Source organism: Myxococcus sp. CA005 (genome assembly GCF_006518205.1).
GTDB lineage: Bacteria > Myxococcota > Myxococcia > Myxococcales > Myxococcaceae > Myxococcus > Myxococcus xanthus.
In genome coordinates, this window is the sequence record NZ_SRLV01000002.1 from 169,784 (window position 1) to 220,411 (window position 50,628).

The 50,628-nt window shown below is 70.0% G+C and carries 47 protein-coding genes and 1 pseudogene (1 of these 48 running past the window's edge); 21 read left to right on the forward strand and 27 right to left on the reverse strand.

Features of this window, described 5'->3' with window-relative positions; all coding sequences use genetic code 11:
- Together FMQ63_RS01685 and FMQ63_RS01690 are read right to left on the reverse strand one after the other, a co-directional pair.
- Positions 1 to 350: the 5' portion of an LON peptidase substrate-binding domain-containing protein gene (locus FMQ63_RS01685; protein WP_026114049.1), read on the reverse strand. 307 nt of this gene lie to the left of the window's left edge; the window shows 350 of its 657 coding nt (coding positions 1–350); it begins with the start codon at positions 348 to 350; the stop codon falls past the left edge of the window.
- Positions 351 to 396: 46 nt separating this feature from the next.
- Complete coding sequence (locus FMQ63_RS01690; protein ID WP_020477970.1) at positions 397 to 1,008, reverse strand: hypothetical protein; 612 nt, start codon at positions 1,006 to 1,008, stop codon at positions 397 to 399.
- A 52-nt stretch (positions 1,009 to 1,060) separates the two neighbouring features.
- Here FMQ63_RS01690 and FMQ63_RS01695 point away from each other — a divergent pair, with 52 nt between their 5' ends.
- Positions 1,061 to 2,050, forward strand: a complete 990-nt coding sequence (locus FMQ63_RS01695) for an alpha/beta hydrolase family protein (protein WP_011556779.1) — start codon at positions 1,061 to 1,063, stop codon at positions 2,048 to 2,050.
- A 27-nt stretch (positions 2,051 to 2,077) separates the two neighbouring features.
- On the opposite strand, the gene FMQ63_RS01700 is transcribed toward FMQ63_RS01695, so the two are convergent.
- Positions 2,078 to 3,880, reverse strand: coding sequence for an ATP-binding protein (locus FMQ63_RS01700; RefSeq protein ID WP_368667198.1), 1,803 nt, complete (start codon positions 3,878 to 3,880; stop codon positions 2,078 to 2,080).
- On the reverse strand, positions 3,762 to 4,508 hold the full coding sequence (locus FMQ63_RS38625) for an MASE1 domain-containing protein (RefSeq protein WP_368667199.1): 747 nt from the start codon (positions 4,506 to 4,508) through the stop codon (positions 3,762 to 3,764). The genes FMQ63_RS01700 and FMQ63_RS38625 overlap by 119 nt, the downstream gene beginning before the upstream one ends.
- Positions 4,509 to 4,648: 140 nt before the next feature.
- Between FMQ63_RS38625 and FMQ63_RS01705 the strand changes: the two genes are divergently transcribed.
- Positions 4,649 to 4,870, forward strand: coding sequence for a hypothetical protein (locus FMQ63_RS01705; RefSeq protein ID WP_026114050.1), 222 nt, complete (start codon positions 4,649 to 4,651; stop codon positions 4,868 to 4,870).
- Between the two features lie 57 nt (positions 4,871 to 4,927).
- On the opposite strand, the gene FMQ63_RS01710 is transcribed toward FMQ63_RS01705, so the two are convergent.
- The 6 genes from FMQ63_RS01710 to FMQ63_RS01735 all read right to left on the reverse strand — a co-directional run bounded on the left by FMQ63_RS01710 (position 4,928) and on the right by FMQ63_RS01735 (position 10,115).
- The gene (locus FMQ63_RS01710) at positions 4,928 to 6,049 is read right to left on the reverse strand and encodes a HupE/UreJ family protein (RefSeq protein ID WP_011556782.1); all 1,122 of its coding nucleotides are present in this window, start codon (positions 6,047 to 6,049) and stop codon (positions 4,928 to 4,930) included.
- Positions 6,046 to 7,266 (reverse strand): hypothetical protein, encoded by a 1,221-nt coding sequence (locus FMQ63_RS01715; RefSeq protein WP_011556783.1) that lies wholly within the window; start codon positions 7,264 to 7,266, stop codon positions 6,046 to 6,048. Before FMQ63_RS01715 ends, FMQ63_RS01710 begins: the two co-directional genes overlap by 4 nt.
- A 144-nt stretch (positions 7,267 to 7,410) precedes the next feature.
- Entirely contained in the window at positions 7,411 to 8,070 is a 660-nt protein-coding gene (locus FMQ63_RS01720; RefSeq protein ID WP_011556784.1) for an HAD family hydrolase, read from the reverse strand.
- Positions 8,071 to 8,156: 86 nt separating this feature from the next.
- Entirely contained in the window at positions 8,157 to 8,741 is a 585-nt protein-coding gene (locus FMQ63_RS01725) for a biopolymer transporter ExbD (protein WP_011556785.1), read from the reverse strand.
- A gap of 25 nt (positions 8,742 to 8,766) precedes the next feature.
- Positions 8,767 to 9,255, reverse strand: coding sequence for a biopolymer transporter ExbD (locus FMQ63_RS01730; protein ID WP_011556786.1), 489 nt, complete (start codon positions 9,253 to 9,255; stop codon positions 8,767 to 8,769).
- A gap of 122 nt (positions 9,256 to 9,377) precedes the next feature.
- Positions 9,378 to 10,115, reverse strand: coding sequence for a MotA/TolQ/ExbB proton channel family protein (locus FMQ63_RS01735; protein WP_011556787.1), 738 nt, complete (start codon positions 10,113 to 10,115; stop codon positions 9,378 to 9,380).
- 325 nt (positions 10,116 to 10,440) lie between these two features.
- On the opposite strand from FMQ63_RS01735, the gene FMQ63_RS01740 reads away from it, so the two are divergent.
- Complete coding sequence (locus FMQ63_RS01740; RefSeq protein WP_011556788.1) at positions 10,441 to 11,331, forward strand: general secretion pathway protein GspE; 891 nt, start codon at positions 10,441 to 10,443, stop codon at positions 11,329 to 11,331.
- Positions 11,332 to 11,672: 341 nt separating this feature from the next.
- Positions 11,673 to 12,632 (forward strand): annotated as a pseudogene (locus FMQ63_RS01745) (bifunctional methionine sulfoxide reductase B/A protein); the annotation flags it as partial.
- An 8-nt stretch (positions 12,633 to 12,640) separates the two neighbouring features.
- Here FMQ63_RS01745 and FMQ63_RS01750 read toward each other — a convergent pair.
- The 3 genes from FMQ63_RS01750 to FMQ63_RS01760 are packed head-to-tail and all read right to left on the reverse strand — an operon-like array spanning position 12,641 to position 18,248.
- Positions 12,641 to 14,557, reverse strand: coding sequence for a GAF domain-containing sensor histidine kinase (locus FMQ63_RS01750; RefSeq protein ID WP_044277299.1), 1,917 nt, complete (start codon positions 14,555 to 14,557; stop codon positions 12,641 to 12,643).
- Positions 14,547 to 16,529, reverse strand: coding sequence for a PAS domain S-box protein (locus FMQ63_RS01755; RefSeq protein WP_225909600.1), 1,983 nt, complete (start codon positions 16,527 to 16,529; stop codon positions 14,547 to 14,549). The genes FMQ63_RS01750 and FMQ63_RS01755 overlap by 11 nt, the downstream gene beginning before the upstream one ends.
- Before the next feature lie 54 nt (positions 16,530 to 16,583).
- Positions 16,584 to 18,248: a nitrous oxide reductase family maturation protein NosD gene (locus FMQ63_RS01760; RefSeq protein WP_026114051.1), complete on the reverse strand. Its 1,665-nt coding sequence runs from the start codon at positions 18,246 to 18,248 to the stop codon at positions 16,584 to 16,586.
- Positions 18,249 to 18,649: 401 nt separating this feature from the next.
- On the opposite strand from FMQ63_RS01760, the gene queD reads away from it, so the two are divergent.
- The 6 genes from queD to FMQ63_RS01790 all read left to right on the forward strand — a co-directional run bounded on the left by queD (position 18,650) and on the right by FMQ63_RS01790 (position 22,801).
- A complete protein-coding gene (gene queD / locus FMQ63_RS01765) occupies positions 18,650 to 19,012 on the forward strand; it encodes a 6-carboxytetrahydropterin synthase QueD (RefSeq protein ID WP_011556793.1) in 363 nt (120 codons plus the stop codon).
- 42 nt (positions 19,013 to 19,054) lie between these two features.
- The gene (ydfG, locus tag FMQ63_RS01770; RefSeq protein WP_011556794.1) at positions 19,055 to 19,804 is read left to right on the forward strand and encodes a bifunctional NADP-dependent 3-hydroxy acid dehydrogenase/3-hydroxypropionate dehydrogenase YdfG; all 750 of its coding nucleotides are present in this window, start codon (positions 19,055 to 19,057) and stop codon (positions 19,802 to 19,804) included.
- A gap of 109 nt (positions 19,805 to 19,913) precedes the next feature.
- Complete coding sequence (locus FMQ63_RS01775) at positions 19,914 to 20,276, forward strand: Uma2 family endonuclease (protein WP_074960085.1); 363 nt, start codon at positions 19,914 to 19,916, stop codon at positions 20,274 to 20,276.
- 50 nt (positions 20,277 to 20,326) lie between these two features.
- Positions 20,327 to 20,770, forward strand: coding sequence for a hypothetical protein (locus FMQ63_RS01780; protein ID WP_011556796.1), 444 nt, complete (start codon positions 20,327 to 20,329; stop codon positions 20,768 to 20,770).
- A 1-nt stretch (position 20,771) separates the two neighbouring features.
- Positions 20,772 to 21,896, forward strand: a complete 1,125-nt coding sequence (locus FMQ63_RS01785) for an alpha/beta fold hydrolase (RefSeq protein ID WP_011556797.1) — start codon at positions 20,772 to 20,774, stop codon at positions 21,894 to 21,896.
- A complete protein-coding gene (locus FMQ63_RS01790; protein WP_011556798.1) occupies positions 21,893 to 22,801 on the forward strand; it encodes an alpha/beta fold hydrolase in 909 nt (302 codons plus the stop codon). Before FMQ63_RS01785 ends, FMQ63_RS01790 begins: the two co-directional genes overlap by 4 nt.
- A 19-nt stretch (positions 22,802 to 22,820) precedes the next feature.
- Here FMQ63_RS01790 and FMQ63_RS01795 read toward each other — a convergent pair whose 3' ends face one another.
- From FMQ63_RS01795 to FMQ63_RS01815, 5 genes are all read right to left on the reverse strand, one after another.
- Positions 22,821 to 23,570 (reverse strand): queuosine precursor transporter, encoded by a 750-nt coding sequence (locus FMQ63_RS01795; protein ID WP_026114052.1) that lies wholly within the window; start codon positions 23,568 to 23,570, stop codon positions 22,821 to 22,823.
- A 40-nt stretch (positions 23,571 to 23,610) separates the two neighbouring features.
- Positions 23,611 to 24,390: an SDR family NAD(P)-dependent oxidoreductase gene (locus tag FMQ63_RS01800; protein WP_011556800.1), complete on the reverse strand. Its 780-nt coding sequence runs from the start codon at positions 24,388 to 24,390 to the stop codon at positions 23,611 to 23,613.
- A gap of 30 nt (positions 24,391 to 24,420) precedes the next feature.
- Positions 24,421 to 25,260, reverse strand: a complete 840-nt coding sequence (locus FMQ63_RS01805; RefSeq protein WP_011556801.1) for a dihydroneopterin aldolase — start codon at positions 25,258 to 25,260, stop codon at positions 24,421 to 24,423.
- Positions 25,257 to 25,982: an SDR family oxidoreductase gene (locus FMQ63_RS01810; protein ID WP_026114053.1), complete on the reverse strand. Its 726-nt coding sequence runs from the start codon at positions 25,980 to 25,982 to the stop codon at positions 25,257 to 25,259. Before FMQ63_RS01810 ends, FMQ63_RS01805 begins: the two co-directional genes overlap by 4 nt.
- 121 nt (positions 25,983 to 26,103) lie before the next feature.
- On the reverse strand, positions 26,104 to 26,535 hold the full coding sequence (locus FMQ63_RS01815) for a hypothetical protein (protein WP_225909601.1): 432 nt from the start codon (positions 26,533 to 26,535) through the stop codon (positions 26,104 to 26,106).
- A gap of 126 nt (positions 26,536 to 26,661) precedes the next feature.
- Between FMQ63_RS01815 and FMQ63_RS01820 the strand changes: the two genes are divergently transcribed.
- Entirely contained in the window at positions 26,662 to 27,378 is a 717-nt protein-coding gene (locus tag FMQ63_RS01820; protein ID WP_011556804.1) for a class I SAM-dependent methyltransferase, read from the forward strand.
- Positions 27,379 to 27,385: 7 nt separating this feature from the next.
- Here the strand turns inward: FMQ63_RS01820 and FMQ63_RS01825 are convergent, their stop codons facing one another.
- Entirely contained in the window at positions 27,386 to 27,889 is a 504-nt protein-coding gene (locus FMQ63_RS01825) for a GreA/GreB family elongation factor (protein ID WP_011556805.1), read from the reverse strand.
- A gap of 105 nt (positions 27,890 to 27,994) precedes the next feature.
- Between FMQ63_RS01825 and FMQ63_RS01830 the strand changes: the two genes are divergently transcribed.
- Positions 27,995 to 28,669, forward strand: coding sequence for a dienelactone hydrolase family protein (locus FMQ63_RS01830; protein ID WP_011556806.1), 675 nt, complete (start codon positions 27,995 to 27,997; stop codon positions 28,667 to 28,669).
- A gap of 25 nt (positions 28,670 to 28,694) precedes the next feature.
- On the opposite strand, the gene FMQ63_RS01835 is transcribed toward FMQ63_RS01830, so the two are convergent.
- Positions 28,695 to 29,168, reverse strand: coding sequence for a hypothetical protein (locus FMQ63_RS01835; protein ID WP_225909602.1), 474 nt, complete (start codon positions 29,166 to 29,168; stop codon positions 28,695 to 28,697).
- Between the two features lie 266 nt (positions 29,169 to 29,434).
- Between FMQ63_RS01835 and FMQ63_RS01840 the strand changes: the two genes are divergently transcribed.
- The gene (locus FMQ63_RS01840) at positions 29,435 to 29,959 is read left to right on the forward strand and encodes a hypothetical protein (RefSeq protein WP_020477972.1); all 525 of its coding nucleotides are present in this window, start codon (positions 29,435 to 29,437) and stop codon (positions 29,957 to 29,959) included.
- Here the strand turns inward: FMQ63_RS01840 and FMQ63_RS01845 are convergent.
- Together FMQ63_RS01845 and FMQ63_RS37765 are read right to left on the reverse strand one after the other, a co-directional pair.
- Complete coding sequence (locus tag FMQ63_RS01845) at positions 29,901 to 32,687, reverse strand: DUF4105 domain-containing protein (protein WP_011556808.1); 2,787 nt, start codon at positions 32,685 to 32,687, stop codon at positions 29,901 to 29,903. The two genes, FMQ63_RS01840 and FMQ63_RS01845, sit on opposite strands and share 59 nt — an antisense overlap.
- Positions 32,687 to 33,685 (reverse strand): hypothetical protein, encoded by a 999-nt coding sequence (locus FMQ63_RS37765; RefSeq protein ID WP_225909603.1) that lies wholly within the window; start codon positions 33,683 to 33,685, stop codon positions 32,687 to 32,689. Before FMQ63_RS37765 ends, FMQ63_RS01845 begins: the two co-directional genes overlap by 1 nt.
- A 226-nt stretch (positions 33,686 to 33,911) precedes the next feature.
- Between FMQ63_RS37765 and FMQ63_RS01855 the strand changes: the two genes are divergently transcribed.
- From FMQ63_RS01855 to FMQ63_RS01865, 3 genes are all read left to right on the forward strand, one after another.
- Positions 33,912 to 34,259, forward strand: coding sequence for a hypothetical protein (locus tag FMQ63_RS01855; RefSeq protein ID WP_011556811.1), 348 nt, complete (start codon positions 33,912 to 33,914; stop codon positions 34,257 to 34,259).
- A 329-nt stretch (positions 34,260 to 34,588) separates the two neighbouring features.
- A complete protein-coding gene (locus tag FMQ63_RS01860) occupies positions 34,589 to 35,716 on the forward strand; it encodes a helix-turn-helix transcriptional regulator (RefSeq protein ID WP_011556812.1) in 1,128 nt (375 codons plus the stop codon).
- Positions 35,713 to 36,882: a metallophosphoesterase gene (locus FMQ63_RS01865; RefSeq protein ID WP_011556813.1), complete on the forward strand. Its 1,170-nt coding sequence runs from the start codon at positions 35,713 to 35,715 to the stop codon at positions 36,880 to 36,882. Before FMQ63_RS01860 ends, FMQ63_RS01865 begins: the two co-directional genes overlap by 4 nt.
- On the opposite strand, the gene FMQ63_RS01870 is transcribed toward FMQ63_RS01865, so the two are convergent.
- On the reverse strand, positions 36,854 to 38,209 hold the full coding sequence (locus FMQ63_RS01870) for a thioredoxin family protein (RefSeq protein WP_011556814.1): 1,356 nt from the start codon (positions 38,207 to 38,209) through the stop codon (positions 36,854 to 36,856). The genes FMQ63_RS01865 and FMQ63_RS01870 overlap by 29 nt on opposite strands.
- 107 nt (positions 38,210 to 38,316) lie before the next feature.
- Here FMQ63_RS01870 and FMQ63_RS01875 point away from each other — a divergent pair, with 107 nt between their 5' ends.
- From FMQ63_RS01875 to traB, 4 genes are all read left to right on the forward strand, one after another.
- Complete coding sequence (locus tag FMQ63_RS01875; protein WP_171452187.1) at positions 38,317 to 40,059, forward strand: GTPase; 1,743 nt, start codon at positions 38,317 to 38,319, stop codon at positions 40,057 to 40,059.
- Between the two features lie 168 nt (positions 40,060 to 40,227).
- A complete protein-coding gene (locus FMQ63_RS01880; protein WP_225909604.1) occupies positions 40,228 to 41,298 on the forward strand; it encodes a hypothetical protein in 1,071 nt (356 codons plus the stop codon).
- A 125-nt stretch (positions 41,299 to 41,423) separates the two neighbouring features.
- Positions 41,424 to 43,583, forward strand: a complete 2,160-nt coding sequence (traA, locus tag FMQ63_RS01885) for an outer membrane exchange protein TraA (protein ID WP_011556817.1) — start codon at positions 41,424 to 41,426, stop codon at positions 43,581 to 43,583.
- Positions 43,580 to 45,211, forward strand: a complete 1,632-nt coding sequence (gene traB / locus FMQ63_RS01890; protein ID WP_011556818.1) for an outer membrane exchange protein TraB — start codon at positions 43,580 to 43,582, stop codon at positions 45,209 to 45,211. The genes traA and traB overlap by 4 nt, the downstream gene beginning before the upstream one ends.
- A gap of 16 nt (positions 45,212 to 45,227) precedes the next feature.
- On the opposite strand, the gene FMQ63_RS01895 is transcribed toward traB, so the two are convergent.
- Complete coding sequence (locus FMQ63_RS01895; protein WP_011556819.1) at positions 45,228 to 46,061, reverse strand: Ig-like domain-containing protein; 834 nt, start codon at positions 46,059 to 46,061, stop codon at positions 45,228 to 45,230.
- Between the two features lie 112 nt (positions 46,062 to 46,173).
- On the reverse strand, positions 46,174 to 48,087 hold the full coding sequence (locus FMQ63_RS01900) for a lipase maturation factor family protein (RefSeq protein WP_225909605.1): 1,914 nt from the start codon (positions 48,085 to 48,087) through the stop codon (positions 46,174 to 46,176).
- A 135-nt stretch (positions 48,088 to 48,222) separates the two neighbouring features.
- Between FMQ63_RS01900 and FMQ63_RS01905 the strand changes: the two genes are divergently transcribed.
- A complete protein-coding gene (locus FMQ63_RS01905; RefSeq protein ID WP_171452186.1) occupies positions 48,223 to 48,876 on the forward strand; it encodes an MBL fold metallo-hydrolase in 654 nt (217 codons plus the stop codon).
- A 13-nt stretch (positions 48,877 to 48,889) separates the two neighbouring features.
- Here FMQ63_RS01905 and FMQ63_RS01910 read toward each other — a convergent pair whose 3' ends face one another.
- Together FMQ63_RS01910 and FMQ63_RS01915 are read right to left on the reverse strand one after the other, a co-directional pair.
- Complete coding sequence (locus tag FMQ63_RS01910) at positions 48,890 to 49,696, reverse strand: hypothetical protein (RefSeq protein WP_011556822.1); 807 nt, start codon at positions 49,694 to 49,696, stop codon at positions 48,890 to 48,892.
- The gene (locus FMQ63_RS01915; RefSeq protein ID WP_011556823.1) at positions 49,683 to 50,579 is read right to left on the reverse strand and encodes a dimethylarginine dimethylaminohydrolase family protein; all 897 of its coding nucleotides are present in this window, start codon (positions 50,577 to 50,579) and stop codon (positions 49,683 to 49,685) included. Before FMQ63_RS01915 ends, FMQ63_RS01910 begins: the two co-directional genes overlap by 14 nt.
- Between the last annotated feature and the right edge of the window lie 49 nt (positions 50,580 to 50,628).

A 50,628-nucleotide genomic window follows, 5' to 3' on the forward strand; every position in this document is an offset into this window, starting at 1 on the left:
ACCTCCCGGTAGGCCTTTTCCGTCGTCAGCTCGGACGTCATGCGGATGCGGCTCACGCCCTGGAGGAGGATGTTGTAGCGCCCCTCCTCCACCTGTTCGTCCCAGACGATGACGCCCGCGCACATCATGGGCAGCATGGGCGGCCGGCCCCCATAGTTGCCTTCCCAACCGGGCTCGAGCTGGGACAGCGCCAGGACGCGGTCGCCCGCGAGTGCGTCCCGGACGAGGGCCCGGTAGCGCGGCTCGAAGATGTGCAGCGGAATGACGGTGTGCGGGAACAGCACCGCCGACGGGAGGGGGAAGACCTTCAGCGCGCTGGCGGCACGCTCGATGCGTTCTTGAGCGGTCATGGGGGGCACCTTGCAGTGATAAGCCCGGCTCCCCCCAGCCGCATTCCTAACGCGCCCGGGAATGATACGCCCGGTCCCACCGCAAATGGGGCACGTGCGCTTCCAACCACTGGAGAGCCACGTGCGAGGCCTCGTTCTCCACGGCCCCCTGCCGGATGGATGCGGCGGACAAAGCGAGGACATGCACCGCCCCCGCGATGTCCTCCGCGTGACAGCCCTGCGCGCGCAGCCGCCAGGCCAGACTCCAAAGCGGCGGCGTGGTGCCGTGGCGCCAGAAGTGCAGCTCCAAGTCGCACCGCAGCGCTTCGGCCTCACTCCGGGCACGCGCGGCGGAAGAAGCGAGGGACACCTCCAGGCCGTCCTCTTCGAACTGGAGCACGTGCTGGACCGCGTGCGTGCACGCGACCACCTGACGCCACAAGTCCCACCCGGCCCGGGGCACGCCCACCTCGAAAGGCAGGTGGAGACAATGCCCCGGGGCCACGCCAGCGCGCGGGAAGAGCCGCGCGGGGCTCGTGTGACTGCACACCGCGTCCGTGGGGAAGCACCGCTGCATGTGCCGCCAGAACACCTGGATTTCCTCGGGCTGGACGTCCCCCTGGCGGAACCAGGCTCCCACCCGGGGCAGCGACTGGAAGAACCCCTTGAATGAATCCATTGATTTAATCATTTGATTAAACAGGTCGCGGCGTCAAGGGCGGGGGCATAGGATGGCGCGGGTGCTGCGAACCCATCCGGTGGACGTCCTCTTCGCGGGCCTGTCCCGCCGCGCCCGGCTCTTCTCCCAGGGCTGGGGTGATGAGCAGTTCCTCGAAGAGGTCGCGGCGGCCGCGCCGTTCCAGCAACGGCCTCCGCCCATCGCGCCCGAGTGGAGCGCGCCCCGGCTCCAACGCGGTCTCCAGGTCCGGGATGGCACCTTTCCGTCTCCGCTGGCCCGGCTCGACGCGGCAGCGCGCACGGCCCATGTCCGGTGGCTGAGCGCGGGGCAAGGGCCCTCACGCGGCGCCTGCGTCGTGCTCGCTGCGTCCCGTGAGGAGGGCTTCTCCCTGCGAGAGCGCATGTACGCGCCGCTCGCGCGGGAAGGCATCGACCTGTTCCTGCTGGAGAACCCCTATTACGGCCTGCGCCGTCCCGTGGGGCAGAAGGGCGGCGCGCTGCGCACCGTCAGCGACCACGTCTTGATGAACCTGGGCATGGTCGACGAGGCCCGCGCGCTGCTCGCGTGGCTGCGGAGTGAGGGCCATGCGCGCCTGGGCGTGGCGGGCTACAGCATGGGCGGCTACATGGCGGCGCTGACGGCGGCCGTCGTCCCGGAGCCGCTCGCCGTGGCGGCGCTCGCGGCTGGAGCGTCTCCCGTCCCCGTCTTCACGCAGGGGCTGCTGTCCTGGTCCATTGCCTTTGCATTGCTGGATGGCCCCCGGCGCGACGCGGAGCAGGCCCGGAGTCGGCTGGGACGGATTTTCGACCTGGCGAACCTCGCGCGCTTCCCGCCTCCGAGGCAGCCCGAAGCGGCCGTCCTGGTGGCCTGCCGACGTGACGGGTTCGTGCCCGGTGATGAAACGCTCGCGCTGCACGCGCACTGGCCCCGAAGCGAGCTGCGCTGGGTGGACGCCGGGCACGTCACCGCGCTCTTCACGGAGCGGGCCGCGCTGTGCGCCGCCATCCGGGACGCGCTATCGCGGGTGGAGGCCACCACGTGAGCACGCGGCCCGGAGCGCGCGCAGGCCTCAGTGCCGCACGCCGCCAACGGCCGCCACGGGCGACGCCTCATCCACGCGCGGCTCCGGCCCCATCGCGTCCACTGCCGTCAGGGCCGCGGCCACCGTGGTCATGAGCAGGTCCGGCCGAACGGGCTTCTCCAAGACGCGGGTGGGCACGGTGTCGATGAACGCGCGGGACTCCGGCGTATAGGCACCGCCGGAGATGAACACCACCCGCGCGGCCTGGTCCGGCGCGTGGGCGCATAGATGCTGGTAGACGGCGGCGCCGTCCGTCTCCGGCATCTGCAAGTCACACAGGATGACGTCGAAGCGGTGGCCCGCGTCCACCAGCGCCAGCGCCTCGCTGCCCCGCGTGGTGGTGACGACGTCGTGGAACGGCTCCAGCAGCAGCCGCATGGACTGCGCGAGGCGCGGCTCATCATCCACCACCAGCACCCGGCCCCGCCGGGCCGCGGAGGGCTGAGGCAGACTGGCGCGGGGCAACGGCCGCGGCGGCGTGGATGCCTGCACGCGCGCGGGCGGCAACAGCACACTGAAGACGGAGCCCCGGCCCGGCTCGCTGCGGACCTCCAGCTCGCCCCCGTGCGCGCGGACAATCTGCTGGCAGATGGCGAGCCCCAGCCCCGTGCCCTCGCCGCTGGACTTGGTGGTGTAGAAGGCCTCGAAGATGCGCGGCAGCACGTGCGCGGGAATCCCCGCGCCGCTGTCCACCACGTCCACGCGGGCCCGGCCGGAGGCATCCGTGCTGGTGCGCACGCGCACCTCGTTCATGGATGGGTTGCCCTCCGGGATGGCCTGCATCGCATTCACCAACAGGTTGAGCAGCACCTGTCCCAGGCGCGCCTCGCTCCCCGACACGCGCGGCACCGGACCGAACTCCTCCACCAACCGCGCGCGGTGGCGCAGCGCGTGGCTGATGATGCGCACCGCGGGCGGCACCAGCGCGTTGAGGTCCACCAGCCCCGGGTCCTGGTTCCCCTGGCGGCTGAACACCTGGAGGTCCCGGACGATGAGGCGGATGCGCTCGGCGCCTTCCAACGCACCCCGCATGTTGGCCATCGCGTCGCGCATGCCCGACATGCCGCCCTGGCTCAATCCGCGCTCGGCGGCCTCCAGGTTCAGCACCAGGTAGGCCAGCGGGTTGTTGATTTCGTGCCCCACACCGGCCGCGAGCGTCCCCACCGCCGCCACACGTTCGGCCGCCACCAGGCGGGCCTGGAGCTCCTTGGTCGCGGAAATGTCGCGGTGGGTGGCCACGAAATGGGTGATGTCCTCGCCCGTGGCCCGCACCGGGGACAGCAGCACCTCGCTCCACACGAGGTCGCCCTGCTTGTGCGCCAGCTTCACCTCCGCGAACACCGGCTCGCCCGCGAACAGTGACTGCCGCGTGCGCTGACGGAACTCCGGCTCCTGCGCGCCATAGAGCGAGCACGGGTCCTGGCCCACCAGTTCCTCCAGCCGGTATCCCAGGAGCGAGCACAGCGCCTGGTTCGCGAACACGGTGCGCAGCGCGCCTCCCGCGCGGACCTCCGCGATGAGGACGCCTTCGTGCACGCTCCGCACGGAGGTGCCCAGCAGTTGGAGCTGGCCGATGGCGCGCTGACGCTCGGTGCTCGCCGCCGCCAGCAGCAGCCCGGTGACGGCGTTGGCGGCGATGAAGAGCTGCAACACCAACAAGTCCTGCGTCAGGTCATCCGTGGCGAAGGGCCCCTGCCCCCGCGCGGTGCCCACGATGGAAGCGGCGGCGATGCACAGCGTGGCCGCCGCCGCGCCCCGAGGACCGAAGCGAAGCGCGGCCCAGGCGGACATGGGGAAGAGGAGGAAGGCGGCCGCGTGCGCCGCGCTGTGCGGCAGGTCCGGCACGAAGAAGATGGCGCCGCCCAGCACGGTGGTGAGCCCCGCGAGCACCACCGCCTCGCCGCCTCGCCGCGGCCAGGGACGTTGAGGGAAGCCGCCCACCCAGCACGAGGCTCGCCACGCCCGCCCATGCGCTCACGCCCAGGCACAGCGCGCCCGCTCCCGCGCACAGCGCGACGACATCGCGGATCCGCTCCAGCCCCTTGTCGAAACCCAACCACCGCAGAAGGCCCACGCCGAGCACGGCCGCCAGCGTGCTGCCCACGCCCACGCCGAGCGAGGCCACAACGGGCACATCCCCCAGGACCGAAATGACCGACGCGCCCACGAAGACGCCGGGCCAGCGTGACACCCCCAGCACGAGCAGCGCCGCCAGGGACACCCCCGCCGGAGGCCAGGCCGGGCTGATGTTGCCCACGATGGCCACCTGCAGCCCCAGGGCCCCCGCGAGGAGGTACACGACGACCAGCCCCAGCATCTCCAGCAGATGCCGGCCTCGGACTCCACGTACACTGGCTTGGAGCAGCCCGAAGATGACCCATCCCCCCGACACCCGCCCGCCGACCCGGCGGGTATCCATGAAGGGCATGCTAGCCGGGGCACCGCCGGTATTGCACCTGCCCCCCGGTTGACTGGAAGGCAACCGTCCAGGAACCGATAGGCGAAGTGCAATGGCTTCGGAACTCGCCCGTAGGGGAAGACACGGAGGTCACCCGAACCATGTCGCGTCCCGCAATCGCAGCCCTGCTGTCTTTTCTCATCCCTGGCGTGGGACAGATCTACAACGGGGACCTGCTTCGGGGCCTGTTCTGGCTCATCATCACCCCAGGCTTCTGGATTGGCACGGGTGGGTGCCTGGGCTGGGTGTGCCACATCGTCGCCGCTGTCACCGCCCACAACCGGGCGGAGGACAAGGACAAGTACAGAGTCACAGTCGTCTGACGCGGCCATGCGGCCCCACCGCTGACACGCGGGCGGAGCACACGGCGCTCCCGCGTGTCAGGTAACCGACACGCCCAGGCCCAGGGCGCGCTCCGCCAACCAGAGACACGCCAGCAGCGCGATGGCCACCGAGCCGCCCACGACGACCGCGCGGCGGTAGAGCGGCGCCTTGCGCAAGACGAAAGCCAGGGGCAGCAACGCGGCCACGAAGGCCACCTGTCCCAGCTCCACGCCCAGGTTGAAGCCCAGCAGCGCCAGCGCGAGGCTTCCCGCGGACAGCCCCATCCCCGCCAGCACCGACGCGAAGCCGAAGCCGTGCAGCAGCCCCAGCACGAAGGCCACCGTCCAGCGAGTCCCCCACCCCAACGGGCGAACGTTGTCGAGCGCCGCCACCAGGATGCCCAGCGCGAAGGCGATCGACACGAAGCGCGGCGGCAGGGATGCCCAGCCCAGCGTGGCGGCGACCAACGTCAGCGCGTGCGCCACCGTGAAGGCGGACACCACCTTCACCACGTCCCACAACGCCGTGCCGAAACCCGAGACGGCCACCCACCGCCCGTCCACGTCACGGCGCAGGACCGAGGGCAGCAGCAGCGCGAAGAGAAAGAGCAGGTGGTCGGGCCGAGTCACGACGTGCAACGCCCCCTCCACCGTCATGCGCTCCGCGGTGCGCCAGGGAGACTCGTCCCGCAGGTGCACCCGCGCGAAGTGCTGGGACACGGAGAAGATGAGCGGCTCGCGCGCGCCCACGCGCACGATGCCCCGGTGAAGCGGGTCGTGGTCGAACAGCAGCGTGTAGTCCACGTCCAACCGCGCGGCGGAGCCGGTGCAGCGCGCGTCGAAGTCCACCACCGCATAGGCCCCGTCCGAGTGCTGCCTGATGTGCAGCCCGCCCTGGGAAACGAGCGCACAGGGTGCACCTTCCGACCCGAGCACCAGCCGGCCGAGCACATAGCTCCGGATGTCGGCCTCGCGCGCCAGCACCTCGCCCCAGGTGATGGCGCCGTCTCCGCCCGCGTCCAACCCGAGGACGTCGTCCAGGTCCTGGAGCGACACGTCCCACCGGCCGGAGACGCCTTGGCCGTCCGCCTCGGTCAGTCGCAGGTAGCTGTCGCTCGGCTTTTGCGCCTGGGCGGACAGGGAGACCAGCAGGAGCGACAGCAGGGCAACGCGGCTCATGGCAGCAGACTCCGCACGCGCTCGGCCAGGAAGACGAGCCCCGGGTCCTCGCAGCCCGAAGCTTGAAGGAAGTCCAGCGCGGGCCGGGCCGCCTCCGGTCTGCCCGCGGCCAGCGCGGCTTCAATCAACAGCCGCACGTCCCATGGCTCACGCTGTGACGCCCACACGGCCTGCGCCAGCCGGAGTGCCTTCTCCGGCGCCTTCTCCACCTGGAGCGCGAAGCGGGCCTCCTCGCGCGCGAGGAGACTGTCCCCCCGCAGGCGGCTCTCCTCGAACCTGCGGGACAAGGCGTGGGCGACTTCGGGCGCGCGAGACGACCGGAGCGCGTTCTCCGCCAACGCGTGGCGCAGGAGCAACCGGTCGTCCTGCGTGTGGTCCATCACCACGACGGCCGCCTCCCGCGCGCGGCCCGCGTCCAGCAGCAGGTCCGCGTAGGCCGCGCGTGCGGCGTAGTCCTTCGAATCCAGCGAGATTGCCCGGAGGAAGTAACGCTCCGCCAGACCGGCATCCCCCGCCAGCGCGGCGGCCTCCGCCAGCGTGGCCAGTGCACGCGTGCGTGACTCCTGACTGCGCTCGCTGCGCCGCAGCGCCTCCGACAGGAGCGCGTGCGCCTTGCGCGAATGGCCCGCGAGGCTTCGTACCCGGGCCTCGCACACCGCGACCGTCAACGAAGAAGTCAACGCGGTGAGCCTCGCGCAGCTGTGGGCCGCCTCGGCATGCTCGCCTCGAATCCCCAACACCTCCGCGCGCAGCAACCACGCGTCGACGTTGCCGGGGTCCTCCTTCACCACCGCGTCCAGGTCCTCCAAGGCCGCCGGAAAGTCGCGCCGCGCGTGGTGGAAGGTGGCGCGTACCAGCCGCACACCAAGCGGCGGCGTGGCCAGCTCCCACCACGGACGCAGCACCGCCTGTGCGCGCCCCAGGTAGCGAGGCTCTCCCAACACGCGGCTTGCCTCGACTTCCAACCGCGCCAGGCGCAGCGCCATGTCCAACTGTCCGGCGTGCCCGGCCAGGGCCTTGCGAAGCGCGGCACGCTCGCGGGCGCGCGCATCCACACCGACAGCCGGCACGCGCGCCAGGACCTCCGCGCTGTCCCGGGGGATGAAGGGCTCGCGCTCCCCGAAGGAAGGCGAGCGCCCACAACCGAGTACCCACGCCGTGGCCAGGACCACGGCGCGTCTCGCGGCGGAAGGGCGGCGGCACATCGGAGCTCGCATGGGCTCCGCACTGTACGCAGCCGTTTTTCGAATGGCGGCCGCCCGGGGACATGGGTCGCCGGAGCAACACACCGCTCAGGGTCGCCGCCCTCTACTCAACAGCGAAGCGGGACTGGAGTGCGCCCGCGCGGGTCTTCCTCCTGTTCAAGGCCTGGCATCCCGCAGCGCCGCCAGCAACTCCGCCGCGGTGGCGGCCACCGCGCGCGCGCCGTGGGCCTTCAGCTCGTCCACCTCGCGGAAGCCCCAGGCCACGCCCACGCCGTACATCCCCGCCGCGCGCGCCGTGTCCATGTCGATGGACGTGTCCCCCACGAAGCCGCAGGCCGCGGGTGGTACGCCCAGCTCCGAGGCCAACGCCAGCGCCGCCGTCGGGTCCGGCTTGCGCGGCAGCTCCGGCCGCTCGCCGTACACGGCGGCGAAGGAGGCTTGTGGCAGCAGGCGCGCGACCAGGCGCTTCACGAAGTCGTCTGACTTGTTGCTGAGCACCGCCAGCTTCGTGCCCTGCGCGGCCAGCGCGGTCAGCATCTCCGGGATGCCCGGGTAGTGCGCGGTGCGGTCGAAGAGGTGGTCGTCGTAGTAGGCCTTGTAGGAGGCCAGCACCGGCTCGATGAGCGCGTCCTGCCCTGAAGGCACCGCCCGGCGAATCAACTCCCGGACACCGCTGCCCACGAAGCGCAGGTACGCGGACTCCGGATGGGTGGGCAGACCGTGGTGGGCCAGCGCATGGTTCGTCGCATCGGCGATGTCCCCCAGCGAGTCCACCAGGGTTCCATCGAGGTCGAAGATGACGGCACGAAGCAGCATGAAGACGCGTCCTTCTTCACAAACGAAAACGCCCTGGCCACGAGGACCAGGGCGTCGCGGGGCCCCAAGGCCCAATCACCTGGAAGCTACGGGGTGGCCTTGGCGCTGGCGGCCTTCACCGCCTCAGCATCACCCGCCGTAATCACCGCGAAGTTGATGTTGTTGTAGCCCGCCGTGGCGCAGCTGAACATCACCCGCTTGATGATGGAGTACTCCACGTCCTTGTGGGCCTGGATGTTGATGTCGCCCTTGAAGGTGTTGGCCGTGTCCTGCGCCATGGAGTGGAGGTCCTCGTACTGCTTCTTCATGTCGCGGAGCTTCTCCTCCAGCGACGGAATGTTGAGGTACTCGTCCTTGGTGAAGTCCTCCACGCGGCCAATGATGGTGCCGGAGACGCTGATCTGCTCACCGGAGACCATCACCACCGGGTGCATCTCCACTTCCTTGACGTTGACCGCCTCGGGAAGCTCGATGTCCTTGGTCATCATCAGCACCTCACCCGTCGCGGAGAAGTTCGCGATGAGGAAGAGCACGATGATGATGAACATGTCGACCAGCGGGGTGATGAGGAGGTCGGAGTAACCGCTCTTCTTCGCGGTCCCGCCGTGCCCGAACACCTTGGAGTGCTGGAGCCGCTTGCCGTATCGCTTGCCTGGAACCTGAATGGCCATGACGTGTCGTGAGCTCCTTGGGCGGCTAGCCCATCGCCGCGGACACCGACACCTGGGGCAACCCAGCGCCGATGCACTCGTCAATGATGCGGACCAGGTCCTCGTAGCGGACCTTGTCTTCAGGTTGCAGGGTGATGGCGGACTGGTCCGGCAGCTGCGCCTTCAGTTCCTTGAAGCGCGCCACCAGCTTGGTCAGGTCCGTCTTGCCCTTCGCATCCTTAGTGAGGGGAATCGGATCGAAAGCGCTCTGGTCCGCGGTCAGCCGCAGCTCCGTGGGCGTGATGAGCAGGTTGAGCTGGACCGTCTTGGTCTGCTCTTCCTGCTGCTGCTCCTCCTCCGTGGAGGGGCCACCCGCCTGCGAAACCTGGAGCCGGCCAATCTGGGTCCAGACCGCCGTCAGGATGAGGAAGCTGATGGTCACCGCCATCAGGTCGATGAATGCCGTGAGGTTGATGGAGGTGTCGAGCGACTTCTTGCCGCCTTTGCCTCCACCTGTGTCCATTCCGCCGGCCATGGCGTTCTTCTCCTTCGGCCGCGCTCAGTGAGCGTCGGTGAGACTGATGGGAGCGCGCCGCGCGTCCCCACATCCGTGGGGACAGGACAGCGCGCCCGGACTCCGGGTTCCCGAAGGACTTCCTACTCCTCGTCGCGAGCCGCCGTGGGGACGTTCAGGTTCTTGAACTTGTCCTTGTTGGCCACGATGAGGTTGAGGACGGAGACGCTGGTCTCGTTGATGTCGTTGATGAGGCTCTGCGTGCGGCCCGTCAGCACGGAGAAGGAGATCAGCGCCGGGATGGCCGTGAGCAGACCGAAGCCGGTGCAGTTCATGGCTTCAGAAATACCGATGGCGAGAATCGCCGCCTTGTCGGCCGGGTTCACGTTGGCCACGGCCTCGAAGCAGGCGATGAGACCGGACACCGTTCCGAGCAGACCGGCGAGCATCGCCGCGTTGCCGAGCATGGCGAGGTAACCGGTGCGGGCCTCGATCTTCGGCGTCTCGCGGAGGCTGGCCTCGTCGAGCGCGGCCTGGACCTCGTCGTTGCCCTTCGGAACGTTCATCAGACCGGCCTTGATGACGTTCGTCAGCGGCGTGGACTTCTGGCCAGCCACGTAGTTGATGGCCTTGTCCAGGTCACCCGCGTAGATGTGCTTCTTCAGGCCACGCAGGAAGGCCTCCTTGTTGATGGAGGCCTTGCCGAAAAGGATGATGCTTCGCTCGACCATGATGGCGAGTGCCACGATGAGGCAGGCGGCGATGGGGTACATACCCCACTGGCCGGCCTCCCAGCGCATGGCGATTTCTTCGAAGAAGCCCCGCTGAGGGCCGCCGACATTCGCCAGCACGGTCAGGTTCGTCACAGACGCCAGGTCCATCGAGTGTTGCCTCCACAGGCAGCTTGGCCCGCTCTAGCGGACCTTCCAGACCTGACGTCCCCCCGAGCGGACGGTCCACCCGGTTGGGCGGCAGGAATGGATGTTGAAAACGGTGTGCCGACTTTAGGAATGGGCGTGTGGGGTGTCAAGGTAGGGGCAGTGCCGTTAAGTGCTGAAATCTCACAGGAATTTTGCGCTGAGCCCCCTCTTGTCAGGCCGTCCTCCAAGCAGCAGCGCGGGCATTTTCGGGGGTATTCCCAAGTGCCTCCGGATGTGACACCGCGCTTGCTTCCTGGGTTTCGTCGCGCGTGTTAAGGCCGGATTCATGGCGAGGAAGCGCATTGGCGAGCTCCTGTTGGAGCAGCGGGCGATCAGCGTCGCCCAGCTCGAGGCGGGGCTCGCAGCTCACCGGAAATCAGGACAACGGCTGGGGGCCACCCTCATCGCGCAGGGTGCCATCACGGAGGCCACGCTCGCGGACGCGCTGAGCCAGGCCCTGGGGCTGCCGCGAGTGGACCTCGCGGCCACCACGCCGGAGTGGGCCGCGGTGCACATGCTGCGCGCGCGCTTCTGCGAACAGCACGACTTGTTCCCCGTCGCACTGGAAAGCACGGGCGGGCGCAAACAGCTCGTGGTGGCGATGAGTGATCCGCTCAACGTGACGGCGGTGGAGGAGATTGAGTTCACCACCGGCCTCAAGGTCAGCCCGCGCGTGGCGCCGCTGTCCACCGTGCGTGGCGCCATCCTCCGCTACTACCACAAGGTGCCGGTGGCCTCGCCCTCCGCCAGCCGCCCCGCGCCCGCGAGGCCCGCCGCGAAGCCGGTGAAGGCCGCGCCGCCGGTGACACGCCCCACGGCGCCGCCGTCCGAAGAGGATGACGACGAGGAGGTCATCATCGGCGAGGAGCTGCCGCCCGGCGAGGCGACGCAGCGCACGTCCCTGGCGGAGCTGATTCGCGCCCGCGAGGAGCAGAGCAAGCAGAAGCGCGGACAGGGCGGCGCCGCGAAGCCCAAGGCCCCCGTGGCGAACGCGGGCGGCGTGCTGGACGACCTGGACTACCTCTTCGGACAAGCGCGAGAAGACCCGGATCGCGTCGAGGAGCTGGAGCGGAAGTTCTGGGCGCTGATGCGCATCATGGCGCGCAAGGGCCTGCTCACGAACGAGGAGTTCACCCGCGAGCTGGACGACGAGGACAAGGCCAGCGGCGAGTCGTGACGATGCACCGGGGCCGGGAGGAATCGGCTCGAGGCGGTTCGTGTGGCACGGGGCATCTGCGCGGGGCGCCCGCCTGCATGCCCGGCGGGCGGAGGCCCGGTGCCACCGCCTCGGAAACCACCTGGGGGCCTCGCGCGTACACACAGAAGCACCCGCGCTCGCGGGAACTTCCGGAGACCGCGTCCATGCCCACCGCCTCCACCTCCTCGTCCCTGGCCCGTCGGCTCATGCCCCTGGCCCTTGCCGCGCTCGCCGTGCTGTCCGCGTGCACCGAGGCCCGCGGGGCCGCGCCCGCCGCGCCAGGCCCCACCATCCAGGACACCCGCCGCTACGAGAAGCCCTCGGACGCCGACTTGCGGCGCACCTTGTCCCCGCTGGCCTACGAGGTGACGCAGAAGGGAGCCACGGAGCCCGCCTTCCGCAATCCCCTGTGGAACCACCACGAAGAGGGCCTCTACGTCGACGTGGTGAGCGGCGAGCCCCTCTTCTCCTCGCGCGACAAGTTCGACTCCGGCACCGGCTGGCCCAGCTTCACTCGCCCGGTGGACAGCGCTCGCATCGTCGAGAAGCGGGACAGCACGCAGGGCATGGAGCGCGTGGAGGTGCGCTCGAAGGCCGCGGGCTCACACCTGGGCCACCTCTTCGGGGACGGGCCCGCGCCCGCGAAGACGCGCTACTGCATCAACTCCGCGGCCCTGCGCTTCGTCGCGGTGAATGACCTGGCGAAGGAGGGTTATGGGGCCTGGCTTCCACTCTTCGGCCGCCCCGCTCCGGCCGCCGCCACGAAGCGCCAGGACACCTCGCCCTTCACGGAGACGGCGCTGCTGGCGGGCGGGTGCTTCTGGGGAATGGAGGACCTGCTGCGCAAGATTCCCGGCGTCGTCCAGACGGAGGTGGGCTACACGGGCGGCTCCAGCGCCTTCCGCAATCCCACGTATCACGACGTGAGCTCGGACAAGACGGGGCACGCCGAAGCCGTGCGCGTCGTGTTCGACCCCACCCGGCTGACGTACGAGACGCTGCTGGAGCAGTGGTTCTTCCGCATGCACGACCCGACGACGCTCAACCGTCAGGGCAATGACGTGGGCACGCAGTATCGCTCCGCCATCTTCTACCTGTCCGACGCCCAGAAGCGCGTCGCCGAGGAAGTGAAGGCGCGGGTGGATGCCTCCAGGAAGTGGCCCCGGCCCGTCGTCACGCAGATTGTGTCCGCGGGCGCATTCACCCCCGCCGAGGACTACCACCAGGACTACCTGGTGAAGAACCCGGGCGGCTACACCTGCCACTACATGCGGGACTGAGCGCGGGCTCAGCCCTGCTGGAGCGGCAGGCGCACGATGAAGGTGGTGCCCTCGCCCATGGTGCTCTCCACCGTCAGCCGGCCACCGTGGTTCTCCACGATGCCCTGGCAGATGGAGAGCCCCAAGCCGGTGCCCCGCCCTTCCGGCTTGGTGGTGAAGAAGGGCTCGAAGATGCGCTGCAGGTGCTTGGGCTCGATGCCCGTGCCCGTGTCGCGCACCTTCACCACCGCGTCCTGCCCGTCACGGCCCGTGGCCAGGATGACGGAGCCTCCCGGCGGCATCGCGTGGCACGCGTTGGTGATGAGGTTGACGAACACCTGCACCAGGTTGGCGCGCACGGCGGACAGGGGTGGCAGTTCGATGTACTCGCGCTGGATGGTGACGCGAGCCTGGGCCACCACGTGCTCGCAGAAGCCCACCGCCATGTCCACGATGGCGTTGAGTTGCACCCGCTCCGGCCGGTCCTGCGCCGGGCGCGCGTAGCTGACCAAATCTCGCGTGAAGCGGAGGATGCGGTGGCTGCTCTCCAGGATTTTGCGCAGCTTCTCCTGGTCCGCCGGGTTGGCCCCCGGCGTCATCCGCGAGCGCTGGAGCAGCGCGTCCGCGTACGTGGCCACCGCCGTCATCGGGTTGTTGATTTCGTGCACCACGCTGGCGGCGAGCTGACCGATGGAGGCCAGCTTCTCCGCGTGGATGATGCGCTTCTCCAGCTCCTTCACCACCGTGATGTCCTGCCCGATGGCGATGACGCCCTCCACCTCCCCGTGCTGGGAGAGCTTGGAGGAGGTCGCGAAGGAGACGCGCACCTCCGCGCCGCTGCTCGTCAGCAGCCGCGTCTCGAAGCTGTTCACCGGCTCGCCGCGAATCGCCGCGGCGATGAGCTGGTTGAGCCGCAGGTGCTCGCTCTCCGGGATGAGCCAGAAGAAGTCCCGGCCCAGCACCTCTTCCTTGCCGAAGCCGGTGAGCGCGCTCAGCGCCTGGTTGAAGACGACGACCTGCTTGTCCCGGTTCGCCACCAGGATGAGGGCGTTGGCCTTCTCCAGCAGGTCCTCCAGGTACTTGCGGACGAACGTCAGCTCATCGATGAGCTTCGCGTTCTTCACCGCCACCGCCACCTGGTTGGCGAGCTGGAGCAGCACGCGCTCGTCATGCGGCACGTCGGAGACGAAGTCCGCCGGGTACTCCATGTTGATGGCGCCAAAGAGTTGCCCGCTGGCAACCAGCGGCGCGCTCACGCCATGGGTGCTGTCCTGGAACAGCAGCGGGACTTCGCCCAGCACCGCCACGCGGTCCACGGGCAGGGACGCGCGGTCCAGGCTCGTCTTCTCCACCGCGCGCTCCATCAGCACCAGCGGCTCGTGCGCGCCTTCCTTCAGCCGCCCCTCCGCGTAGAGCGACGTGAGACCGCCCGTCCGCGAGTCGGTGATGCGGATGCAGAACGAACGCCCGGGGAACAGCTCCTTCACGCCGCGAGCCACCGCGGCGACCAGTTCCTCCTCGCCGCCGGCCTCGGCCACGCTGCGGCCCAGGTCCAACAGCACGCCTTCAGTGCGCGCCTGCTCCAGAAGGGCCCGCTCCGCCACCACCAGCCGGTTGCGTGACAGCTCCGGCTCGTTGCGCGCGCGGACGGCCACCACGTCGCCCCGGCGGGACAGCGTCAGCACCACGCCGGGCAGGTCGGGCAAGAGCTCCACGTCGCAGCTGGCGCCATCCGCCGGCACGCTGGCGCCGGACAGGGTGCGCGCCACCTCCTCCACGGACACGTGCTGGTCGGCGCAGAAGCGGCGGAAGGCGTCGTTGACGGCGACCAGGCGCAGGGCCGGGTCACACATGGCCGCGGGGGCGTCGAGCGCCTCGAACAGGGCCTGGAAGAACTCGGGGGCAGGGCCGCCGGCGATGCGCACGGCTCGGGTCTCAGTCTTCATGGGAGGTGGCCTTGTCCAGGTCGAGAATCTGTTGCGCCCCCATGTAGGACTTCGTCTCGTAGCGGGTAATCTTTCCAATCTTCCGGACGATTTCCGCCATGCGCTCCGCCTCGCGGTAGATGATGTCCACCGGCTTCCAGGCGAAGTCGTCTTCCTTCAGCTTCCGCTTCAGCAGCTCGGCGTAGCCCATCACCGAGGTGAGCGGCTGGTTCAGCTCGTGCGCGGCGGTGCCAGCGAGCGCGACGATGACCGCGCTCTTCTCGCTCTCCTCCAGCCGCGTCTCCACGTCGGACAGCTTGCGCTCCAACTGCATGCGCGCGCGCATGTCCGTGAAGATGCCCACGCTGAACACCTCACGGCCCCCTTCGTAGACGATGGAGGCCGTCATGTTCACCGGCACCCGCTCACCGGAGCGGTGCACCAGCTCCTCCCGGATGAGGGACAGCCGGCCCTTGCCGCCGTGCTCGGGCGCCCGAATCATGGCCATCACCCGCTTCGCCACGCCAGGCGGATAGAGCTGGTGCACGGTGAGGCCGCCGCCCAGGGCCTCCTGCGCGGTGTAACCGCACAGCGCCTCCGCGCCCTTGTTGAAGAGGATGATGCGCCCCTTCAAGTCGGTCGCGATGATGGCGTCCACCGACGAGTCGATGAGCCGCTCCAGGAAGTCCTTCGTCTGGAGCAGCTCGTCCTCCAGCCTTCGCGCGTCCGTGACGTCGCGGAAGGAGAGGATGGTGGCCGCCTCCTCGTCGCGCAGCGGCGCCGCGGACATGGACAGCGTCAGGCGGCGACCCGTGCGGGTGCACACCTGCACGTCCGCGCCGGAGCGGGCCTCGCCGCGCGCGGCGGTGGTCACCAGCTCCATCAGCACGTTCTCATCCACCGGCTGAGTCACCTGGTGCAGGTGGCGGCCCCGCGCGTCCGGAGCATCCACGTCCAGCATGGCCGCGCCGGACGGATTCAGCGACAGCACGCAGGCCTTGTCGTCGAGGATGGCCACGCCTTCACTGACGTGCGCGAAGAAGAGCTGGTACGGCTTGAACGAGGCCGCCTGCTCCTCCGCGGCCAGGCGGGCCGTCTTCTCCGCCTCCGTCTGCCCGCGCACGGACTGGAGCACGGACGCGTTGCGCAGGGCCACCGCGGTGGCGTGCGCCACGGTGGTGAGGAAGTCGATTTCCCGCGGCGTGAAGGTGCGCCGCCGCCCCGCCGCGCGCAGCAGCAGCACGCCGCGCACCTGCCCGCGGATGGGCAGCGGCAGCGCGGCGATGGCGTGGATGCCCCGGGCGGCCACCGCGCGCCGCTCCACGTCCCCCAGCAGCGGGTGGGTGGAGGCCTCCTGCATCACCACCGGCTTGCCCGTTCGCATCACCTCGCGAATCTCGGGGTAGCGCGACAGGTCGATGCGCAGGTCCTTGAGCGTGGGGTCGTCGCTGGCGGCGACGATGATGCCCTCATCCGCGCTGCGCCCCAGCATCACCAGCGTGGCGCGCGCGATGTCCAGCTTCTCCGCCAGCCGCCGGGTGACGCCGTGCAGCAGCGCCTCCACGTCCGACGTCTCCGCGTAGTCCGCCGTCAGTTCCAGCAGGAGCGCTAGGTCCTCCTGGCTGCGCGCCTGTTCCTCGCGCTCCACGTGGCGCTCGGCGGCGCACTGGAGCCGCCAGGCCAGCTCGTGCATGGCCACCGGCGCGGTGAGGACGTCCGCCGGTTCGAGGGACTGCGCCTCGGCGAAGTGGCTTTCGCCCGGTGCCACCAGCACCACCAACGTGAGGTGGGCGGCGAGGGCGGCGTCCACCAGGGACTGCCCCGCGGCGAGCCCTCCCGGCGCGGTGAGGTCCACCAGCGCCAGGGAGGCCTCTTCGAGACCGTCCACCACCCGTAGACCCGCACGAGCGGCGGCCGCGGCCAGCAGCTCCCGCGCGGGTGAGTCCGAGGGCACCAGGGAGATGCCTGATACGAATTCCAGCGAGGACGGCACGTGGAGAGTGGGGTCCAGGGCAGAAGGGGCCCCCACTCTACACGCCCTGACGGCTCAGGGGCAGTCCGACTCGAAAGCGCCCTGGTCCGGGCCTGGCCCGCACCAGGCCAACCCCAGCGACAGCCCCGCGTTGAGGGCGGGCGAACCCGCCCCCAGGCGGAAGTCCCCGGTGTCGATGTTGACGAAGCCAGGGGCCTTCTCCTGGGAGCGGCCGTCCAGCCCGCTCTGCGAGCGCCACTGCGAGAAGCCCATGTCCACGCCGTTCAGCCGGAAGAGGGCCGAGCCCGAATTGCGGAAGTAGAGGTTGGCGTCCACCACCGCCCCCGAGCGCCCGGGGCCGCCGCGCACCGCCACCCCACATCCGGAGAAGACGTTGTTGCGCACATCCAGGCTGGCGCTGGCCCCGGTGTCGCCATGGCCGAAGGTGAGACACGGCCCGGGCATGTTCCAGACGGTGTTGTGATGAACCTTCACGTTCGACGTCGTGTCCACGCGGATGCCGCTGCCCTCCTCGCCGCCGCCCAGGCCGTCCCGCACCAGGTTGCGGCGGATGACGATGTTGGTGGGCGGCGAGCCCTGGCGCACCCCGCCGATGCTGATGGCGCGGCCGTTGTTGTAGAAGACGTTGTCCTCCAGGGTGACGTCCTTCGCGGACAGGTGCACCACCACGCCCTCGCCGCGCGAGGTGGATGACATCTTGTGGCCCCAGATGATGTTGCCGCGCAGCGTGACGCGAGTGCACGTCTTCACATCGACGCCATTCTCACGGTTCTCGTGCAGCTCGTTGTCCTCCACCAGGAGGTTGTCGAAGGGCGTGCCGGAGATGGTAGCGCCGCCCTCGGGGCCGATGCACTGCACCGCGTCCCCGGAGTTGTGGTGGATGTCGTTGCCACGCACCACCACGTTGCGCGCCGTCGTCTGGACGATGACGCCGTGGCTGTCATCTCCGTTGCGGTTGAAGTGGGAGATGGTGTTGCCCTCGATGAGGACATCACTGGCCTTCTCACACACGTTGACGCCCGCGCCCGCGGTGCCGTTCTTCAGCGTGGAGCCACGCAGCACGCCGTGGTGGGCACCCACGCCGCGGAACAGCACCGCGAAGGAGGCATTGCCCGCCACGTCGATGGTGAGCCCCTCGATGCTCCAGTACGCACCGCGCACGTCCACCATGGAGGAGCCGCTGCCGGACGGCTTCAGCACCGGCTTCGCGCCCGGCGCGGCCCGCAGCGTGAGCAGGCTGGACGCCGAGCCACCCTTCTCCTCCAGCTTGAGGCGCTCGGCGTAGGTGCCCGTCTTCAGGTAGATGGCCTCGCCCGGCCGCACCAACGCCAGCGCGCGCGTCACCGTTCGCAGCGGCGCCATCTCCGTGGCGGAAGCACTGTCACTGCCGTTGGGCGCCACCCAGAGGATGCGCGAGTACTGGGGCTCGGGTTCAGGCGGAGGCTCCGGTTCTGGCTGGGGTTGGGGCTCGGGCTGAGGGGGCGGATCCGGGATGTCGACGATGACCGGCGGAGGCTCCGGCGTTCCAGGGTTCGTCGTGTCGTCGTCATCGTTGGTGGGAGGCGTGCCAGGAACGGACGGGTTGCCCGTCGACGGCGTCTCGCTGGAGCCCGGAGGCGAGCCACCTTCCTGGGTGAGCTCCCCCTTGCCATCGCAGGCCAACAAGGACAGCAGGGCAGCGGAGCAGAGGGCCGTGAACCACGGCGAGCGGTTGCGCATCCTGGCGGACTCCTGGTGTGGGTCGCGGCGCGGGAGGCGCTCGCGAGGACGGCCGCCAATTCCGAGCCCCGCGCTGTTCATTCCCTCCGCTCGCGGCAACCCCTGCCTGCCGGGACGTAGAGGGAGGAGGCAGGAAACGTGGTTTCGCGGGGTTGGGACGGATGCTCCGCATCACCGACAGGTGGGCCGTCGCGGGGAGCTGAAGTGTGATGTGTGCAACGCGCGCGGGAATATTCCCGGGGATTTTTCACACAGAGCGAAGGGCCGAGCCGGGCCTCCCCGGGCGCGTGGGCGCGCGGCGAGGCGAGACATGCCGGTGTTTCAGGGAGGCAGGGCGTACCTTGACGCCAGGAGGAACGCGCGGGATATGAGCCGCCTTCCACCCGCTGTCAGGAGACGCCTTGGACATCTTCAAGGAATTCACCTTTGAGGCCGCGCACCGGCTTCCCAACGTGCCGCCCGGGCACAAGTGCAGCCGGCTTCACGGCCACAGCTACCGGGTGGAAATCCACGTGCGTGGCCCGGTGGGCTCGCAGTCCGGGTGGGTGATGGACTTCTCCGACATCAAGGAGGCCTTCGAGCCCCTGCGGCTGAAGTTGGACCACTACTACCTCAATGAGGTGGAAGGCCTGGAGAACCCCACCAGCGAGAACCTGTCGCGGTGGATCTGGAAGCGCCTGCGTCCGGGCCTGCCCCTGCTCAGCCGGGTGGTGGTCCGCGAGACGTGCACCAGTGGCTGCATCTATCAAGGCGAAGACGACTGACAAGCCGGGCCCTCGCGGGGCTGGCTCCACGAGGGGACTGCCATGAACGTTCTGATTACCGGGGCCACCGCGGGATTCGGCCTGGCCATTGCCCGCCGCTTCATCCAGGACGGCGCGCGCGTCATCGCCTCCGGGCGGCGCACCGAGCGGTTGGAGGCCTTGCGCGCGGAGTTGGGCGAGCGGGTGCTCCCCCTGACGCTCGACATCACGGACCGTGAGGCCGTGGAGCGGGCCATCCGCTCGCTGCCGGCGGAGTTCGCCGAGGTGGACGTGCTGGTCAACAACGCGGGCCTGGCGCTGGGGTTGGACCTGGCGCAGTCGGCCCGCGTGGAGGACTGGGACACGATGGTGGACACCAACGTGAAGGGCCTCCTGTACTGCACGCACGCGGTGCTGCCCGGCATGGTGGCGCGCAACCGGGGCCACGTCGTCAACATGGGCTCGGTGGCGGCGGAGTGGCCCTACCCGGGCGGCAACGTGTACGGCGCCACCAAGGCCTTCGTGCACCAGTTCAGCCTCAACCTCCGCGCGGACCTGCACGGCACCGCCGTGCGCGTGACGGACATCGAGCCCGGGCTGGTGGGCGGCACGGAGTTCTCCAACGTCCGCTTCAAGGGCGACGACACACGCGCCGCGTCCGTCTACGCCAACACCCAGGCGCTGACGCCCGAGGACATCGCGGACGCGGTGCACTGGGTGGCCACGCGACCCGCGCACGTGAACATCAACGTCATGTCGCTGATGCCGGTGTCACAGTCCTTCGGGCCCCTCCCGGTGAAGCGACAGGGCTGAGCCAGGAGGACCTCTGGAGTACCCTGCACCCCGGAGGTCCTCCCGGCGCAGCCAGCAACTGGCGCCGTTCGACCCGGAGCTCGGAGCGGAAGGCCCGGGCGGCTGGGTCATCCTCCCGAAGCCTGAGCTCCACCTGGGCGGCAACGTGCTCGTGCCAGACCTCGCCGGGTGGCGGCGCGAACGCATGCCGGAGATTCCAGACGTGACGGGCGTGGAGCTCGTCCCCGACTGGCTCTGCGAAGTCCTGTCCCCCTCCACCGAAGCCCTGGACCGTTCGAGGAAGATGACGCTCTACGCCCGCGAGGGTGTGAACCATCTGTGGTTCGCGGACCCGCGCATTCAGTTGCTCGAGGTCTATCGTCGGGAAGGCAACCCCTGGCAGCGCCTGGACGCGTACACCGGTAGCGCCCATGTCGATGCCGAGCCCTTCGAGGCACGCAAGTTGAATCTTGGTTCACTTTGGGAACGATAGAGCCAGGCTGCGGCGTCCCCTGCGCCGCGCCTTGAGATAACCTGCCGGCCATGAGTCATCCGGAACGACCGCCGCCGTCCCAGGGGCTCCTCGCCCGCGGACTGAAGCTGCTGGGCCACCTCACCCACCCGGACACGCGCACCGGCAAGGTCTTCACCCGCGCCGAGGAGGGCCTCACCCGCGCGGCCGCCAAGGTCACCGAGAGCCCCGCGTACCTGCGCGTGAGCGGCTCCCTCATGCGCCAGGGATTCAACGCCCGCATCCGCCGCAATGGCCTGGTGGAAGGCGCGCTGCGCACCCTGCGCCTGCCCACCACCTCCGAGGTGGAGAACCTGCGCGACCAGCTCCGCCGGATGAATGACCAGGTGGAGGCGCTCGGCACCCAGTTGGAACTGGTGGTGGACCTGCTCCACCGTCAGGAAGGCGCGGAGCCCGAGCCTGAGTCCCCCGAGCCCCCGCCCAAGGAGCGCGCGCCCTCCAAGCGCCGCCGCTGACATGACCGCGTCCACGCCCCAGCGTCTTCGCTCCTTCGTCACCGGGCAGGTCGAGCTGACCCGCGCCGTCGCACACGCGCTCAAGTCGCGGCCCTTCAATCCGTACCCGTACCTCAAGCCCTTCATCGAAAGGGCCTCGGGCGTGCGCGAGCCGCCCATCAGCGCCACGCCGCACACCGTCGTGTACACGCGCGGCAGCATGCGCCTGCTGCGCTACGCGGCCCCGCGACGGCGCCACCGCACGCCCATCCTCTTCGTCTATTCGCTCATCAATCGCTGGTACATCCTCGACTTCCTTCCAGGGCGCAGCCTCATCGAGCACCTCACCCGCGAGGGATATGACGTCTACGCCATCGACTGGGGTGTACCGGGACAGGACGAGGAGCGGCTCACCTGGGATGACCTGCTCGGCGGGCTCATCCAGACGGCGGTGAGGTGGACGCTGCGCGTGAGCAAGAGCCGGGATTTGACGCTCTACGGCTACTGCATGGGCGGCACCATGGCCCTGGCGTATACGTCCCTGTACCCCGAGGGCGTCCGCAACCTCGTGGCCCAGGCCACGCCGGTGGACTTCAGCAAGGGCGGCCTCTACACGCTGTGGACGTCCGCCAACCACTTCGACGTGGACTCGCTGGTGGACGCCTACGGCAACGTCCCCACGCCGGTGCTGGAGAGCGGTTTCCTCATGGCCGCGCCGGTGCAGCGCCTCACCCGGTGGCTGGAGGTGTGCCGCCGCATCGACGACCCGGAGTTCGTCACCACGTTTCTGGCCATGGAACGCTGGGGCGCGGACCCTGTGCCCTTCCCGGGTGAGGTGTACCGGCAGTACATCAAGGACTGCTACCAGCAGAACCTCTTCCCCCAGGGCCTCATGGAAGTGGGCGGCGAGCGAGTGGACCTGCGCCGCATCCAGTGCGCCATCCTCAATGTCATCGCCGAGCACGACACCATCGCGCTGCCGGCGATGAGCGAGCCGCTGCCCTCCCTGGTCAGCTCGAAGGACTGTGAGACGCGGCGCTACCCCGTGGGCCACATTGGCCTGTCCGCCTCCAGCAAGGGCGCGACGAAGGTGTGGCCCTCTATTTCCGCGTGGATTGGCGCGCGCTCGAAACCGATGGAACCATGAACGCCTCGTCCGACACCGAAGCCATGGGCGTGCAGGTCCGCGAAGGCACCGTCCGCCTGCGGGATGGCCGGCGGCTCGCATACGTCGAGTCTGGAGACTTGAGCGGCCTGCCCGTGTTCTTCATCCACGGCAACCCGGGCTCGCGCCACATGCGCCACCCGGATGACCGGCTCACTCACGCGTTGGGCGTGCGCCTCATCACTCCGGACCGGCCAGGCTATGGCCTGTCGGACTACCAGCCTGGGCGCACGCTGCTCGACTTCCCGAATGATTTGGAGCAACTGGCCAACGCGCTGAGGGTTGGCCGCTTCGCGCTCTTCGGTGTGTCCGCCGGTGGCCCCTACGTCGCCGCGTCCGCGTGGAAGCTGGGCGAGCGCATCACCCGCGCGGCGCTCGTCTCCGGCGCGGCGCCCCTGGCCCGGCCGGGCGCCATGGAGGGCGTGAACCGGGACTACCGCAACGCGTACGCCATGGCCGCGTGGCCGGAGTGGCTACTGCATCCATTGATGGCCATGCATGACCGGCAGGTGCGCGCCAATCCCTCGCGAGCGCTGGCGGGCCTGCGCTCCCAGGCGTCGGCGGATGACCGCGCGGTGCTCGCGGACCCGCGCATCGCCGCGCAGGTGCAGGGCTGGCGCTACGAAGCCACGCGCAAGGGCGTGGCGGGAATACGGCGCGAGGCGCACATCCTCGCGCAGCCGTGGAACGTCCCCCTGGAGGAGATTCGAACGGAGGTGGACCTCTGGTACTGGGAGGGAGACAGCATCGTCCCGCCGCAGATGGGACGGTACCTCGCGAACCGGATTCCGCGTGCGGTGCCCCGCTTCTTCCCCGGCGGCGGACACTTCTCCATCTTCTCCCACTGGACGGACATCCTCACGCCGCTGGTACGGCAGGGAAGCTGAACCGCTGGGCCCCTCGCGCTCAGGCGGCGCGAGGCTGCTCCTCCTGGGTGACGGGCGGCGCGGGCGGGGCAATGGGTTCACCGTTCTCCCCCAGCACCAGGGGGGCGATGCCCAGCTTGCGCTCGACGAAGGCGTGGCCCAGGTAGATGAAGGGCGTCAGGCCCACCGCGACCAGCAACTTCACCACGTAGGACGTGTAGATGATGCCGAGGATGGTGGAGTTGGGCAGCACGCCCGTCCACGCCACGTACTGCACCACCACCGTGTCGAGGAGCTGCGACACCAGCGTGGAGCCCGTCGCCCGCACCCACAAGAACCGGTTGCGCGTCAGTCGCTTGAGCCCGTTGAAGATGGCGATGTCGCAGAACTGGCCCACCAGGTACGCCATCATCGACGCGACGAGGAAGCGCTGTGAGCCGGCGAAGACGTTGTTGAACGAGCCTTCCACCGTACCCGAGAAGTCCGGCGCACGCGTCAGCGGCGCCCACGGCACCTGCACGGCCATGGCAATCACCACGACCGCGAAGATGGCCATGAAGAAGCCCACCCACGTCACGAAGCGGGCCGCCCTCTTCCCGTAGAACTCGTTGAGGATATCCGTGAGGAGGAACGTCACCGGGAAGGGCAGGATGCCGATGGACATCACCGCCACCACCGGCCCCACCTTCGCCTCGAACAGCTTCACGCTGATGATGTCGCCCACCACCAGCGAGGTGACGAACACCCCCACCAACACCACGAAGAGCTGAAGCCGTCTGTCGAGGAGCATCCCGTCGTTCTCGTGAGCCGAGGCCACCTCATACCGCGCCTCACTCCCGCAGCAGTAGCCCTCCATCCAGCACCAGCTCGGAACCGGAAATCCACGACGCGCCCAGCAGGTAGCGCACCGCCTCTGCGACGTCCTCGGGGCGCCCCAACCGTCCGAGCGGATGCAGCGCCCGCAAGCCCGCAAGCTGGGCCTCCTGCCGCCGCGCGTACTCGGGCTCGGACAGCGGCCCCGCGCCGGGAGCCAGGCGCACCTCGCGCACCATGTCCGTCTCCACCACGCCCGGCAGCACCGCGCTGGCACGCACGCCTCGCGCCGCACCCACCAACGCCAGCACCTTCATCACCTGAAGGAGCCCTGCCTTCGCCGCGCTGTACACCGCGCTGGTGACGACGGGCCTCGTGGCCAGCGTGGACGCGATGAACACCTGCGCCCCACCCGGCTCCAGCACCTCCAGTGCCTGCTCGCCCAGCCGCAGCGGCGCGATGAGGTTGACCTCGAGCTGCGCGCGAAGCGCGTCCTCGCCGATGTGGCCCGGCGGCTGGTGCACCACCTGCCCCGCGCTGTGGACGAAACCGTCCAGCCCTCCCAGCAACCCGGCGGCACGGCGAAGCAGCCCCTCGCGGGCTTCCAGCGAGGCCAGGTCACACGGCAGCGCGAAGGCCTGTCCCGGCCATGCTGTCGTCAGCGACTCCAGCACCTCCACGCGCCGGCCCGACACCACCACCTGCCCCCCCGCGCGCAGCAGGGCCTCCGCCACCGCGCGACCAATGCCCGTCCCACCGCCAGTGACGAGCACCTTGCGCGTGCCCACCTCACTCATGGAAGGCGCTCCTTGAAGACACCGTCCCGCTCACGGTTGGTGCTCCGCGAGAGAGCCCGGCGCCGCGGGCTCATCCAGCGGGTAATAGGAGTGGCCGGTGACGGGCAGCAGCCCCTCCGGCGGCGGCTCGGTCTCCACCTCATCCGACGGGATGAAGCCCGGCCTGTCCACACAGAGCACCGTCTGCTCCGTGGATGAAGGGTTGTCGTAGCGGTGCAGGAAGCCGCGCGGCCAGTGGAAGGCCATGCCCCGGGCCACCGGCTTGAACTGCAGCAGCAGCCCCGAGCCCAGCACCAGCTCGCTCTCCTCCATCTGCTGGTGCGCGTGCGTGGGGATGCAGCCTCCCGGCTTCACCCGCAGCCGGTAGACGCCATAGCCCGCGCCCTCGTGGATGATGTCCACGCGGCCAAAGCCCTTCTCCTCCCGGCCGTACACCATCTCCGCGGCCGTCCGGTGAATCTGGAGCGACGGCACCGCCAACCCGCCCAGCGCCAGCGGCTTCGTCACCCGCACCGTGGCCGCATGGACCTGCGCGCGCGGGACGTCGTCGGTGGGCGGCGCCAGCACGTAGCGGCACACCGTCTCGACGGCGGACTCCAGCAGTTCGAAGCGGCAGGCCTCCAGCAGGAAGCGCAGCTCTCCCGCGAGCCGGCCGTAGTTCACCGTGTGCGCCAGCCTGCCTCCCACCGCGGCGGCGCGGGTGTCCAGGAACAGGGCCACGTCCAGTCGCAGCGGCTGGGCCGCGATGCGCTCCCTGTTGAAGATGCCCACGATGCAGTCCACCGTGAGGCCCCGAATCTCGATGACGTCCAGCGGGCGGCCGTCCGGCGTCGTGATGACGGGGGGATGGAATGCGTGTTCGGCGCTCATAGCTGTGCGCTCCTGCCGCCATCGACGGCGATGACCTGCCCGGTGATGTACGGCGCCTCGCGGGCGAGGAAGACGACGGTGCGGGCAATGTCCTCGACGTTGCCCTCGCGCCCCATGGGGATGCGGCGCAGCACCGCGTCGCGGGCCTCGGCGTCGAAGTCCTCGGGGAAGGCCACCGTGCCGGGCGACACGGCGTTGACCCGGATGTGCGGGGCCAGCTCCACCGCCAGCGCGCGGGTGAGCATGATGAGGCCCGCCTTGCTTACCGAATAGTGCGCGTAGTGACTCACCGGCCGCTCCCCACCGACGTCGGTGAGGTGCACCACCAACGGGTCCTTGCCGGCGCGCAACGCGGGGAGCAGGGCCTGGGTGAGGAAGAAGGGCGCGTCCAGGTTCACCGCCATCATGGTGCGGTACTGGTCGCGGGAGATGGCGGCGAAGTCGGTGCGCTCGAAGAGGCCCGCGTTGTGGACCACCACGTCCAGCGCGGGCCACGCCTCACGTACTTGCGCGGCCAGGGAGTCCACTGCCTCCGGGCGGCTCAGGTCGGCGGCGTGCAGGGTGACGCGACGGCCGAGGCCTCGGAGTTCGTCCGCCAGCGCTTCCAGCGGCTCAAGGGAGCGGTTCGCATGGAGCGCCAGGTCATAACCCGAGCGCCCGAGCGCCCGAGCCACCGCGCTGCCGATGCGGATGCCAGCCCCGGTGATGAATGCGGTCGCCATGCGGCGCATTCAGTAACAGGCCCGGCGGGGAAAGGCACTGCGGACCTGCTGCCGCGAGGCGCGCCGGGCTACCCCCGTATCCCGGCGCGCCCGCGGCGCGGTCCCCCGTGATTCGAATCGTCTAGCGGCGGCCGGCGCTGGCCACGTGCACCCGGCCCGGAGCGTAGGTCACCCACACCCACTCCTGGACCGGCTCGTAGCGGGCCGGCACCCAGCGCTGCTCGTAGAAGCCGCCGGTGCACCGGGTCACCCGTGAGCGACGGTTGTTACGCTCGCGGCACACCTCGGGGACCCACACCTGCTCGTAGCGGCCCTGCACCCAGCGGTTCACCGTCTGCAGTTCGTAGCGGCCCCGAGCGTGCGGCGGCGGCAGCGGCGCGGGTCCCGGGTGGCGGCGGGCGTCGACGTGGACACCGAAGTTGCCGCCGCGGCCGTCATGCCGGTGCTGCTGGGAGAACCGCGACTTCTCGTTGTCGTCCTTCGCATGCGCGGCCGTGGAGCCGAGGAACATCATTCCGAAAGCCAGCACCGCGAAACCCGTCTTGAGCGCCATTGTCGTCCTCCTCCGTCGTCCTGCTTGAACCTTCTGACGGGGCCCCCCACGGAACATTCAATGCCCGATACCGGCCGCATTTTCAGAGGGAGGGGCCGGTGTGGGTGCGATACACCCCGAGACACCATGTTCCACCGCAAGGGCCCCACCCTCCGGGAGCTGGCCGCGCAGGCCCTCACGTCCGTCGAGCACGGCTACGACCTGCTCGCGCCCAAGTTCGAGTACACGCCCTTTCGCACGCCGGATGCGGTGCTCGAGGCCGCCATTGCCCAGTTGGGCGCGCCCGGCAGCGTAGGCAGCGCGCTGGACGTGTGCTGCGGCACCGGCGCGGCCATGCGCTTCTTGCGTCCGCTCGCGCGGGAGCGCGTGGTGGGCTTCGACCTCAGCCAAGGCATGCTCGACGAGGCGCGCCAGCAGCTCGCGCAGGCGCCGGGCACCGCGGCGCTGGAGTTCATCCAGGGCGACGCACTGGCGCTCCCCTTCGACGGCGCGTTCGACGTCGTCACCAGCTTCGGCGCCTTCGGTCACATCCTCGAAGAGGACGAGCCAAGGCTCGTCAAAGGCATCGCCCGCGCGCTGCGCCCCGGGGGCCGCTTCCTCTTCGTCACTGCGCACCCGCCGTCGAAGCTCCGCCCGGGCTACTGGATGGCCAAGGGCTTCAACGCCGCCATGCGCGCGCGCAACGCGCTGTGGAATCCGCCCTTCGTCATGTACTACCTGACGTTCCTGGTGCCCCGGGCCCGCGCGCTGCTCGAAACGGAAGGCTTCACCGTCGAGGTGCGCGACGGACTGATGCCGGAGCCCTTCTCCGTGCTGAGCACCGTCATCGCCACCAGGCGCTGAGCCCGGCTCAGGACGCGGCGTAGTCCACGGCCGTCACTGTGTACTCCACGGGGCCACGGGGGCGATCCACCACCACGGACTCGCCCACTTCCTTGCCCAGCAGGGCCCGGGCCAGGGGCGACTCCACGCTCAGCCGCCCCGCCTTCACATCAGACTCGTCCGGCCCGACGATGCGGTAGCGCACTGGGCCGCCGTCCTCGTCCTCCAGTTCCACCCAGGCGCCGAAGAAGACGCGGCCGGCCTGCGAGGCGTCGGGCTCCACCACCCGCACGTCCTCCAGCACCGCCGCCAGCTCCTGTACGCGCCGCTCGCGCTCCTTGCGGCGCACGCCCGCCTCCAGCTCCGTGAACTCACCCGCCTTGGGGTCCGGCCCCTGCGCCGCCGCCAGTTCCTCCTGGAGCGCCCGGTAGCCCTCCGGGGTGATGTAGCGCTTCTCCCCGGAGGACGCGCGTGGACGGACGGGCATCACGCTGTCGTCGCCCGAGTCCTCCTTCGTGAATGCCTTCGACATGCCAGTCCTCTGTCGCCAAGCGGGCACGGCGGCGGGTTCGCGCGCGCGTTCGTGGAATCGGCCGTTAAGCTGCGCCCCCTTCCACAACCTCGCAAGGGTGAAGCCATGACAGGACAGACGCAGCTCATCGGCAAGCAGGGCCAGGCACTGGCGGGCTATCTGAGTGAAGCCCCGAAGGGCGACGCGCCCGGAGCGGTGGTGCTCATCCATGAGTACTGGGGCCTCAACGGCCACACGCGCGACGTGGCGGACCGGCTGGCGCGAGAAGGCTTCACCGTCTTCGCGGTGGACCTCTACGAAGGCCGCGTGACGAAGGACGCCAGCGAGGCCAACGCGATGCTGAAGGCGATGGCTTGGGACAAGGCCACGGCGGACCTGCGCGCCGCGGTGGAGGCGCTGCGCGCGCGAAAGCCCGGCACCAAGGTGGCCATCATGGGCTTCTGCATGGGCGGCGCGCTGACGCTGCTGGCCGCCGCGAATGAGCCGGGGCTCGACGCCGCCGTGCCCTTCTACGGCATCCCCCCGGAGGAGGCCGCGGACGTGTCACGCATCCGCGCGCCGGTGCTCGGGCACTACGCGAACAATGACGAATGGTGCTCGCCGGAGCGCGTGGACGCGTTGGAGAAGAGGCTGAAGGGGGGCGGCGTCCCCATGGAGATTCACCGCTACGACGCACAGCACGCCTTCTTCAATGACACGCGTCCGGAGGTCTACTCACCGGACAACGCCGCGAAGGCGTGGCAGCGCACCGTGGACTTCCTCCACGCGAAGCTCGGCTGAGCCTCGCGCGGAAGAGAGAACGGACTCAGTTGCTGGTATCAGGCGCCGCGGCGGGAGCCTCCGTCGCCGGCGTCTCCTCCGGCACGGCGGGAGCCTCGGGCGTCGCGGGAGCAGCAGAGGCCTCCGCCTCCTCGGGCGCGGCGACATCCGTCGCGGGCACCACCTGCAGGCGGTAGCTCCGAACGCCCCTGGGCAGCACGACCTCCACCAGCGGGTTTTCCTTCAGCAGCGCCGGCGTCACGTCGAAGGACACCCGGCCGTCCTCGTCCGTGACGTAGGACTCGCGCGAACGGGAGTCCTCGCCCCAGATCACCTTGGCGCCCTTCACGGGCTGGTTGGTGTCCGAGTCCAGGACGATGAGGTCCACCAGGGTACCGGCCGCCACCGAGGAGCCCGCGGGCTGGACGACGTCGCGATAGAACGGACGCTGCACGACGCAGGCGGCCAGCAGGGAGGAAGAGACAAGGGCAAGGGTCAGCAGTTTGCGGCGAAAGCTCATGGAAAATTCCGTACGGGCAGAGATGGGGGTGCTGCCGGGCGCGGCAGCATAGCCGGAGGCCACCGTCCGCCAAGTCCGGCGCGCATCTTCGGGCCCCTCGACTCGGGTATCCAGGGACTCCGCGAGTATTCCGGAGGGAGAATTCCAGGGCCCGGCAGGCGGCCCGCCCCCCGATGCGGCCAGCGGCCCTTCCGCGCACCCGCTGGCGTCACAAACTCATGGCCATCAAGCACACGTTGATTTGCCCCCGAGGGAGGTAGCCAGACATGCCCGAGCGCATCCTGACGCAGGACCCGGAGAAGGCCCTTGCCGGTCCCAAGCCGCGCTACGAGTACGTCCGCCGGGAGATTCCCGCGGACCTGACCTTCAAGCCAGACACCATCAATCCGGTCCACAACCGGTTCATCGTGAGCACGCTGGTGATGGCGTTCATCAGCCTGGCCCTGTTCTTCCTGCCCATGTTCAACGGGCTCCTGGCCGGCACCTTCGGCGGCTTCCACGCGCGAAGGCTGCCGCGCGCGCTCGGCGCGGCCGCCCTCTCCGCCGTCGCAGTGCCCGCCGCCCTCGCCTTCTTCCTCTTCATCGGCTCGGCGACCCAGGGCCACATCTTCTATGGCCTGGGCTTCTGGGGGTACACGGCGCTCTACGTCATCGGCATCTTCATCGGCGCCGTGACGGGGGCCATCAGCCACCCGTTCTGGACGAGCTACAAAATTGGCGAGCCCGCCCCTGTCAGCGCACCTCGAACCCAAGTGCCAGACGCCGCTCCGCCGAGCCGGCCAACCACGTAGACGGCGACAGGGCTTCCCAGTGGGGCGTGGGCGATATCGCCCCCTCCCACTGGACCTGCGCGCGGGGCGTGAGGAGCACGCCGAAGGGCCCCGCGCGCCCCAGCCACACCTCCAACTGGAGCGCCGCGCCCGCCTCGTGGGTGAAGTGTGTGTCCCCCACCCTCCAGGTGGGCGCGTAGGCCGCCTCCAGCCGCACCGCGTTGGCACCCGAACCGAACAGCCCCATCCGATGCGCCAGTGACAGGCGCGGCCCCGCGGCCGGCGTCAACACATCCCGGTTCCAGTGCACCGCGGCCAGGCCGCCCACGCCCACCGTGGTGAAGCGCGAGAAGCGCGCGTCCTCGTCCAGCACCATCAACGCCTCCGCCTGCACCGACGCGCGATAGCGCAGCAGGCGCGCGTCGCTCGACGCCACGCGGGCCTCGGCCCCCCAGCCGAGCGAATCCCAGAAGGAGTCACGGAACTGGGGAAGCTCGCGCAGCAGCGTGCGGTAGCCCAACAGCGTCAGGTCCGAGGCCACCACCTTGGGCACCCCCCAGCGCGGCAGGAGAAACAGCTCGCCATCGAGCACCCGCAGCTCACTGCTCGGCTGGAAGCCGTGGAGCCGCGCATCGCCCAGCGCCTCGGCCATGCCCGCGGTGCGTAGCCCCACCAGGGGCCGGGCCGCTGCCCCTTCGGGAAAGTCCACGCCCAGGGCCACCATCACGCGCCCCGCTCCGGACTCCCGCAGCGCGCCTTCCGCCCAAGCCGTCTCCGCCGCCACCTTGCGGCGCCGGTCCTCGTGCAGGAAGGCCACCGGGTCCACGGTCGCCAGCAAGCCGTCATTGAGCGTGCCCTGCACGTCGGTGGCACGGTGGAAGGTGGCCTCGGTTCGCTCGGCCCACACCAACGTCCGCAGTTCCTCGGGCGTGGGAGGACGGCGCTCCGCGGAGGCCAGTGCATCCTTCAGCAGGGTGGCGCGGTCCAACACCGCGAGCCTCCGCTGGAGCGCGTCCTCGTTCTCGAAGACGCGCTGGCGCTCGGCCGTGCCGGCCCTTGCCGAGCCCGCAACCGACACCTTCATCGCGAGCATCCGCTCGCGCTCGATTCGCAGGCGCTCGCCGTCGGCACGGTCCACCGCGGCGCGCTCCACCCGCACCGCGTGCGCCACGTAGGCATGCAGGTGCGCGCGGACCGTGTCGCGGGACGCCGTCTTCGCCGAGTGCATCAGCGCGGCCACCACTCCGGGCAGGTCGTCATAGGCCGGGGCGCGGACCTGTGGCTCCGGCGACTCCAACCGGGCATGCACGCCCCGGAGACGCGCGAGTTCATCGGCGCCGACATGTCCGGCCAGCGCGTCCAGTGCATCCTGCTGTGCCGAGCGCGCACGCACCGCGCGGTCCCCGGTGGACTCGAACGCATCCGGGATGTGCTCCAGGAGGGAGGACGTCTCGCCCCCCGGCTCCTCCACCTGCACCCGGGCCAGGGTGTCCAGCGTGGCGGTGGGCAGGACCCAAAGCGTGCCGGGAGGACGCAGCTGCCGCCCCCCCTCCAGCGCGCCGTTGAGCAGGAAGACGAGCGCGCTCGCGCAGTTGTCCGTGAAGAAGTAGTAGCCCATGTACCCGCGGCGCTCGAGCTCCCACACCCGCTCCAGCATCCGCGCTTCCTCGCCGGGCTTCAGGCGCAGGCGGAAGCGGCGGATGGAGCGCTGCTCCAGCTCCAGCGCCTCGTGGGACAGGTCGCCCATCGTCCCCGTGAGGAAGACGGTGTCGTAGGCCCCCGTCATTCCCTTCACCACGTAGCCCAGGCCCTTGGACTCCATCCCTGTCAGCGCGACCAGTTGCACCACCCGTTCGAAGGTAGGCCCCCGTGGTACCTCGCCCTCGTGCCACACCGGGCGCAGCAGCAGGTGTCCGAAGAGGGACTCCGGCTGACGGCCCGTGGAGGCCACCAGCAGCACCTCGAAGTGCGACAGGGACTCCAGCTCCGCCCAGGCTTCGAAGGCGGGGCAGTCGCCGCGCGGCGGCAGCGTGCCCAAGCCCGACGCTTCCAGCTGCTCCGTCAGTGCACGGGCCTTGGAGAACTCCTGGCAGCGAACGTGGTCATCCACCGGCAGCGCGTCCGCGCGCAGGGACTCCACGGGCACGAGCAGTTCCTCGGCGAACGTCACCCAATCCAATGAGGCGCTGCGCTGCCCCATGGCGCGGCTGAAAGCTCCGGCGTAGCGAAGGCGGACCTCCTCCTTCCACACCAGGGGCCGCTCGAAGGGCTTCATCCAACCCGACAGCCGGCGCCAGGCCGGGGTGCCGCTCCAGCCTTTCGCGTCATCCCAGCGCTGCATCACCGCGTGCACCACCGCGCGCCGGCGCCACAACCGCTCCACCTCCGCTTCTGTCAGTCGAGACAGACGCAGCGTGGCCCGGCGTTCCTCCGATGGAGCGTACTGGTAGAGGTGGAACCGCGCGCGGCCCTCCGTCCAGTCGGGACGCGCGGGGGAGCCATCGCCCAGGCCCAGCGGCGCTGCCTCCGGGTGCAGCACCAATTCCAGGGGACCACCGGGCGGACGCCGCATCGCCGGAGGCAGCGCCTCCAGCCCCGCCTCCACCTCCGTCACCAGGTCCGCGTCGGCCGCCGCGGCGCCCCGCAGGACCACGCCCGCCTGTTCGAGCGCTTGGACGCGCGCGGACAGGGCATCGTCGGCATGCACCGGCAGCGCGAAGACGAGCGCGAGCAGCCGCAGCCAGCGCATCAGTGCGCCACCGTCGCGGTGCCCTCCTGGGACGGTGCCGCGAGGAACGCGCGGCGCTCTTCCTCCAGCAACGGCTCGGCACGCGCCAGCTCTCCCACCCGCTCCATCCACGCGAGCGCGCGGTCCGGCGTGAGGGTGCTCGCCTCGGCCATCTCGAGCAGCTCCTTCCGGTTCGCGCGCAGCACGCGCCCGAAGAGGCCCAGGTGCTCACGCCGGATGCGAGCCGCCGCCGCCAGGTCCTCTACCGTCGGCCCCGCGCCCAGGGCGAGGTCCTCACGAAGCTGGTGCGTGCGCGCCCGCAGGTACACCTGGGCCGCGCGGCCCGCCTCTTTCGGAGACACCCCTCGGCGCCGCTCCACCGCGGCATACGCCTGCCAGATGATGATGCCGAGCCCCACCACCAGCGCGGCCACCGTCACCGAGGACGCCACGTCGTTGTTGTTCGACTGGCTGCTGTTGTTGCTGCGGGAGCGCGACGCCTCACCGTCCGCCTTCTCCGTTCCCGAGGAGCCCTCGCTCGTGCCGCCTTCCTCGGAGCTTCGAGAGGCGAGCTCCGTGGACTCATTGTCGCTCGACTCGGAGTGGCTCGTGCCCTCTTCACCAGAGCCGCTCGACTCCGACTGGCTGGAGCCCTCTCCACTGGAACCGCTCGACTCGGAGTGGCTCGTGCCCTCTTCACCAGAGCCGCTCGACTCCGACCGGCTGGAGCCCTCTCCACTGGAACCGCTCGATTCCGACTGGCTGGAGTCGCCCGAGCCCTCCGACGACGCACCAGAGTCCGACTGGCTCGATTCACCCGAGCCTTCCGACGAAGCGGCGGAGTCGGACCCCTCGGACGAAGCAGCGGAGTCGGAGCCCTCGGACGAAGCGGCGGAGTCGGAGCCCTCTGAAGCGCTCATGCCGCCTCCGGGCCCCAACGCCGCGGGCGCCCTGCATCCGGAGACCGTCATCACCACTGCCATGCACAGCGCGCGCTTCACGGACTTCTTCGTCTTCATCGAACGCATTTCCAGGTGTCCATCCGTTCTTCACGTGGGCCGGCCGTCGCACGGTGGTACAACCGATTGGCAGCCTAGCCAGCAGCGTGCCGAGCGGAAGGATGTTGCGATTTCGCGCCTTTACGCACGACACCACGCGGCATGCCGCGAAGCCCACGAACCGAAGGTGCGTTACGCGCTACGCGCTCGGTGAGCACCTTTCCCAGGAACGGCCACGGAGTAAGCCATGACCCTGGGACTCGCGATACTTGGACTCTTCACGGCGCTGCTATCCATGGCGGCCATCTTCCCCGTCCAGGAGCCAAAGTGGTTCGGCTTTGGCGTCATGGCGGCCGCCTTCTGCGCCCTGGGTGGTGCTTTCAGTCCGCCCCACCTGCGCACGGCCATGCCCTGGGGCGTGGGCACGGCGCTCGCCATCTGGGCCCTGGTGGGCCTGGGCACGGGCGCCATCAGCGCCTGGCTGGGCTGGGCCGCACTGGCCCTGGGCATGGCCTACCTGGCCCTGGGCATGCTTCATTTCCTGAGCAGGGTGGTGCCCCCCGGGCGCCTGCCTCGCTTCCTGCATGTCCCATGAGGTCTGGTGGGCCCACAAAGGCAGCCATCCTCGTGGGTTGGAGTGCGGGCGCCAGGCGTGTGGGAAAGGAGCGGCGCACCGGGTACCCGAAACCGAGCGCCCGGCGCGCGCTCACAGTTCACCGCGGCGGCCCTCCCCCCGGGGGCCGACATGAGAGTGTTCCGCCACTGCCCCGTGTCCGGCTATTGGGGAAATCCCTGGGTCATTAAAAACCCAGAACATTTGAAAGCCAAGAAGTCCCCGTGGGGACAATTCTGAACGTTCAAGACGTGCGTGAAGAAAGGGCAGGGACTGGGCGCAAACCCTGACAGGCGTATACTTCCAAAACCGTGATTCGTTTGAATTCCGAGGAGCAAGGCCTGCTGACGGACCTTGAGGCAATGCTCGTGGAGGCCGAGCCCGGGACAGAATCCCTGCCCCCGGTGCTAGGCGCTTTACGAGAGGCTTTGCGGGCCGAGCGCGCCGTCGCCTATGGCGTGGACGTGGGCCCCGAGCGCTACCACGCGAGCTACGCCCATTGCGCGGGCTTCCCACTCCCCGCCGCGACAGTGCACGCGGCCATCGAGAACCAGGTGTCTGCCTGGGGAGAACCGTGGGGTTGGTTCAATCCCGCCCGGCCCGAGCCTGCTCAGCGCAACCGCGCGCTGCATTTCCGCTCGCTGACGGAAACCGAGACGGCCCGCCAACTGCCGCTGCATGACTTGTCAGCCAGCGAGGTGGGGCGCCGGCTGGGCATGAGCGAGGAATCGCTGGAGAGCACCCGGGAGCGCATCAGCGCACGCTCCGCGACGATATTCCGGCAGCTCGGCGTGGAGAACATGCAATGGCTGCGCACGCTCGTCTGTGATGGGCCGGTGCTCCTGGGCTGGGTGGGCCTGGCCCGCGCCGAGCCCTTCACCGAGCGCGAGCAGCGCCTGCTCCAGGCCCTGACGCCCGCGCTCCAGCGGCGGCTGACCATGGAAACGCGGCTGCGCGAGTCGGGCCTGATGTCCACGGCGCTGCAGGTCGCCATGGAGGCGCTGGGGCGCGCCGCCTGGATTGTCAGCTCCAGTGGCCGCGTGGTGCACGCCAACAATGCCGGCCGAGCGCGGCTGGAACGGCATGACCCGGAGCTGATGGAGTCCCTGCGCCGCGGCGCCCAGGGCATTCCCTGCTCCGGCCCGCTGACCATGACGCCGCTGCTCACCACCGGCCTGCCACCGCATTACCTGGCCATCGACACCGGCACCGCGTCCAGCGCCGCCGCGCGCGTGCAGGCCCTGTCGGCGCGCTGGTCGCTCACCGCGCGCGAGTCCGAGGTGCTGACGCACATCATCCAGGGCGAGACGAACAAGTCCATCGCCGGCCGGCTGGGCTGCGCCGAGCGCACGGTGGAAGTCCACGTCACGCATCTGCTAAGCAAGGCACAGGTGGAAAGCCGCTCGGCGCTCATCGCCCGCTTCTTCCAAAGTTCATGAACAAGACGTCATCCATCCAGGCCGCGCTCGCCCGGGCCGCCGAGGCCGCGGCGGAGGCGCCGCGCTCCGTCCCGGCGGAGGACCATGTCTGGCGGCGGCGGCTCGTCATTGGGGACCCGCAGGCCGACCTGGACCAGGTCCTGGCCATCCTGGCGCACCACGGACTGTTGACCGGCGAGGGTTGGCTTCGCTCCGACGTGCAGCTCATCTCGGTGGGCGACCACTTCGACTGGGGCAAGCCCGCCGAGCGTGAGTCCGCCGCCGCCAGTGGGCTGGCGCTGGTGGCGTGGCTGGCCGCCCACCCGGCGACCCAGGCGGTGATGCTGCTGGGCAACCACGACCTGGCGCGAGTGGGTGAGCTGGCCGGCTTCACGGATGCGCGCTTCGCCGAGGCCCAGGCCGAAGCGGACCGCATCTACCAGGGAGGCGCTACGGACGAAGCGGCGGAGCAGGCGTTCCTCGCGCGCTGGCCCGAAGTTCCTTCCGCGGAGCTGGTGGCCCGCGACTTCGGCAACTTCCGCGCGGTGCAGCGCACCTGGGTGGAGCACCTGCTGCGTGTGAAGCGCTTCCGCGTGGCCCATGCCGCGGCCCCCGACCTGCTGGTGCTGCACGCGGGCGTCACACAGGAGGACCTGGACGTGACGCGCCTGCCTCCCGCCCAGCGCGAGGACGCGAACCAGGTGGCGGCGGCGCTGAACGCGGCCCTGGATGCGGCGGTGGCGGGCTGGACTCGAGGTCCGCTCGTCATTCCGGGACTGCACCACCCAGGCGACGCGGCCCACGGCGAGGGCACGGGCATCTTCTTCCAGCGCCCCAGCCTGCTACCCGAGGACGCCGAGCGCGTGCGCGGCACGCCCCGGCGCCGCTTCGACCCGAGACGGCTGCCCACGGGCCTGACGCAGGTGGTGGGCCATACACGCGACAAGCGAAGCCGCGCGATGCTGGGGATGCCACCCACCGGCGCCCGCGACGGCGTGCTGCGGCATCTCATCACGGATGGAACGCGCGTGGACTACGCCCACGGCGCGCCGCATCCACCAGCACCCGGCACCGCGATGCTGGTGTTCACCGACGGAGCCATGCGCGAGTGCCAGGCCCCGGACTACGAGCTGTTCGACCTGGACACCCGCGCGGCGGCTACCGCGCCGAGGCCTGAAGACCGCTGAGCTTCTTCTCCAGCCCGGCCACCGTGCGCGGCGACACCTGCGAGGCGGGCAGCGACTTCGCGAAGGTGATGGCCTCTTCCAGCGTCTTCACGGCGGACGCCGTGTCCTGGCGCGCCACGAGGATGTCCGCGCGGCCCGACAACACCGACAACCGCCGCGCGCCCTGGACGCGCGCCAGCGCACGGTCGCTGGCGGCGAGCGCGTCATCCAGCCGGCCGACGAGCCGGTACAACGTCGAAAGGCGCGCGGGCGGGTTGTAGTCCTGGGGCAGGTCCTTCTCGCTCTGCTCGAGCGCGGGAATCGCCCGGGCGGGCGTCTCCAGCTTCATGGCCGCGAGCATGCGGTGCGAGTCGAACACCGTCCGCGCCTGGGGATTGGGCGCCTTCGCGGCCTCGCCCTCCAGGAACGCCAGCCACTCCTCCGACAGGGCCTTCACGGCCGCCGTGTCCTTCGCCACCTCGCGCGCCTGCACGCGCACCTCGTACAGGCCGGAGCGGTCATCCGCGGACATCTCGATGGCCGGGGGCGCCAGGGCCTCGGCCACCTTGGCCTCCAGGCCGCCGCGCAGCTCCGCTCCCGCCGCGTGGTCCTCCGGCAGCGACAGCACGCAGTACATGCCCAAGAGCGCGCCATTGGCCCAGGACAGCGAGCGGGGCGTCTTCGGGAGCTCCTCCAGCGCCTTGTGCGCGCACGCCTCGTGCTGCTTCGCGCCGTACATCGCCGTCAGCAGCGACTCCACCGCGCGGCCCCGGCGGGACCAGTCCGCGGGCGCCTCGGCCAGGGCCTCCACGAGCGTCTCCGCGGCTTCGGCCGAACGGCCCTCCGCATAGAGCGCGTCCCCGCGAGCCAGCAGGGCCTCGGCGCCGGTGACGCCGCCCTTGTACGCGCGCTCACCGTCCTCGAAGAGCTTCTCCAACTGCGCCACGGTGGCGCTGCCGGCGAAGCGCAGCAGGGCCTTCTCCTGACGCGGGTCGATGACGTACAGCGTGGGCCAGAACTCCACCGGATACTTCTCCTGGAACGCCGCGTTCGACGTCAGGTCGGTGTTCACCTCCAGCCACACGAAGCGGTCCGCGTGCCGGGCCAGCGACGCGTCGGACAGGACGTAGGCCTTCATCGACCGGCACGTGTGACACCAGGGCGCCCAGACGTCGACGAAGAGGGGGAGCCCCTTCGCCTGGGCCTCGGCGAGCGCGCGGGCGTAGTCGTCCTCGATGAAGGGCAACGGGCCCTTGGCGTGAGACGCGGCGGCCGCGGGGGCATTCGTATTCGCGGCGGTGCAGGCGACGAGCCCCGACAGGAGCAGGCAGGCGGCGAGAAGGCGCATGGGACCACCCTACCGCGCTCCACCTGCTCTGTCCCCGGCCGACACCTGGTGGGACAAGTGCCTGGGCACGGGGCGTCCCGCGTGCTGTGGTGCGAGGACTTCTGGTGATGAGAGACCCGTACACCCTGCGCACCTGCCTCGCGTCCGCCCTGGACGCTCTGCCCGCTCCCGAGCGCTTCCCGGATGCCTCGGACGCCGAGCTCGCGCGCCGTCTGGCCGAACGCCTGCGTCGCGACCTGCTCCCCCGCCTGGGCTCCGCGGACTCCCCCCTGTTGCTGGTGGCCATCGCCGGTCCCAACAACGTGGGCAAGTCCACGCTCTTCAACTCGCTGGTGGGCGCGGCGCTGTCCCCCGCGAGGCCCGAGGGCGGGCTCACCAAGCAGTGCCTGGCGGCGGCCCACTCGGAGACGTGGACCGGGCCGCTGAAGGACTTCCTGACGCGGCGCTATGACATCGTGCCCGTGGCCTCCGGCGACGCGGCGCCCGTGGACCAGGCGGGGCCTCCGGGCCGGCTGTACCTGACGCTGTCGGACGCGGTACCTCGCGGGCTGCTCGTCATGGACACGCCGGACTTCGACAGCGTGTACCGCGACAACCGCGAGCGCGCGGAGGCGTTGCTCGTCACCGTGGACGTGCTGGCGTTCGTGGTGAGCCGGCAGACGTACCAGAACGCCGCGCTGGTGGACTTCCTGCGCGCGGCCGTGGGGCATGGGCGGCCGTACCTGCTCGTCTATAACGAGGCCACGCGCGAGGAGGTGGCCCGCGGGCACCTGGACAAGCTCGCCGAGGACGTGGGCCACCCGGCGCTGGCCCGCTACCTGGCGCCGCACCAGCCCGACGTGGAGGCGGGACTGAAGCCCCTGGCCACGGAGCCCCTGGACGGGAAGCCCGCGCTGGGAGCGCTGCTGGGACAGGCCGAACACGCGCGCGAGCTGAAGGCCCGGGCGCTGGAAGCCTCGCTCGCGGATGCGCGCGCGGAGATGGAGGCCGTGTCGCGAGCGGCCTCGGAGGCGGCGCGGGAGCCCGACCGGCTCCGCAAGCGACTGCGCCACGAACTGGACGTGGTGGGGGCGCACGCGGCGCTGAAGGCCGTGCCCGCGGACGTGCTCATCGACGCCTTCCGCGACGAACTGGATGCGCGCAGTCAGTTCCACAAGTGGGTGCGCCTGCCCTTCCGGGGGCTGGCCACGGCGCTCACCTTCGTCACGCGCAAGGTGCGCGAGTCCTTCACCGCGCCCGAGGCCCCGGGCGCGGACACGCCGACCCACGCGGTGGACGAGACGCTGAAGGACGGAGTGCGGCGGCTGGTGGATGCCTTCGCTCCGGAAGTGGCCGCGTGGCGCGCCGACGCGCAGACGCGGACGAAGCTGGAGGAAGCCTTCGGTCCGGTGACGCTGGCGAAGCTGGAGGAGCCGCTGGGCTTCGAGCCCCTGCACGCGCACGCGGCGGACCGGGCCACGCTGTATGCGTACTGCCGGGAGTTGGTCTCCGCGGAGCTTCAGGGCGACATGCGGGAGGAGATTCTCCAGACACTGACGACGCTGGTGTACTCCGTGCCGTCAGGCGCGGCGGCGGCGGTGACGGTGGCCACGGGCGGCATGGGCCATGACGCGGTCGTCTGGGCGGGCACCTTGCTGTCCACGCCGCTGATGGAGCGCTTCGTGGACCTGCTAGGCGCCCAGGTGCGGGCGCGTGTCACGAAGAAGTGGGCGGATGCCCACGGCGCGACCCTGTCGAGAGCCCTGGAGGCGCGGTACTTCTCCGACATCCTGAAGCAGCTCGACGGGCTGGCCAGCGACTGGAACCAGACGGCGGCCCGCCTGGACGAGGCCCGGGCAGGCTTGTCCTGACGGGCCGTGCGCCCCGAGTGTACCCAGCGGCGCTGACACCCTGTATCAGCCGGGGCTGAACGGGCGGACACCGGCGCACGATGACGCCTCGGCGAGGGAACAAGCCTCCTGGCCCGCTGTCACTCCGTCCGTGCGTGCCCGGCGACAATGCGTCATGCTGAGTGTCTCATGAACGGCTCGGACCCAGCCGGACTGGGCTCCCCACCTCTCGTCCTGTCCTTCCGCCACCTGCTGACCGATGCCGTCAGCACGTTCCTGGACGAAGCATCCATGTCCTGCGAGCTGACGGCGGACGCCATCGGAGAGCTCATCGTCACCCTGTCGCGCTATCGCGAGGAGGGAGCCCCCCTGTTTCCCATGGCCTTCGTGGGAGACGACCTGGGACAGATGCTCGAACACCTGGGCGGGCATGACCCGATTGCCATCGGCATCGGTCCGCGTTCGCGCGCCACCATCCAGCGCGCGCTCAAGCAGTGCGCGCCGCTGGGCCAGGGGCGCTGGTGGGCGCTGTACCTCCTGCGCGTCCCGGAGGGCTTCGCCTACGGCGTCTTCCGGACGGACCCCTTCCCTCTGGCGGAGACGCCGCTGGAGCGGCTGCGCCGTGTCGAGGACAGGGGCGCGGGCGTCGTGGGTGTGCTTCAGCTCGCCGACAACATCCTGGAGTTGCGCTCGGGCGGAGGGCTGTGCCGGCACGTGTACCTGTCCGGCGCGAGGGTGGAGTCGGCCTCTCCGCCAGAGGTGATGGATGAGCTGGCGGACGTCGTCACGGCCGGCGTCACCACGCACAGTCGCGAGCGTGCGCGAGGGTTCTTCCGCCGGGTGCTCTTCGAGGTGATGCAGGGCTCCCACGGCGCGCTCGTGGCGGTGCTGCCCAGGGAGCGCGCGGGCTCCACGCTGTTCGTGGACGGCATCATCCTGCCCCGTCCGCTGGACATCGTGGCGTTGTTGGAGCGCTACCACGTGGACCCCACCGACAGCGCGGGCACCGCCGTGCGCGCCGCCGCGCAGTTGCTGCGGGGAATGATGGCCACCGATGGCATCACCGTGCTCCGCGCGGATGGCTGCATCGTGGGCTACAACATCTTCGTGCGACATCCCGAGACACTGGCCAGCCAGCCGTCTGTGGTTGGCGGCGCTCGGCGGCGGACCTTCGAGGTGCTGTGCGCGGCCCTGGGCACGGAGCTCACCGCCGCGTTCATCCGCTCCCAGGATGGGGACGTGAGCTGCAAGCGGGTCTGAGTCAGAGCGACCTGCATTTCAAACTATTCCGAGTAGCAACGGCCCACTGAATCTCCGCCGTTGAGCGACCTCCGGAGGACCTGCGACGTCGTAGCGGAAAGCCGCACGTTGCCGGAATTGCGGTTGTGGGAGATATCCCTCATTGTTGCGGGGCTTTGAAATCGCCATTGTCCCGCATCGCGCGTACCGCGCTCACTGTCTTGTCGGTGTGCCTCGCCAGTGTTGCGCAGGCGCAGCCAGAGCCAGGCGAAAAGGAACCGGAGCTTGTCCGCATCCGTGGGACTCCCGTAGCTCCTTCACCAGGAGCAGTCGGCACCGGGTTGTGCATGGCATCAAGCACATCATCGAATCCGGCCGTGGACTTCTCTCAGAGCGAGGCCACATTCCCCGGTACCTTCAATGCGTTCATGGAGTCGAGCAGGCCGCGACGCGTCACCTCCGTACTCCGCACGTTGTTCGACCTCTCGAACAACATCACGCTAGGCGATCCAAACGACCCAACGATTCAGCAGCCAAGCTACGGCGACTTCGTGAACTCCGTTGGTTCGTGCGGTAAAGGCGGATGTGCCTCCCCACACCCAACGTTCTCGTCCTTCGGCGCCCGATTTCGCGGATACATCAACGTCCAACCACAGTGGGTGGAAGTCCCTCTACACTTCGGGCTCTATGCCGACGATGCCGTCAGCTTCGTCATCTATGACCTGAGCCAGACGCCGTATCAGGTCATCAACCGGCCACCGCAGCTCGGAATCGCGTCCTGGCGCACGACCAACACCGTGGTCTTTGAGAGACCGGGCCTCTATCCCGTAGAGATCCTCTACGCTCAGGTCAGTGAGCACTCTGCGCTTGAGTTCTCGACGTTCGTCGGTGCGTTTCCAGATACAGAGCGTGGCGCCAGCACCGACCCCATCGTCAAGCTCAACACAGCCGGTTTCGCCCTTGCTCCGCCAGAGCTCTTCTTCCACACGGAGGGCGGACGACCCTCCTTCCCAGACGACATCAACCGCTGCGAGCAGTGCAACCGCCAGTTCGCGAACATCCCAGGCACTGGCGGCTGCGGTTCTTTCTACCACTGCAACGCAGCGGCCCTCTGCGCGCCCTGCGACTCCTCGCTCTTCTGCGGCGAGGACTGCTCCCCCTGCGGCGAGTCCGCGCCCCACTGCGCCAACCTCAACGGCCGCACCCAGTGCGTGCAGTGCACCGAGGACGGCCAGTGCCCGAACGGCCGCTGCGACCTCGAAACCAACCAGTGCACCGGCTGCAACGAAGACAGCGACTGCGCCACGGGCGCCTGTGACACCGAAACATTCACATGTGTCGAGTGCAAGAACGACAGCCAGTGCACCAACGGCGAGGTCTGCGCCACCGACATCAACGAATGTCGCGAATGCACGCAAGACTCCCACTGCCCTCAAGGCGAGTCCTGCACCGACAACGTGTGCTCGCCCTGCGCCACCAATGATTCGTGCGCCGGCAACTCCTGCAACTGCTGCCCCAACGGCACCCAGTGCCTGGCGCTGACGCCCGGTGCCACGCCGACCTGTGTGGAGTGCACCACCAGCAGCCAGTGCGCCGCGGGCCAGCAGTGCGACACCGCCAACGGCCGCTGCGTGGACAGCGTGCCTTCGTGCAACACGGCCGACAGTTGCGGCCCTGGCTGCGTGAAGTGCCCCGGCGAGCGCCCCTACTGCCTCGACGGCGAAGTCTGCGTCCAATGTCGCAACGACTTGGAGTGCGGCGACGGCCAGTTCTGCCTCAGTGGTGAATGCGCGTCCTGCACCACGGACAAGCACTGCGGCCCCCGCTGTGGCGCCTGCGATGGCGACACCCCCTTCTGCCTCTCCAATGGCACCGCGCAGGGCAGCACCTGCGTGGGCTGCACGGATGACGGGGACTGCGGGAGCGGCGTGTGCAACCCCACCACGCGCACGTGTGAGAACTCGGGCGCGTGCGCGGTGACGTGCGAGCCGGGAACGGTCTGCGACGGCACCTCCTGCGTCGAGTGCTTCGCAGATGCCCACTGCCCCTGCGGCGGCACCTGCGACACCGCGACCAACACCTGCTCCACCGCCTGCTCCGACAGCGGAGATTGCCTGGGCGTGGAGCACTGCTCCGCGAAGACGATGGAGTGCGAGCGCGGCCGCCGCAAGCCGGGCACCGAGCCTCAAGGCGGCGCCTTCTGCTGCGGCACCACCGCCGACGCCACCCCCGCAGGAAGCACCACCTTCCTGCTGCTGCTCGCCGCGGGTCTCACGTTCCTCCGCCCCCGGCGCCCTGCTCGATGAAGCCCTCGCACCTGTTCCTCATCGTGGCGCTGGGGTTGTCCACCACCGCCACTGCGCAGCCAGACGCGCGCTTCAACGTGCAGCTCTTCCGTCCGTCCGGCGCGCCCCAGGACCTGGTCGTGGTGCAGCAGTCGCGTCCGCTGTCACACCTGTCCGTCTCGGCCGGGCCGTACCTCAGCTACTCGCTCAACCCCCTGTCCCTGATTCCCGAGGGCGGAGACCTGAGCAAGATCAACCTGGTCGGCAACCGCCTTCAACTGGACGTCATGGCCACCATTGGCCTCTTCGACTGGGCCGAGGTCGGCGTGGACATGCCACTCATCCTCGCCCAGGGCGGCGCCAACCTGGAGGTCATTGGCACCGAGGGGAGCGTGGAGAGCTTCGTGCTCGGTGACCTCCAGCTCACCGGCAAGGTGGCCATCCCGGGCCTGCGCCGGCCCGCCGAGGGCAAGGGCTGGGGCGGCGCGGTGACGCTCAACGTGAGCTTCCCCACTGGCGCCCAGGACGCCTTCGCCGGAGACGGCGAGATGACGTGGGCCCCGGGCCTGGTGCTAGACTACCGCTTCGAGAACGGCATCCTCCTGGCGCTCAACGGCGGCTTCTGGAAGCGCCCGGACCGCGTCTTCAGCGGCGTGTCCGTGGGCGACATGATGCCCTTCGGCGTCGGCGCGGAGGTCCCCATCCTTCGCGGCAGCGGTGTCACCGCGGTGGGCATGGTGCACGGCGCGGTGGGGTTGCAGAAGCAACCCGATGAGCCCCGGCAGATTCCCGCGGAGGCGCTCTTCGGCCTGCGCTGGTACAGCTCCACCGGGCTCACCTTCACGTTCGGCGGCGGCATGGGCTGCGGCTGCTCCATCGCCTCGCCCTCGCTGAGCTTCTTCACGTCCATCCTGTGGATTCCGGCGAAGACGCGCGAGTGGGAGGCCCTGGAGCGCTTCAAGGAGCCGCCCGAGCCCCCGCCGCCGCCCATCGACCCGGATGGTGACGGCGTGATTGGCGAGTCGGATGCGTGCCCCGACGTGGCTGGCCCCGTGGCCAACATGGGCTGCCCGGACACGGACAAGGACGGCGATGGAGTGGTCGACCGGCTCGACCGGTGCCCGGACCAGCCCGCCGGCAGCCGCGGCAAGGACGGGTGCCCGCTGGCCCGCCGCGATGGCAACCGCATTGTCATCCTGGAGCAGCTCAACTTCGCCACCGACCAGGACATCATCCTCTCCGAGTCCTTCCCCATCCTGGAGGAGGTCGCGCGGGTGATGAACGAGAACACCGAGGCCGACCGGGTGCACGTCGAGGGTCACACCGACTCGCGCGCCAGCGATGCGTACAACCTGGACCTGTCGCGCCGCCGCGCGGCCAGCGTCATGCGCTTCCTGGTGGAGAGCGGCGTGGCGGCGGAGCGGCTGTGCTCGCAGGGCTTTGGCCGCTCGCGGCCGCTGGCGGACAACGCGACGGAAGAAGGCATGGCACTCAACCGCCGCGTCGACTTCACCATCCAGCCGCCGAGCGACGGACCGCGTCCGCCCTGCCCGGAGGACGCGGAGGACAAGAAGCGCAAGCGCCCCACCAAGAAAGCGCCTGCCACGCCCAAGGCGAAGTCGAAGGCCCCCGCGGCTCCGAAGCCGTAGACGCGGGGAAGGCTCGCTACGGGACGACGAACTCCGCCGCCGACCGCCGCCGACCGGCGACCACGGACACCACCGCGCGCCCAGAACCCACCGCCGTCACGCGGCCTTCGGGCGACACCGACACCACGGCGGAGTCCGAGGTGAAGAACTCCAGCGGCACCGTGTCCAGCACGACGCCGCTGCGATTGAAGGCTCGCGCCTGGAGCTGCACGGACTGCCCCCTCCGCTGGAAGGCGTGGTGCGTGAGGTTGAGGCCCAGCCGCGCGAAGTCCGCTGGCACCACCTGCACCGCGATGTGCCGGCTGAGGTGCCCCAGTGTCGCGCTCAGGGTCGCCTTGCCCGGGCGCACGGCCACCAACTGCCCATCCTCCACCCGCGCCACCATCTCATCCGAGGAGCGGAACGTGGGCATGGCGTCCTGCAACGAAGAGCCCTGCTCGTTCCTCGCCACCACGCGCAGCTTGATGACACGCCCCACCTCGAGGAAGTCCGCGCCTGGGGCGCGCACGTCCAGCGAATTGAGGATGGTCAGCTCCAACGGCAACGCCGCGCGGACCTTGCCACCCGTCGCGCCGATGGTTGTCTTCCCCGACTTGCGCACCGTCAGCAAGCCTTCCTGGACCTGCGCCACGTCCGGCGCGGAGCTGGTCCACCGCAGCTTCGGGTCGGACATGGGCTGGCCCTCCGCGTCGAAGACCTCGTACGCCAGCTTCACGGTCTGCCCAGGCGTGCGGAGGTACTTCGTCTCCAGCGGCTCCAGCTTCATGGTGGTGGGCGTGGGCCCGCAGGCGCTCAGCAGCCCGATGACGGCGACAAGGGGGAGGCAAATAGGAATGCGCGGCGTCTTCACGGCGTCACGACGGCGGAGATGGGTGGGAAGCCCCCATTGTAGCCCCACCCCATCGGCGGCGTACGAAAAGGGGCCTTCGAGATTCAGGGCCGCACGCCTGCTCCCACCCGCCTCACGCCCCGGCATGCCATTGCAGCGCGGGAATGCGTCCACGAGGCCGGGGCCCGGGCGCCAGCGAGAGGGGCGGCACGTAGAGGCCCAGCCGCTCCCGCCGCCACCAGATGCCCGTGCGCCGCCGCTCGGCCGCGTCCGTCATCCGGTAGTCGTACAGCACCGCGCGCACCATCCGGGGCGGCCGGTCCGGGAAGGGGTTGCCCGCCAGCAGGCCCAGGACGTCCGGCGAGCCCTCCAGCAGCCGGGCCAGGAACGCGACGAACCAGCCAGGGGGCGAACCGAGCGCGGCGAACCACATCTGCCAGTCCAGCCTCGGCTGGTGAGGAGCCACCTGCCGGGGAGGCCGGGCCGGGTCCCCCACCTTGTAGTGGAAGGAGTATTCCTTCCACTGCACTCCGTCGTCGGAGCCCTCCACGATGATTTCCGGCCGCTGCACCGTCATCACGCTGAAGAGGCCGTAGGGATTCACCGAACGCAGGGGCCGCGCCTGGGACTCCAGCCACGTCAGCATCGCGCCGACGCGCTCGGGCCGGTACCGCTGCCACCCTTCGAACCGGCGAAGCACCTCCGACGCCCCCAACACCAGCAGCGGTGACACCACCAGCGCGGACACGCCGGTACGCCACCAAGGCCGTGGCTGAGCGGGAGGCCCGTCCTTCAAAGGCAGCACCCGCCGCAGCGCCGCGTCATCCAGGAGCCACACGCCCAGCACCCAGGCTTGGACGTTGAAGAAGCCGTAGTTCCCCGTGGCGGAGATGGCGGTCTGCAAGCCGCTCAGGCTCCAGAAGGCGAACTGCCGCAAGCGCCGGGGCCCGAAGGCCAGGAAGGGCACCACCGTCTCGAGCCAGAGCACCGCCCCGGTCGAGGCCCGCTGGAGCCGACGCGGCAGATGATGCGCGTACCAACCACCCCGCGTGGGCAGCGGCGCCGTCTCGTAATAGTGCTCGCACGCGCTCAGCTCGCGCCAGGTCCGGTCCCCTGACTGGAGCTTGCTGAGCCCCGAGCCGAAGTAGAGCCGGAATACGAGCAGCCGGAAGAGGAACACATCCAGCGCGGAGGGCTCGTCACGACCCAGGCCCGGCCGCAGTCCTCCGGGCGCGGTGAGCGCCGCCAGCAGTCCCATCTCCAGCAGCAGCACGTCCCACTGGAAGGAGAGGAACTCACGCCCCACGGCCACGTAGGAGAGGTACAGCGCCCACAGCAGCGACACGCTGAAGCGGGGCGCCACGTTGAAGAGCAACGCCAGGGACAGAACCTGGCCCTTCCAGCACCCACGCACCAACGTGGCGTCCGAAGCGTCCAACCAGAACAGCGACGGAATGCGCCGCCACCTCGCGAGCGCCGAAGCCTCCTCGCGACGCTCCGCGGCCAGGCGCTCCGCCACGGGCCGGAGGCCTTGCGTCCCATACAGTCCCCGCACCTGCCGCCCCAGCGAGGTGAAGGCGATGAGGAACGTTCCTCCCAGCAACCGCAGGAAGGCCCAGCGCACCCACCGGTATTCGTGCGGCACCACCGCGCGCCCGAAGAGCCAGCGGTCCACGCCCGCCGCCTGACGGCGATTCCGGGCCACCACCGCATAGACGCCCTGGGCCAACTGCAACACCCCCGGCATCAGGCCCAGCCTCGCGGCCACCCGAGTCCCCCGGCGAGGCGACGCGGCGAGCGCGCGGAAGAGGGCCTCCGCGCCCTGGGATACCCGGCCGGAGGGCTCCACCAATTGCATGGCCCTGCGCATGTCCGCCTTCGGGATGCCCAGCAACCAGCGGCGCCACCCGCTGCCCGGCCGGTAGCGAACACGGTCCCCGGTGCGCCACCGCCAGCGCGCCGCCCAGCGCCGGCAGAACGCGCAGTCGCCGTCGAAGAGCACCAGGGGCCGGGTCAGCAGCACACCGCGAGAGATTCGCGCCATCATGCGGGAACGTTGTGCCGTCCCACGGACGACGTCCCCGTATCCTCGGGCGCCCGCCGTGGAAGCAGCGGAGCAGCCGGGCCGTGGCCTCCCTCCCCGCCCAAGTGACAACGCCTGGGGGTGCCTAGCTTTGTCCGCATGAGCGAGCCCAAGGGGAAGGCGAAGCGGACAAGCGAGCTGGTGCCTGGCGTCCACCACTGGACCCTCTCCGATGACCGCATCGGCGGCGCGCGCAGTGACGCGTACGCCGTGGTGGACACGGATGGCGCCGTCGTCCTCATTGACCCGCTGCCCATCGACGAGGAAGCGCTGCGCAAGCTGGGGAACATCTCCGCCATCGTCCTGACGGCGGGAAACCACCAGCGCTCCGCGTGGCGGCTGCGCAAGGCCTTCAAGGTGCCCGTCTGGGCACCCGAGGGAGCACAGACGCTGGAGGAGCAGCCCGACTTCTTCTACGTCGCGGGAGACACGCTGCCCGGGGGACTCATCTCGTTCCACACCCCCGGCCCCACCGAGGCAATGTACACGCTGTGGATGCAGCAACACCCGCGCGCCGTCGCGTTCATCTCCGACCTGCTCACGCACGAGGACGGCGAGACGCCGGAGTTCATCCCCAGCGAGTACCAGGACGAACCGCTGCGCACCCGGCACAGCGTCCAGCGCATCCTGGACCACCTCCCCGTGGAGACGCTGTGCTTCTCCCATGGAGCGCCCATCCTCCGCGACGGATCCCGCGCGTTGCGGCTCGCGCTGGAAGAGGACATGGAGTCGCCCGCCGCGCCAGCGCCCTGAGCCCGCCCGCGCGTCAGCCCAGCGGCCCTTCGCGCACCAGCACCTGCCCCGCGTCCAGTCCCGGAGGCACCAGGTGCAACACCTCGCCCGCCTCCGCGCGGTCGAGCAGCGCGCTCAGCGCCGAAAGGTCCGTGGCGGATACACGCAGCGACGGCGTCAGCGACAGGCGCCGCACCATCGCGTCGCCCAGCCGCGTCCGGTCCGTCAGCTCCGACTCGTAGACGAAGGAGCGTTCGCCATACTCATGGCCCCCGGGCACTCGCCCCACGAGGCGCAGCGGGCCCAGCCTGGAATGGACACGGACGCTGGGGTTGTCCCACTGGGCCACGCCTCGCAGCCGCCGCGCGCGCAGCATCTGCAACGTGAGCAGCTTCACCCACGGCGACGCCCCCGTTCCCGGCAGCACGCTCAGCAGCGACACGCCAATGACCAACCCTGGCGTCACCGAAGGCGCCGCGTAGTAGGCCGCGCCAATGGCCGGGTCCTCGTCGGCCAGCCCCAACCGCTCGCGCACGGGGGCTGCCAGCATCCGGGCCGGGCAGCGCAGCAGCCCAATGGCGCCCGGCAGCAGATACAGGTCCGACAGCACCCAACGCGGCACGCCGATGCCACCGAAGGCGAGCTGGTTCAGCGCCAGGTACTGCATCGCGAGGTCCGCGTTCCGCTCGGCGGGCAGGAACGTCACCGGCACGCCCAGCGGCGACAAGTCCAACGAGCCCGCGTGCTCACCCGAGCCCAGCGCCACCAGCGACGCGCCAGGGTGCGCCGCGAGGAAGGCCTCCGCCTGCCGAGGCAGCGTGTCCGCGTCACCCATCGGCATCGATGTCCCTCGCGATGGCCGACAACCGGAACGCGTCTGGGATGTTCAGCGTCGCGGCGTCCACCTCCGCGCGCGACACGAGGCAACGTGACGAGCCGCCTCCCTTCTCACACAGCTCGCGCATGGTGAGCGACACCACGCGCAGGCCCAGCGCCTCCAGCCGCTCCCGCACCGAGTCCGGCACCACCGAAGGCGCCAGCACGTCACGCCCCACCGGCAGCCCGTTGGTGGCGTAGCGGCGAATCTCCGCCTCCGTCACGAGGAGCAGCCGGTGCTCGCCGAAGCGCTCGCGCAGCAGCGCATGGGACTCCGGCGCCATCACGTCCGGACACACCATCAGCCGGTCCACCGCGGGCAGCGGCAGCACCGCCATGTTGCCGTGGAAGGCGGGCTCGCGGACCTGGATGCGCAGCACCTCTCCGGGGAAGTACCGCGCCGCGGCCTCCAGGCCGTCCAGCGTCGTGCGGCCGCCCCAGAACAGCAGCGTGACGCCGTCGAAAGTGGCCACGTCGCCGTGGGCTTCCCAGATGCCCACGCCCGGGTCCACCACCTCCATGCCCAGCGACCGGGCCAGGGGCGCCCAGTGCTCGCGCTCCGCCTGCCGGTGCGCGCTCATCACCCGCGGCAGCACGAACAACGGAGCGGCGCCCTGACGCGCCACCACCTGTCCACATTCGGCGGCGTAGGGCATGCCCGTCAGGAGCTCGGAGGGAGACGGCAACGCGACCACCGTGCCGCCACGCGCTTCGATGTCCCGGGCCAGCGCCAGCCATTCCCTCCGGGCCTGACGCGCGTCCACGGGCGGCGCCTCGCGGCTGCGGAAGTTGCTGCGGCCACGCAGGGCCCACGTGCGTCCCGGCGGCGACATGAGGAAGAGGTCCATGGTGGTACTGCTTCTACTCCTCCAGGCATCCCCGCTGCCATCTCCGGTC

What these genes read in the sequence shown, in the direction of transcription:
- ydfG (WP_011556794.1), top strand. Translation starts at nt 19,055, where the DNA reads ATGAACGTTCTGATTACCGGGGCCACCGCGGGATTCGGCCTGGCCATT.
- FMQ63_RS01820 (WP_011556804.1), top strand. Translation starts at nt 26,662, where the DNA reads ATGTTCCACCGCAAGGGCCCCACCCTCCGGGAGCTGGCCGCGCAGGCC.
- traB (WP_011556818.1), top strand. Translation starts at nt 43,580, where the DNA reads ATGAAGCCCTCGCACCTGTTCCTCATCGTGGCGCTGGGGTTGTCCACC.
- FMQ63_RS01875 (WP_171452187.1), top strand. Translation starts at nt 38,317, where the DNA reads ATGAGAGACCCGTACACCCTGCGCACCTGCCTCGCGTCCGCCCTGGAC.
- FMQ63_RS01705 (WP_026114050.1), top strand. Translation starts at nt 4,649, where the DNA reads ATGTCGCGTCCCGCAATCGCAGCCCTGCTGTCTTTTCTCATCCCTGGC.
- FMQ63_RS01845 (WP_011556808.1), bottom strand. Translation starts at nt 32,687, where the DNA reads ATGCGCTGGCTGCGGCTGCTCGCGCTCGTCTTCGCGCTGCCGGTGCAT.
- FMQ63_RS01800 (WP_011556800.1), bottom strand. Translation starts at nt 24,390, where the DNA reads ATGAGTGAGGTGGGCACGCGCAAGGTGCTCGTCACTGGCGGTGGGACG.
- FMQ63_RS01855 (WP_011556811.1), top strand. Translation starts at nt 33,912, where the DNA reads ATGACCCTGGGACTCGCGATACTTGGACTCTTCACGGCGCTGCTATCC.
- FMQ63_RS01735 (WP_011556787.1), bottom strand. Translation starts at nt 10,115, where the DNA reads ATGGACCTGGCGTCTGTGACGAACCTGACCGTGCTGGCGAATGTCGGC.
- FMQ63_RS01830 (WP_011556806.1), top strand. Translation starts at nt 27,995, where the DNA reads ATGACAGGACAGACGCAGCTCATCGGCAAGCAGGGCCAGGCACTGGCG.
- FMQ63_RS01740 (WP_011556788.1), top strand. Translation starts at nt 10,441, where the DNA reads ATGGCGAGGAAGCGCATTGGCGAGCTCCTGTTGGAGCAGCGGGCGATC.
- FMQ63_RS01905 (WP_171452186.1), top strand. Translation starts at nt 48,223, where the DNA reads ATGAGCGAGCCCAAGGGGAAGGCGAAGCGGACAAGCGAGCTGGTGCCT.
- FMQ63_RS01915 (WP_011556823.1), bottom strand. Translation starts at nt 50,579, where the DNA reads ATGGACCTCTTCCTCATGTCGCCGCCGGGACGCACGTGGGCCCTGCGT.
- FMQ63_RS38625 (WP_368667199.1), bottom strand. Translation starts at nt 4,508, where the DNA reads ATGGATACCCGCCGGGTCGGCGGGCGGGTGTCGGGGGGATGGGTCATC.
- FMQ63_RS01795 (WP_026114052.1), bottom strand. Translation starts at nt 23,570, where the DNA reads ATGCTCCTCGACAGACGGCTTCAGCTCTTCGTGGTGTTGGTGGGGGTG.
- FMQ63_RS01695 (WP_011556779.1), top strand. Translation starts at nt 1,061, where the DNA reads ATGGCGCGGGTGCTGCGAACCCATCCGGTGGACGTCCTCTTCGCGGGC.
- FMQ63_RS01760 (WP_026114051.1), bottom strand. Translation starts at nt 18,248, where the DNA reads ATGCGCAACCGCTCGCCGTGGTTCACGGCCCTCTGCTCCGCTGCCCTG.
- FMQ63_RS01785 (WP_011556797.1), top strand. Translation starts at nt 20,772, where the DNA reads ATGACCGCGTCCACGCCCCAGCGTCTTCGCTCCTTCGTCACCGGGCAG.
- FMQ63_RS01715 (WP_011556783.1), bottom strand. Translation starts at nt 7,266, where the DNA reads ATGCGAGCTCCGATGTGCCGCCGCCCTTCCGCCGCGAGACGCGCCGTG.
- FMQ63_RS01865 (WP_011556813.1), top strand. Translation starts at nt 35,713, where the DNA reads ATGAACAAGACGTCATCCATCCAGGCCGCGCTCGCCCGGGCCGCCGAG.
- FMQ63_RS01910 (WP_011556822.1), bottom strand. Translation starts at nt 49,696, where the DNA reads ATGCCGATGGGTGACGCGGACACGCTGCCTCGGCAGGCGGAGGCCTTC.
- FMQ63_RS01790 (WP_011556798.1), top strand. Translation starts at nt 21,893, where the DNA reads ATGAACGCCTCGTCCGACACCGAAGCCATGGGCGTGCAGGTCCGCGAA.
- FMQ63_RS01810 (WP_026114053.1), bottom strand. Translation starts at nt 25,982, where the DNA reads ATGGCGACCGCATTCATCACCGGGGCTGGCATCCGCATCGGCAGCGCG.
- FMQ63_RS37765 (WP_225909603.1), bottom strand. Translation starts at nt 33,685, where the DNA reads ATGAAGACGAAGAAGTCCGTGAAGCGCGCGCTGTGCATGGCAGTGGTG.
- FMQ63_RS01825 (WP_011556805.1), bottom strand. Translation starts at nt 27,889, where the DNA reads ATGTCGAAGGCATTCACGAAGGAGGACTCGGGCGACGACAGCGTGATG.
- FMQ63_RS01870 (WP_011556814.1), bottom strand. Translation starts at nt 38,209, where the DNA reads ATGCGCCTTCTCGCCGCCTGCCTGCTCCTGTCGGGGCTCGTCGCCTGC.
- FMQ63_RS01900 (WP_225909605.1), bottom strand. Translation starts at nt 48,087, where the DNA reads ATGATGGCGCGAATCTCTCGCGGTGTGCTGCTGACCCGGCCCCTGGTG.
- FMQ63_RS01840 (WP_020477972.1), top strand. Translation starts at nt 29,435, where the DNA reads ATGCCCGAGCGCATCCTGACGCAGGACCCGGAGAAGGCCCTTGCCGGT.
- FMQ63_RS01780 (WP_011556796.1), top strand. Translation starts at nt 20,327, where the DNA reads ATGAGTCATCCGGAACGACCGCCGCCGTCCCAGGGGCTCCTCGCCCGC.
- FMQ63_RS01730 (WP_011556786.1), bottom strand. Translation starts at nt 9,255, where the DNA reads ATGGCCGGCGGAATGGACACAGGTGGAGGCAAAGGCGGCAAGAAGTCG.
- FMQ63_RS01815 (WP_225909601.1), bottom strand. Translation starts at nt 26,535, where the DNA reads ATGGCGCTCAAGACGGGTTTCGCGGTGCTGGCTTTCGGAATGATGTTC.
- FMQ63_RS01690 (WP_020477970.1), bottom strand. Translation starts at nt 1,008, where the DNA reads ATGGATTCATTCAAGGGGTTCTTCCAGTCGCTGCCCCGGGTGGGAGCC.
- FMQ63_RS01880 (WP_225909604.1), top strand. Translation starts at nt 40,228, where the DNA reads ATGAACGGCTCGGACCCAGCCGGACTGGGCTCCCCACCTCTCGTCCTG.
- FMQ63_RS01710 (WP_011556782.1), bottom strand. Translation starts at nt 6,049, where the DNA reads ATGAGCCGCGTTGCCCTGCTGTCGCTCCTGCTGGTCTCCCTGTCCGCC.
- FMQ63_RS01835 (WP_225909602.1), bottom strand. Translation starts at nt 29,168, where the DNA reads ATGAGCTTTCGCCGCAAACTGCTGACCCTTGCCCTTGTCTCTTCCTCC.
- FMQ63_RS01720 (WP_011556784.1), bottom strand. Translation starts at nt 8,070, where the DNA reads ATGCTGCTTCGTGCCGTCATCTTCGACCTCGATGGAACCCTGGTGGAC.
- FMQ63_RS01700 (WP_368667198.1), bottom strand. Translation starts at nt 3,880, where the DNA reads ATGTCCGCCTGGGCCGCGCTTCGCTTCGGTCCTCGGGGCGCGGCGGCG.
- FMQ63_RS01750 (WP_044277299.1), bottom strand. Translation starts at nt 14,557, where the DNA reads ATGAAGACTGAGACCCGAGCCGTGCGCATCGCCGGCGGCCCTGCCCCC.
- FMQ63_RS01805 (WP_011556801.1), bottom strand. Translation starts at nt 25,260, where the DNA reads ATGAGCGCCGAACACGCATTCCATCCCCCCGTCATCACGACGCCGGAC.
- FMQ63_RS01725 (WP_011556785.1), bottom strand. Translation starts at nt 8,741, where the DNA reads ATGGCCATTCAGGTTCCAGGCAAGCGATACGGCAAGCGGCTCCAGCAC.